This window comes from Nostoc sp., from assembly GCF_036917655.1.
In the GTDB taxonomy this organism is placed as follows: domain Bacteria; phylum Cyanobacteriota; class Cyanobacteriia; order Cyanobacteriales; family Nostocaceae; genus Nostoc.
This window is the reverse complement of the sequence record NZ_JBALCY010000062.1, coordinates 1-57,671: the sequence shown is the minus strand read 5'-3', so window position 1 is coordinate 57,671 and position 57,671 is coordinate 1. Positions and strand designations below refer to the sequence as shown.

Genomic DNA, 57,671 nt, shown 5'->3' with positions numbered 1-57,671 from the left:
TATTTCAGGCAAATCCAGCCTATTAAAATTCCGGCGTCAGAGGGCTGTTTGTTTATTTTAACTAATTCAAAAATCCTCTTAGAGCTTGACTTTACACCTGTTAATAAAATATTATGTTAGATTGTCTGTCTAATTCCTGCTCGGATCAGGTAGACATATTACAAAAGCTGGCAAAAGCGTCTCTACAGGAGATCAAAACCAGCTACCTGTACGGCAACCTCAAGGACAATTCCATGACCTACGCAATTATTGAAACTGGCGGCAAACAAATACGAGTAGAGCCAGGGCGGTTTTACGACATTGAACTGCTTACGACCGAACCAGATGAAAAAGTTACAATAGATTCCGTATTACTCGTGCAGCACGATGGCGAAGTCACTATTGGACAGCCACTAGTGACAGGTGCGACTGTAGAAGGGACTGTACTGCGACATTTCAGGGGTCGTAAAGTCTTGGTATACAAAATGAAGCCAAAAAAGAAAACCCGCAAAAAGCGGGGGCATCGTCAAGAAATTACCAGACTTATGATTGACTCCATCACCCTTAACGGTGCAGTGTTTGCTGCCCAAGGAGAAACGGAGAAGGAAACCCCCGTTGCAGATGACACTTCTGCCGAAGAAGTTGAAACCGCTGCTGAATAATAAAAAGAAGTAGATACACAAGAGGAAATTATGGCTCATAAGAAAGGAACAGGTAGTACACGCAACGGTCGTGATTCTAACGCCCAACGTCTGGGTGTTAAGCGTTATGGCGGTCAAGTTGTACGTGCAGGAAACATTCTTGTGCGTCAGCGCGGCACCAAATTTCACCCTGGTAATAACGTCGGTATTGGTAGCGATGACACTTTATTTGCCTTAATCGACGGTGTTGTAACGTTTGAGAGAAAGGGCAAAACCCGTAAAAAAGTTAGTGTTTACTCACCCGTAGCTGCTGTTGAGGCAGCCCCTGCTGAGGCAGTAGCAAGTTAGAGTGTTAGTGTGGGTAACAGTGCCCACCCTAATCACTAGTTAGCGCTGACATGATAGTAAGATTTGCATAAATATTCCCAACAGTTGCTTAAAAGTCGCTTTATTCCTCTGTCGCCCATAAATTAGGGACTTCCAAAGAAGAAATTGTCCCAAAGAATTAATTTCTGGGCATTTAAGCAATAATGATAATCATTAGTTCCAAAGTTCAGGATAGCCAGCCAGAGATATGTTTGTTCTGAAACTCTGTGGATTAGGCGATATGATCTTCTGGGTCTAGTCACAATAACATCAGTGCAATGAAGGCATTGTTAATTATGCTAAGTTGCGTTCATTTACCATACTGAGTACTGAGTTATGAGTAAGAAGAGTACTCAGTACTTTTGCCCTATGGTAAAAGCCCCGCCCCTTGTGGGCGGTCTTTTAACTCAGCACTGGGAACTCGGAACTCTGAACTCAGCACTCTTCATTTCAGAATGAGGTTTCGCTGAGAAAATACCTAAATTAGGTTGTGGCTTTGAACTACCATGATAGCCTGAGAAAATGCTGAGAATCAACTAAATTTTCTCAAGGCATAAATTTATGAAAATCATGGCTTCGTTTCAATAAGCTCTCAGTCCTAACTGACATACTTTTGATGTTCGGGATAACTTAAACATTAGTAGCAAAAGTCTGATGGAGTCTTCTACAAGAAGACATCTTCTTTACCCCAATAGCCTTTATGAATCTGCTTGTAGCTTAATTTCCTCTAATCAATCAATACAAAAACAACTATCCAAAGGACAAAGGAAGACTATGAACTGGAAAACACTTTCTTTAATCGCTGGTCTGATTTTAACTACCAGTCTCACTGCTTGCTCTAGCACTCCTGCAAGCAATAATCAAATTGCTCCTGAAGCCTCTCCTGCAATGAGTAAAGACAAAGCCGGCGGTGCGATGGGCAAAGATGCGATGGGCAAAGATGCTATGGGCAAAGATAAAGCCGGCGATGCGATGAGCAAAGATAAAGCTGGCGGTGCGATGGGCAAAGATGCGATGGGTAAAGATAAAGCTGGCGGTGCGATGGGCAAAGATGCGATGGGTAAAGATAAAGCTGGCGATGCGATGAGCAAAGATAAAGCTGGCGATGCGATGAGCAAAGATAAAGCTGGCGGTGCGATGAGCAAAGATAAAGCTGGTGATGCTATGAAGCAATCCCCTGCTTCCACCAAGCCCTAGCTACACTTAGCCTTGCATCTCACTTTTCTTGTGCTAAGTATAGGCGCTGGTTACCAGAAAAATCTTGATCTAATTCCTATACTTTGGCGCTTTCACCTCAACAGGAGAAATTCTGATGAATTACAACCTGCTCCGCCGGCGTCAGTTACTTTTTTATCTTGGGTTAGGGGTTGTCGGAATCGGTGCAGTCACAACATTTTCCAACTTCAGAAAAGTGAATGCCCCTTCTATCTCTCCTGCAAAAAGTGACAATATGCAAGACTCGGAAACTATTGCAGTCAAATCTCCGGCAGGCAAGAGTTTGCCAGAGTTTCAGGATATCAGTCAGTGGCTTAATTCTACACCTCTGTCGATCGCTGACCTCAAAGGTAGTGTTGTTTTAATCCAGTTTTGGACTTTTGCTTGTATTAATTGCCAGCGTACCCTGCCCTACATCACTAGATGGCATCGGCAGTATGAGTCGCAGGGACTTAAGGTGATTGGCATCCACACACCAGAGTTTGCCTTTGAGCGAGACACGAACAATATAAAAAAGGCGTTACGACAACACCAGATTACTTATCCGGTTCCAGTTGATAACGAGTATAAAACCTGGAATGCTTACGAAAATCAGTATTGGCCTCATATGTTTTTGGCTGACCGTCAGGGGTTACTGCAATATGACCATATTGGTGAAGGGGCATATGAAAAAATAGAGCAAACTATCCGCCAGCTATTGGGGTAGAAGGAATTATGACGACTTCTACTCTATCAATTAGTCTGGCTTTACTGGGGGGCGTTCTAAATGTGGTTTCACCCTGTGTTTTACCGATTTTGCCTGTATTATTAGGCCGATCGCTCCAATCCCATAACTACGGCCCAGTAGCACTGGTAGGGGGATTAATCGCTGGTTTTGCACTAGCAGGTAGTTTACTAGGTGTAACAGCAGACTGGTTTACAGGCTTGGCTAATTTATTACGGAATGGTGCGATCGCACTCCTTTTATTTTTGGGATTACTCGCAATTTTTCCCACCTGGAGTTACCGAATATTTACTTACATTCCAGTCGGCAATTGGGCTAAAAAAAACCCGCGAATCGGACTTATGGGAGAGTTTTGGTTAGGGACTCAGTTGGGGCTTTTGTGGACTCCCTGTGCTGGGCCGGTTTTGGGGGGAATTTTAGTACTAGCAGCGGTTAATCACCAAGTCGCAGGTGCATTTTGGTTACTGGTTGCCTATGGAATCGGAGCAGGTTTGCCTCTGTTAGCGATCGCCTACGGTGGGCGAATACTCAGCCAACGAATCCTCAATCTCCGCTCCCATAGTGCAGCGTTGCAGCGGATTGGTGGCGTGGCGATCGTGGCTACAGCAATTGCTATTCTTCTCGGTTGGGATGTCCAGGTGCAACTTTGGCTGGCTCCGTTATTTCCCACTCAACCTCTGTGAGACGTGCCAATTTTAGATTGCCAATTTTAGATTTTGGATTAGAAGACCCAATCGGAAACTCTAACTGGGAACAATATAAGTACAAAAATATTTACCATCATTGCGAACAAAGCCAAGCAATCACAAAGGCTGGGATTACTTCACTTCGCTTGCAATGACATTGTGTAATTAATTCTGTCCAACTACTTAAAAATCTCAAATCCAAAAGTCTGACTGAGAACAATCTAAAAATCCAAAATCCAAAATCCAAAATTGGTATGACCTCATCAAAACGTAAAGTTCCCTCAACACCAAGTCAGACTTTCCTATCAAAGACCTTTCACTGGATTAATATCATCAGTCTAATCTTGATGATCACTAGCGGACTACAAATCTATAATGCCAATCCGGTATTTGGAGGGCGTGAAGGTTGGCATTTTCCTGACTTTCTGTTGCTAGGAGGTTGGCTAGGGGGTGGCAGAAATTGGCATTTTACTGCTATGTGGCTGTTTTCGCTGAACTTACTTTGGTATGGACTTTATATCTTTGTAACTCGTCGTTGGCAGCGTCGCTTTGTCGATCGCGGTGACTTAAAAGCATTGCAAGTCAGCCAGAACCCAAAGCGCAAGAACTACGCATGGCATCGGCTAGTTTACACTGCTATTATTCCAGTGCTGCTGCTGGCAATCTTGAGTGGTCTGGCGATGTACAAACCTGCCCAACTGCATTGGCTTTCCGGGCTGTTTGGTAGTTGGCAGACTCTACGCACTGTTCACTTTATCACTGTTCCCACAGTCATAATGTTTACAATTGCTCATTCCTTACTTGCTCTGAAGGTAGGAAGCATCCGTCTAGTTAAATCTATGTTCCTGTAGAGGTTCTATGAGTCTGATTCTTCCCAAACATACCCTATCCCGTCGCCGGTTACTGCAACTATCTGGACTTTCAGGGGTAGGCTTTCTTCTCGGTGGCTGTGGGACAAATTTGTTTTCGGATAATGTGCGGCAAATATCTGAGCCACTAAACCAACGTCTTGAAGCACTCCTGCTAACTCCAAAACCTGTACCTGAATTTCCTGTTAGTGCCATAGAAGCAGACAAATTGCTGATTAATACCTTTGACTTCACTCCGCAAATTGATCCGGCGCAGTTTCGCCTGACGATTGATGGCGAGGTTAATAATCCGATGCAATTGAGCATGGCAGATATTCAAAAACTTCCCTTGACTTCAATGGTGATTCGCCATATCTGTGTTGAAGGCTGGGCTGCGATCGTTCAATGGGGGGGGGTGCAATTACGAGACTTAGTAGCACTGGTACAGCCTAAGTCAAATGTCCGCTATGTCTACTTCAAATCTGCTGATGGCTACTATGAAAGCTGGGATATTGCCTCTGCTGTACATCCCCAAACTCTCATGGCTTATCAAAAGAATGGACAACCATTATCAGCTGATAATGGTGCGCCCATGCGCCTAGCATCCCCAATTAAACTGGGCTACAAGCAAAGCAAGTGGGTGACTCAAATTACATTTGTCAGTAATTTGTTACCGATTAAAGGCTATTGGGAGGATCAGGGCTATGAGTGGTTTGCAGGTCTATAAGGGAGAAAATTTTACCTTATTCCTCCCAATATACTGCTCAGATCAACGGTAAATAAGTACTACCGTTGATCACGGTGTTTGTGAGCATGGGTTTCAAGCAGCCTGACCCGGCTTGAGCACGACCTTGATGCAGTTGTCTTTCTTATGCTTAAAGATTTCGTAGCCGTGCGGGGCTTGCTCTAGCGGCAGACTGTGGGTGATTACAAACGAAGGGTCAATATCGCCGTTTTGAACGCGATCGAGTAGCGTCTGTAAATACCGATGCACGTGCGTTTGTCCTGTTTTCATGGTTAAGCCTTTGTTCATGAAAGCACCCATCGGCATCTTGTCTACAAAGCCCGTGTAAACACCGGGAACCGACACCGTACCGCCCTTACGACAGGCAACGATCGCTTGACGCAATACATTGGGTCGATCTGTTTCTATTCGTACCGCTTGCATCGCCTTGTCATAGAAGCCTTCCAAACCCATGCCGTGAGCTTCCATTCCCACCGCATCCATGACCGAATCAGGACCAAGACCCCCAGTCATTTCTTTGAGGGCTTCACCCACCTCGGTTTCTTCATAGTTCAAAACTTCAGCTCCACCATCTTTTGCCATCTGGAGCCGTTCAGGAACGCGATCAATCGCAATGACGCGCCCAGCACCCAGCATCAAGGCACTTCTGATGGCAAACTGCCCAACTGGACCGCAACCCCAAATCGCCACCGTATCTCCTGGTTGGATGTCACAATTTTCTGCTGCCATATAACCAGTAGGGAAAATATCAGTGAAAAATAGGACTTGTTCATCTGCCAGTCCATCAGGAATCTTGAATAACCCGACATCGGCAAAGGGAACGCGGGCATATTCAGCTTGACCTCCAGCGTAGCCCCCAGTCAGATCGGAGTAGCCGAAAAGACCCGATGGGGAATGACCCATCATTTTTTCCGCCATCCAAGCGTTGGGGTTAGAGTTATCGCACAGCGACCATAAATCGCGATTGCAGAAGAAACATGATCCGCAGGAAATCGTAAAGGGGACAACGACGCGATCGCCAACTTTTTTATTTTTAACGGCGCTGCCTAGTTCAACGATCTCTCCCATGAATTCATGCCCCAAGATGTCGCCCGGTTTCATTGCGGGGTTGAAGCCGTTATACAGATGCAAATCAGAGCCGCAGATCGCCGTTGACGTGATTTTCACGATCGCATCACGCGGATTAATGATTTTGGGATCGGGTACGGTTTCGACTTCTACCTTGTTGGTTCCTTGCCAGCAAACTGCTTTCATTGCTTTTCCTCTTTTGATAAGTTTTTAATTGTTATTAGGGTTAATCGTGTCCTTCGCCAAAGAGTTTGGCAATTGCATCTCCAATCGTTCCACCCGATGGGTTGTATCCTGTGACGACTTTGACCTCAGTGCCGCGATCGTTGAGTGCTGGCTTGAAGCGGACAGAACCAGAGTTGGCAATATCTGCATCTTTAACTGAAGTCCAACTAATCAATTCGTTTTCGCGAGCTTCAACGATGTCTGCATCCCATTCAACGCTTTTGTCTAACGGTTCGCTAGTTATCCAGTGAGATCGCTTGTCGTTATATACCTTCACGTCTTTGAGATTTATCTCCTAACGATGCTATTTCATCTTAGGGAGACACTTGGTTAATCACCTCTAGCGTAGGGATGTTTGTAGCGATCGCCTATCTCTGTTGAAGGGCTGATTAGGTATTAGGTCTAGTTATATGCTTAGGACTCGCGCAAAAATAACTTACCAGCAATTCTCAATTATGATAATAATTATCACTACCATTCATAACTTGATTTTTAACTAGCCCAAACTCTTATGAGTAAAAGGTTTATAAAATTGCTTAACCCTTTATATTAGATTTTTTGGCTGAAAATTAAGTCTACCAGAGAGAGATAGCTTAAATTGTTCAATCGTTTTATTTTGCAATCCCCGCTATATCAGGTATTTGAAGTTGAAAAATTGTTTAACCGGATTATTTATAGAAAATCTCGGTAAGCGTAAAACTCAGGGTCTAAAGACGCTGAGATATAAGCGACTCGTGTGACTTCAGTCACCTAAGTTTTTCTTGATTCTCCCCTACTTTGTGATATATTAAAATAATAAAGAGTTTCACCTAACAAGAAATATAAGACTTCAAAAAACAAGTTTTCTAAGCGGTTACACCCTACTTAAATGTAGACAGCGTGAATAAAAAGTAAGTTTGCGAAGTTTTCTAGAAAGGTGAGAAAATTTCAAAAGTAAGGGGAAAGCTTAAGTTTCTTAAGCTGACTCACTAGACGGTGTTTGACCACCGTAGCGAGAATTAGATTAAACTAATTCTGTCTGTAGAATCTCAGTGGCTAAAGCTACAGAGAGTGTCAATTACAGCCACAGTTTACTAGAGGATTGATGGTGGACATGTTGATTCTGCATCATTTCTCACCATTGTTTCTGTAACTGGGACAAGATAGCGATCGCACTAAATTAACGATTCCATTCAGGTCTGGAATTATTAACTTTGATTGTTTGAGATCACAGTACTAGTACAGCTTGGCAGAAATCTAGCTACCATCTCAATTAACTAGACAATTGCTTGAGCAACTTGTTAAAGGTAGGCAAACTGACGCCACAGTGTACTAGTATCTATTGGGTTAAGAACGCCGGACATTCAAGCAACACCATTCTTTTCGTTTCCATAGGGTAGCAACGACCCAACCATTTTTTTCTAAGGCATCAGCAACAGCTTTAGATTGTTCCAATAAGATACCACTGAAGATCGCCCAAGTTTCAGGTTTAGCGATCGCACTCATTTCTGGAACTAATTCAATAATCACATTAGCCAAAATATTGCAAACGATACCATCCACTGGGTTTTCAACCAGTTTTGTCAAAATGTCTACACTTCCTAATGCTGGTAGTAAACGTTCTGGACTAATGTCGTTCAGGGCACCATTACTGATAGTTGATTGCACAGCCAAAGGGTCAGTATCTATTGCATAGACTTTCTCTGCTCCCAGTAGCAGCGCCCCAATCGAAAGGATACCAGAACCACAGCCAATATCCGCAATTACCAGATGTTCATGTTTGCCACTAGCACCCACAAACGACTGAGGAATTCCACTCAGCCGCATTTCCAGGGATTCCAAACATAGTTGCGTAGTGGCATGATTGCCTGTACCAAATGCTACGCCAGGGTCAAGACGAATCACTAACCGTTCCGTTGTTTCTGGTAATGGTAGCCAAGCGGGGTTAATTAGGAAGCGATCGCCTATTTCTTGCGGATGCCAATATTGTTTCCAGCTAGTCGCCCAATCTTCCTCATCAATTAACTGCCATTGCAGTGAGGGAGATGAAAGTCCAACACAGAGGGCATCTTGACGCAGCCACAGCGACAGCGCTGCCAAATCAAGTAGCTGTGTTTGAATTGTCGGCAGATAAGCCCTTACTAAAGATAAATTTCCTTTGTTTTCACTAGCTGTGCCACGACAGCCAAAATCTTCCAGTCGCCAAAAGATCGAATCTTCTAGGTCTGGCTCACATAAAATCTGTAGTTCCCACCAGGTGTTTGCCATATAATTTTAGATTTTAGATTTTAGATTTTAGATTGGGGACTAGGTAACGGTTAATGACCAATGCGAAAAACAATGAGCAATTAGCCATTACCAATCCAAAATCCCTTCGGGTGACGCTCCTACGTCGCTAACGGCAGTCCCCCAGACGCTCGTTCCTCTCTACGAGACGCTACGCGAACGCGAACGCTACCGCTAACGATGGGAACCGCCATCCCGCTTCGCGTCTCCCCTTGGGAGAAGACGGGGGCTACCTCACCAAAATCCGAAATCCAAAATTAAAGTGTTACCGTATACGCGTCCCGAATACCAGGGACTTTAATAATCTCGCCCAAAATGCCCTCAGGTAAGGGGTCATCTATACTCAGAGCCATTACCGCATCACCACGGACAATTTTACGACCTACTTGCATACTGGCAATATTCACATTAAAACTGCCGAGTAGGGAACCAAGTTTGCCGATTATCCCTGGCATATCGCGGTGCAGGGTAAACAACATATATTTGCTGGGTGGGACGTTAATTGGGAAACCGTCAACGTCAGTCAGATGGATTTCGCGCTCACCCAACAAAGCACCTGTGACAGAATGAGTACCTAAAGTACCCGTGGCTTCTAGATGCAGTGTGCCAGCATAGTCTCGAATGGAAGCATCGCGGGTTTCAATTACCCGAATTCCCCGTTCTTTGGCTTCTATGCTGGCATTTACGTAATTTACTCGTTCCCGCAAAGCTTGGTAAAGTAATCCCTTGAGGGCAGCTACTATCAAAGGCTGACTTTTGTTGGTCGCGAGTTCGCCTTGCAGTCGAATATTGAGTACTTCCACCCGTCCGCCAGCTAGCTGTCCGACTAAATTACCTAGAGTTTCTGCTAGTTGCATGTAGGGTTTGAGTTCTTCCAACACGTCGGGGCCGAGTCCAGGAATGTTGACGGCTGAACGGGCTGGTAATCCTAAAAGTACATCCCGAATTTGTTCGGCAACATCAATGGCTACATTCACTTGAGCTTCTGCGGTAGAGGCTCCCAAATGGGGGGTGAGGATAACTTCCTTACCTAGCGATCGCAACTCAGATTCACCCAGTGGTTCTGACTCAAACACATCCAAGGCTGCACCCCCTATTTTACCCGCTTTCAGAGCTGCTGCTAAAGCTACTTCATCAATGATCCCACCACGAGCGCAGTTGATAATCCGGGCTGTGGGTTTCATTTTTGCCAGAGTTGTGGCATTGATTAAGTGGGTAGTTTCTGGGGTTTTAGGGATGTGTAGCGTAATATAATCTGCTTGCTGGAAGAGTAAATCTAGCTCCACCAACTGACAGCCAAGTTGTTCGGCTCGGTCTGTAGAAATAAAAGGGTCATAAGCTAGGAGTTTCATCCCCATTGCCTTAGCTACAGAGGCAACATGGGAGCCAATTTTACCCAAACCGACAACGCCGAGAGTTTTTTTGTAGACTTCCGCGCCGACAAAGCTATTGCGATCCCACGCACCGCGTTTCACCGAAGCGTTAGCATCGGGGATATGGCGAGACAAAGCCAAAATCATCGCTAGCGCATGTTCAGCGGCGGCAATTGTGTTTCCCTCTGGAGAATTAACAACCACAATTCCCCGCCGTGTGGCAGTGGGAACGTCCACATTATCCACACCCACACCAGCACGACCGATGATTTTTAGCTGGGTGCCGGCTTCAATGATTTCTTGGGTGACGCGTGTACTAGAGCGAATCATCAGCGCGTCATACTCACCAATGATTTCAAGCAGTTGGGCTGGTTTTAGACCTAGTTTGACATCAACGGTAGCAACTTGGGAAAGAATGTCAATTCCAGCTTGGTCAATAGAATCGGAGACAAGAACCTTAGACATGATTATTTCATTTAAAGCTACAGGTTTTGCTGCACAAGACTTTTTAGTTTAGTCTTTATCTGCCGCAATTCAGCAAAAATTATTCGTTTTAATATCAACTTAACTTTTACTTACGCTACGTGCTGATGGTATCGAAGCGTGAGTTACTCCCAGTGGGTACTGCCTCCTAAGTATTTGAATATGAGTGACTGTTTTGCACAACCCTGTCGCTAAATATAAAGCATGAATAGCACTAAGCACCTATATATTTATTAATAGTTAAGAGTTACCAAAATTTTATCGGCTTAAGCAACTTCCTTATTGGGGTAGAAACGCCTGCATTCTTGACTGGGCTACAACTTTAGCTGAGGCAATGCTCTGCACAACCAACAAACGAGCCAGTGACTATTATATCTATCGAATCTTGGCTGTTTCTCAATACCACAAGTGGTATCCCTTAGTCAAAGCAAAACATTGCATCATCAACATAATCGGATTGTGATAGTTAGAATTTAGGTATCAAATAAATTTTACTCCTGATTATTTTGGCATATTTAAGATTGTCTAGTAGTTAAAAGCTGCCAATTAGTGTCAGTAAAGTACTTGTATATACATTAGTACTCTACTGATATAGTAGCGGAGAAATCGCTATAATTCTGGTGAGTCAAATAGAGCCAAATATCCTTTCAGTTTTGGGGAAACCAGCCATGTTAGAGTACAACTTGCCAAGGTACTTGCCCTCAGCCGAAGAACTACCAGACTCTGATGAAACGCCCGTGGATAATGAACTGCAAGAATTGATACCAGGTTTGCTGAAGGCGATCCTGCTGATACTTTGGGCAGAACGCATGGACTGGCTCTTTGCCATAGATATGGGTATTTATTATCACCCCGATAAACCGCCCATTGTGCCAGATGGGTTTTTGAGCTTAGGGGTAGAGCGGTTTTATGATGAGGAACTGCGTCCCAGTTATGTGCTGTGGGATGAAAATGTTGTACCGATTTTCGTACTAGAAGTAGTTTCCCAAAATTATCGCAAGGAATACACTACTAAATTGGATGAATATGCGGCTTTGGGTGTACTTTATTACGTGATTTATTCCTCCCGTCGCCGCCGCAAACCGCATTTGGAAGTACATAAGTTAGTTAATGGTAAGTATGAATTGCAAGAGGGAAACCCCGTTTGGCTACCAGAAATTGGCTTAGGAATTGGTTGTGAAAGGGGAAATTATTGTGGTGTAACGCGGGAATGGATGTATTGGTATGATGAGCAAGGACAACGCTATCTCACGCCCGCAGAACAAGTAAAACAAGAAACACAACGCGCTCAACAAGAAACACAACGCGCTCAACAAGCAGAACAAAGGGTGCAACAATTGACAGAACAATTAAGAGCGCTGGGAATAGATCCAGATGTGCGAATCGTTGGCTAGAAACCAATCCTTTCAAGGATTAGGGGGATTAGCCGCAAGGTACAGAACCTTGACAACTGAATGACCATGTAGGTGAGAAGGTAGTATCCTAGAACCCTCAAATCCTACCCCGTAGGTGCAACGGTGAAAGCATTACCCCCAGGTTAGAGACTAGCTATCAACGCCTGAAGCGGGGTAAAAAAGGTGTTAATACTGACAGCCTAAGTTGGTAAGCACCGAGCAAAGTACCCATGAGTAAAAGCGCTAGCTTGAATATGCGTCTGAATCATCGTCACTTTTAACCAGCGAAATAAGGCTTAATACGCTGGAGCCAAAAGGCAAAGGATAAAGGAGTTGGCAAGTTTCTAGTTGACCAATTTGCACTTCCAAGAAACCCGGTGAATAGCATAGCTCTAAAGGTACATAGTATGGTCATTCGGAACGAGATAACCTCTCGTATGCTCTCAGGTACGCACCGAGCTTGTCGAAGTGTGGTCGAATACCTGAGCAGGTGCTAACCGTATGCAGCGAGTAGGGGAGATTTAGTCAGAAGCGAATGTCTGGGGTAATGCCCAGAATATGCAGACAGACTTACGGTGATTTGGATGATAAAGCACAAACGTTAAAAGGGAAAAAAAGAGAAAACAGTCGTGCCCTCAGTTTAATCCGTTATGCCGATGACTTTGTAATTCTCCACGAAGACATAACCGTTGTCCAAAGATGCCGAAAAATAATCTCGGAATGGTTACATGGCATGGGTTTGGAATTAAAACCCAGCAAAACGAGACTTGTTCACACCCTTATACAGCATGAGCAAGAGAAACCAGGATTCGACTTCCTTGGTTTTAAGATACAACAATTCCCAAAAGGAAAGTATCACTCAAAACAGGGATTTAAGACAATCATCACCCCAAGTAAGCAAAAACAAAAGGTACATTACGAACAAATCGCTAGGGTTATTGAAGCTCATAAGGCAGCACCGCAAGCGGCGCTAATCAGTCGTTTAAACCCAATCATCAGGGGATGGGCTAACTACTACGCGACTGTAGTAAGCAAGGAAGCTTACTCAGATATTGACTACCTCATGTACCAAAAGTTAAGCGCTTGGACAAAACGCCGCCACCCCAGAAAGACCGGGAAATGGGTGTCAAAAAAGTATTGGCAAACCATAAGCGGTGATAACTGGGTATTCGCAACCAGGAAGGAAGGATTAACCCCACTTCGGTTACTAAACCATGCCGACACTCCAATAGTACGTCATGTGAAAGTTAAAGGCGAATCGTCACCATACGACGGAAATCTGGTTTACTGGAGTACAAGAATGGGTAACAACCCAGAAATGCCAAACAGAGTAGCAAAACTCCTGAAAAAGCAAAAAGGGAAGTGTATCCACTGTGAATTGTTTTTCCGCGAATACGATGTGATGGAAGTTGACCATACCATCCCAAAATCAAAAGGTGGAAAGGATGAGTATAAAAATCTTCAACTTCTACACAGACATTGCCACGATAAAAAGACTGCCAGTGATGGTAGTCTCGGTACAAAATCCGGCTTTAACAGTGCCGAACCTAAGCCCACCAGAAGACTCGAAAAAGTCGCGGATAAATGGGTAATGAGGTATGCGTGACAAGCACCAAATTACTGAGGAGCCGTGTGAAGGGAAACTTTCATGCACGGTTTTGAAGACCAACGGGGTTGGTGACAACCTCGTTGAGTTTAATAATCTGGGTTAACTGAAATATTTTGCAATATTTTCAACAAGACTGAAAAATCAGGTTTTTCAGATTTATGGATTTGCTATAAATCTAGGTTTGCCACTGGAAGCTGTCAGTAAAAAAATTATTGCTTTTTAGGAATAACGTTCCTGATTCCACTTTTAGTAGAGATACTATCACCTTTGTAACGAGGGATGATATGAATACTAGCGTGCATAATATTTTGACCTGCGGCTCGGTTGATGTTCATCCCTATATTAAAGCCATCAGGTTCAAATTCTACTTTGAGAATTTCTTGTACTTTGTTCACCATAAACCAGCAAGCAGATTGCTCTTTAAATGGGAGTTCAAAATAACTACTAACATGACGTTTGGGAATAACCAAAATGTGTCCTTTACTTATAGGATAGCCATCAAAAATTGCGTAAGCAGTTGCTGATTCAGTTAATAGGTTAAGAGTTTTATGTGGATTACAAAATATACAATAATTAGATGAATTTCCCTGATAATTATAGTGAAAATATTCATATAATTCCCGATGTTCATCTAAGCAAACTGAAGTAAAGGGAAGTTTTACAATACACTGGTATGTAGATTTTTTATGGACATAATGTTCTCGGAAGCCTTCTTTTTTAAGATCCCTTCTTACAGCATAATAAGCTTTTCCTCCCGGTTTTAATAAGTGTGATACTTCCATAAGAACATTAGTTTGTTCTTCAGTAAATAAAACATTTAAAACATAAAAACAAATTATTGTATCAAATTTATTATTAGGATATTCTGGAAAATAATAGGGGTCATAGCCTGTAATATCACAACCTTTTTGGCGTAATATTTTAACATCATTCCCAAAGCCACAACCAAAGTCTAGTATTTTGCCTTGTAACAGGTTTTGATTTAATAAAAACTGTGCAGGAAATGATAGATAACTTCTTTCGATCGCAGTAAGATGGCTGAATTGATTTTTTTGCTGTTTCATGGAATTTTGGTGCTGATGTCCCAAATTTATTATTCCCAGCATCCCTTGAGGTTATGCGATGTCTACGACCAATACTCTTGGTTAAGGGTTATTGGTGTAGATAATTGGTCTTTGAAGACGCGATAAATCGCGTCTCTACATTAGGGTTTTGGGCTTATCTGAACCGTATTGTGTCTACGACGGGCTATTTGGCGTCGCATCAGGGTCAATACCTAGTTCACGTAACTTAGCTGCGAATATATCAGCACGTTGGCGTTCTTGTTCAGCACGCTGGCTTTCCTGTTCAGCACGTTGGCTTTCCTGTTCAGCACGCTGGCTTTCCTGTTCAGCACGTTGGCGTTCTTGTTGGGCTTGTTCGCTGCTCCACAACAGCATATTTCCTTCTGTATCCCACCAGCGCAGCCAATTCATGGTTTGGCATAATCTTTCACCTTGCCAAATTCCGAGAAATAACTCTAACTCAGGAATCCAGTAACGTCCATTAGCGTCTGCTTGCTGCAAAGCATATTGTCCATTTTGCAAGCACCGTAGTTCTATGCTTGGTTCGTAAGGGTCGTAGGTTACGTAGGTTGGAACTTGGAGAATCTTTTCGTAATAATAGAGTTTACCGTAGGGTGGAGTTGAGCGGACTGATAGTTCTCCACCTTCTGTCTCTGAGAGAAATTCCATCACTACAGCCACAGCAGCGCCTTCTAAATTCGGGGTATAGCTGCGACGAACTACATTTGTTCCTACAGACTGCACTTGAGGCACATAAAACCAATCAGGGGCTTTAACAACATTTTTTTTGTTGACTGTGGCTACAAGTCCAAAATTAGAGCCAATCAGCATCTGGGGTTGGATGCGTCCTGTGCTTCCCAAAGCATCGGTAAGCGCAGCAGCGATCGCGGGTTGTTGAATATTTTCCACTGGATCGTCAGGTAAAATGAAGTCGGCTGGAAGTGCTTCCCAAGTGACAGTTGGTTCTTTTTGGATGGGGTTAACTTGTAAAACCATAAAACTACTCCTAATATTAATGCACAGTATATTAGTTATTTTTAACAAATCTTCAGCCAGCATCGCTTTTAAGCTTAGAGGTAAAAAGAATGTTCGTGTTAAGGAACGTGGATTAAATAAAATGCAAAACTTCATCCTTTATCTAGCTTCCCTCTCCTTTATAAGGAGAGGGATTGAGGGTGAGGTAAGCCAGGGACATAAATTGGATGTTATTTAATTCTTATTCCTAACGATAATTTTGTGCGATCGCAGCATCTAAATCCAGATAATCTTAAGTTTTGGATGAATAGACTCGCACTCCCTAAAAACCCAGAAATCTAGAAATATTCCTCTGACAGGTGTATATACTCGTAGTCAAGCACTTAGCAGGCGTGAATATTATGGTGGAATGGTTGATTGGCTGGATAGGAAGCAATGCCTTTCTGCATCGGAAATTTTTAGAATATTTCTGTGCTTCGGAGATTGTCCGGCAGTTTGAGAAGGAACGTAGTATTTCAATTGAGGATCTCAAAACTGAAGTTTTTGGCAAACACTGGCAAGATGAAACTTGGCATGAGGTATTGCGGCTAATTGCGGGAATGATTGAGCCAAAATTTGTTGGTGAAATTCTGGATTACTTAATGGTGCAAGATGGCGAAGAGGAAAAATTTCTCAACTTGTTTTTAGCGGCTAAGTGTTTTGCAGAAGTGAGAAATCGCTCAGTAATTGCGCCAGTGGCTAATAAATTATTTGGCAAACTAAAAGACTTAACTAAATATGAACCCTGGTACTATTACAGACCCCATCCATATACAGAAGAAACTAAGCTAGTTCTGAAAGTTCGCATTCAAGCAGTTGCAACAATTACCGCAATTTGGAAAGATAACCGTGATACCTTAGACTGCCTCAAAGACCGCGCCATTGCTGATAATGATCAGGATGTGCGATATGCAGCCATCGAAACATTAGCCAGCAATTTCAAAGATGACCCGGACACCCGCTTGTTTCTCAAAGACCTCGCCACTACTGATGATTATGAGTATGTGAGACGTGCAGCCATCGAAGCATTAGCTAGCAATTTCAAAGATGACCCGGACACCCGCTCGTTTCTCAAAGACTTCACCACTACTGATGATGATGATGATCATGATGATGTACGATATGCAGCCATCGAAGCATTAGCCAGCAATTTCTCAGATGACCCGGACACCCGCTCGTTTATTAAAGACCGCGCCACTGCTGATAATGATTGGTCTATGCGATATGCAGCCATCGAAGCATTAGCCAGCAATTTCAAAGATGACCCGGACACCCGCTCGTTTCTCAAAGAACTCGCCACTGCTGATGATGATGAGTATGTGCGATATGCAGCCATCGAAGCATTAGCCAGCGATTTTAAAGATGACCCGGACACCCGCTCGTTTCTCAAAGACCGCGCCACTGATGATGATGATGATGATGTGCGATATGCAGCGATAGAAGCATTAGCCAGCAATTTCCCAGATGACCCGGACACCCGCTCGTTTCTTAAAGACTGCACCACTGCTGATAAATCTAAGTATGTGGGAGGTGCAGTCATCGAAGCATTAGCCAGCAATTTCCCAGATGACCCAGACACCCGCTCTTTTCTCAAAGACTGCGCCACTGCTCATAATCAATGGAATGTGCGAGTTGCAGCCATCGAAACATTAGCCAGCAATTTCCCAGATGACCCAGACACCTGCTCGTTTCTCAAAGACTGCGCCACTGCTGATGATGGGTATGTGCGACGTGCAGCCATCGAAGCATTAGCCAGCAATTTCTCAGATGACCCAGACACCCGCTCGATTCTCAAAAACCGCGCCACTGCTGATAAATCTGGGTCTATGCGACGTGCAGCCATCGAAGCCTTAGCCAGCAATTTCAAAGATGACCCCGACACCCGCTCGATTCTCAAAGACCGCGCCACTGCTGATAAATCTGGGTCTATGCGATATGCAGCCATCGAAGCCTTAGCCAGCAATTTCAAAGATGACCCAGACACCCGCTCGATTCTCAAAGACCGCGCCACTGCTGATAATCAAGATTATGTGCGACGTGGAGCCATCGAAGCATTAGCCAGTAATTTCAAAGATGACCCAGACACCCGCTCGTTTCTCAAAGAACGTACCACTGCTGATAATGAAGGGGATGTGCGATGTGCAGCCGTCGAAGCATTAGCGAAACACTTCCGAAATCAGCCTGAGTTGTTTGAAATTTACTACAACTGCGCTGTCAATGATCCCTTTGAGCGTAAGCAAGTCTATGAAACCAACCCTCGGCGCGTTGCACTTGAGATAATTATCAAGCAATTTTCTCAACATCACCAGACTTTACCACTGTTGCGCTACAAAGCAGCAAATGACCCAGATGAGGAAGTGCGAGAGTTTGCTCAACAGAAGTTGGCAGAATTAGAGAAGTAAAAGAGTTTCAAAAATATGAACAACACAGAAGTTCGTCAACAAATCAACCAATATCTAGATGGATTGTCTTCAGAACGCCTAGAACTGGTTGCTGACTTCTTAGCTTATCTAGCAGATAAAGAAAGTGAAGACGCTACTGAAGAGTTAGTTAATATTCCTGGATTTATTGAATCCTTCCAGAGGGGTAAAAAAGATGTTAGTGAGGGTCGGGTAAAAAGTTGGAGAACGATTCGGTCTGAGTTACATCATAGCCCCCTCATCGCTTGCGGGGAGGGGGTTGGGGGTGGGGTTCTTGTACCTCACTCAACTGAGAACCGCTATAGTAAAGCCGTAAAAAGTAGCATAACTCCAAAAGAGCGTAGTTTACCGCCGTAGGCATCGCTTGACATCTACCAAAATAATCTAAAGTTCTAGCTCGTTGGTTTAACCAACAGCATAATCTGTAAATTGTCGTTTGAATGGTGAATGAAAGCCGACGACTATATCCTGCTTGGGGATACCTAAATTCGCTAAGTCTTCTCCTACTTCATTTTCTGTACCGTTATGTTGCAGCCAAACTTTACCATCTTTAATATCTATATGTAAAAAACAACCATAAATACGGCGCTGATTTTTCCAACCGACATTTACAAGTTGGTAATGGTGATGTTCTGTGTCAAAAATTAATTGAGTTTCAATTTCGGGATCTTGACTAGCAATTGCAGCATATTCTTGGAGAAGTTGCTGAATTATTTTTTCATATTGTGTTAGTTTATCCATTCGATAATATCCTCCGTCACAGGCTGATAAGTAATCAATTTAAGTTGATATGTTTTAATAATGCTTTGTACAAGTCTGATGGTAAAAAATGACGTGTATGTATCGATGGGAACTGCTAAATAAAGAGTCCGGTTTGGTTCTTGTTCAGATAATGCTAGTCGATAATTAATAAACTGCCCTAACGCTGTGTGAAATTCGGAAATTACAGATGTTTTAAAAAAGCTTTTAACTTCAACAGCAATTTTTTCTCCCTCTCTTTCTGCTGCAAGAATTTTTTCTGCTCTTAAGTCTATGTACATATCCCCTAACTCAAAACTAACTGGTAAGGGATCATGGGTAATTTTCCACCCTTCTTTTTCTAGCGATCGCTTTAAAGCTATTAGTAAAGGCAGAGCTGCAAAAACTTCCGGCTCTTGATAAATTAATACTCGTAAATCAAATTTTAGATTTTAGATTTTGGATTTTGGATAAAAAGATTCAAAATCCAAAATCTAAAAAGGTGCAGAACAACTAGTTTGAAATAGGTCATAAATCCAAAATTGTCAATCTAAAATCTAAAATCCAAAATCCAAAATTGTGTGACGAGTCTTTTAGCTCCATTCATCCACCTTTGATACTCGTACACGAGTATCAAAGGTGGATTTATTTACTTTAGTAGTGCGCTTCTTATGAGTACTAAGTATAATTCTACTGGTAAATGCAGAGCGATCGCTAGTTGAGAAATAGACGCTGCACGAATGACTATGGCGCTTTAATTCAGTTTAAAGTTATTAGGACTTACGTATACTCTACGAATTATTCTCTGCGAGACGCTTCTCTTCGAGAGGCTTCGCCAATGCGTTCACGTAGTGTCTTGTAGGCAGGGCGGTTCGATAAATTAAGCTTCTTGTAACCCACGGAGGTGGGTTTTGTCTCGTATAGTTGCGGTTTCTAACCGCCCTTTTAACTGGATAGGCGTCTTCTTGAGTAGCTTTTAACCCACGTTGCACAACGTTGCGGTTTCTAACCGCCCTTTTAACTGGGTGGGCAATGCCCACCCCAAATTGTTATCCCATTACCTCAGCAGTCTTCTTCTTATCCAACTTGAGAATCAACACACCCAAAGGTGGCAAACACAAATCCAGCGAATAAGGACGACTGTGCAAAGACCAATCATCCGTCCACTTACCACCTAAGTTGCCCATATTACTGCCGCCATACTGACGCGCATCACTATTGAACAACTCAGTATAAAATCCCTTTTGCGGTACACCGATGCGGTAGTGAGAATGAGGTTGCGGTGTAAAATTGCAAACGACGATCGCAAAATCATCAGAATCCTTGTCACGACGCATGAAGGATACTACACTATGGCGATTATCACTACAGTCAATCCACTCAAACCCCGGTTCAGCAAAATCCTGGGTGTACAAAGTTGGTTCAGAACGGTAGAGATAGTTCAATTCCTGGAAAAACGTTTTCAATTTTTGGTGGGCTTCATGCTGCAATAAATGCCATTCCAAATCTGTCCAATCATTCCACTCACTCCACTGCCCAAACTCCATGCTCATAAACATGGTTTTCTTGCCGGGGTGAGCAAACATATAGCTAAATAAACAACGCACATTAGCTAACTTCTGCCATGTATCCCCCGGCATTTTGCCGATGATATTGCTCTTGCCATGCACCACTTCATCGTGGGACAGAGCCAGCATAAAGTTCTCACTGTGGTTGTACCACATACTAAAGGTGATATTGTTTTGGTGGAACTGACGGAACCAAGGGTCCATGCTGAAGTAATCCAGCATATCGTGCATCCACCCCATATCCCACTTCAAGTTAAAGCCCAGTCCGCCTGTGTAGGTCGGCCAAGATACCATTGGCCAGGAAGTAGATTCTTCAGCAATTGAGAGAATACCGGGGAAATAGCTAAAGATAATGTGATTTACCTGACGCAGAAAATCTGCTGCTTCGAGGTTTTCTCTGCCGCCGTACTTGTTGGGCAGCCATTCTCCAGGTTCGCGGCAATAGTCATTATAGATCATCGAGGCAACAGCATCGACACGAATCCCGTCAATGTGGTATTTGTCAAACCAGAAGAGGGCATTGGCTGCTAAAAAATTACTAACTTCATGACGACCGTAGTTGAACACCAAAGTACCCCATCCTTTGTGTTCGCCCTTGCGGGGGTCAGAGTGTTCGTAAAGGTGGCTACCATCAAAGAAAGCTAAACCATGTCCATCTTTGGGAAAGTGACCGGGAACCCAATCCACAATTACCCCTAGATCATTTGCGTGACATTTGTCAACAAAATACATGAAATCTTCCGGGCTGCCAAAACGGGAGGTGGGGGCATAGTACCCAGTGACTTGATAACCCCAAGAACCATCAAAGGGATGCTCCGCAATGGGTAGCAATTCTAGATGGGTGTATCCCAATTCTTTGACATAGGGAATGAGTCGGTCAGCTAGTTCCCGGTAGGTAAGGAAGCGTGCGCCCGGCTTCAGTTCAGAAACGACAACTACCGATTCAGTTTCACCATTGGGGAGTTTAGCAGGTTCGGCACTCGAAGCGTGTAACCAAGAGCCTAAATGCACTTCGTAGACTGAAACTGGCTGGGTAAGGGGGTCAGTGCGACGCCGCTTTGCCATCCACTCTTCATCACTCCAACTGTAAGCATTTAAATCAGTGACAATAGATGCCGTTTTCGGGCGGGGTTCCTGCTGGAAACCGTAGGGATCAGATTTTTCGTAAATGTGTCCTTCAAAATTTTTGATTTCATATTTGTAATGCTCTCCCACACCGATTTCAGGAATAAATAATTCCCAAACCCCGGTGCGGCCTTTACGCATCTGGTTTTTACGGCCATCCCAGAGGTTGAAATCTCCCAGCAATGAAACATTACGAGCGTTGGGTGCCCAAACAGCAAAATAAACGCCCTTAATGCCGTCTATTTCCGTGGGGTGCGCTCCCAGTTTTTCGTATATTCGGTGATGGTTGCCTTCTTTAAACAAATGCAAGTCAAAGTCTGTCAAGTGGGGAGAACGGAAAGCGTAAGGGTCATAGGTGACACGCTCATGTTCACCTTCTTTAATCCGTAACTGGTAGTTTGCCAGTTGTGCGGTTTCAATGGTGCATTCAAAAAACTGGGGATGATGCACTGCTTGCATCGGGTATTCTTTGCGTTGTTCAGGAAGAACGACCCATGCGGCACTTGCATTTGGTAGGTAAGCCCGCACAGCCCAGACAGTTTTGCCGTCTTGTTCTATGGGATGAGAGCCTAGTATTTCAAAGGGATCGTTATGCTGATTCCAAACGATGCTGTTAACCTGTTCAGGGGCGATCGTGGTCATGGACATGAAGCTACCTAAGTGAAATAACGTGATTGACTAAATCTACTTTCTTAATATCTATATATTCTTTACATTTATTTGCAATTTTGTCGTCACCGTTATCCTACATCAGAATTGGGGATTGGGGATTGGGGATTGGGCATTGGGCATGGGGCATGGGCATGGGCATTGGGCATGAGGGAAAGCTCTTGACTTTTGACTTTTGAGTAATTTATCAAAAATTTAAAAATGGGAAAAACTGAAATAACGTTTTACGTAGGCGAAGCAAGAAAATCTGTTCCCGAATTTTGGGGTCTAGTTTTGGTGGCGGGGCTTCTTGCAGCTGTGCTTGCAATTGGGCGTATTCGGCAGCTGTTAGGAATTTTCCATCAATAGGCGATCGCGCTTCTATGATAATCTTAGTACGTAATATTTCTTCTGGTGTATCTTCTGGTGGCGGTAATGCTATTACCGCTGATCCCCAATAGCTACTTAAGATAACCAACGTTGCACTAATTACAATTAAACTCAGTAATTGTATCACCTTTCTCGCTTTAACTCTCCCCATCTCCTGAACTGCGTTCATAACGCAGGATGAAAATCTGTTTTTCCCATGCCCCATGCCCAAAGTTACAAATTTTCCCAATAAAAATCTGGCAATATCAAGGGACATCACCAGGTCTCTCCTGATACGGAATAGACTACAGGGAATGCTCAAGAGCAATTGCCAGCGATCGCGATGAATTGTTTTTCCCTTTCAAAACTCAGGAGTCTAAGCCATTCCAAATGCCAAACGAGGGAAGTACCTTGCCCACAACATGGCTTAGATTTACAGAACTCAACTCCCTTGGACTTGGAACAAGGTTAGGTCAGGCGAGAATTTCAGCGGACACTTGGTTGAGGAGGGAACCCTCATTACCAGTGTCCTCTACTTGCTGCCCTACTTAGCTGATATTTGAGCAAACTCTCGGCTCTAATACACCAACAGAAAGATACACGTTTTTACGTTAACCTAATTAATTCAAGCTATGTGGTGACGAGCGTTGTTAATAAGCTGTTTTGGGCATGATTTAAACTAAAGCTTATTGTTGCCTTATTTAGGAGTAGCTGCGGGAGTAGCTGCGGGAGTAGGTGGTGTAGTAGCAGCAGGGCTAGACCCAGCAGGAGGTGCATCAGTTGGTTCACCTGTAGCAGCGGGAGTACTAGTGGTACCACCACCACTACCACCACCTTCACAGGCTCCGAGAATTGCAGCCAGACTTAACATTAGAGCCAAACCAAAGATTTTTGTTTTCATAACTCCTCTTTCACCAATTGTGGCTAGAACAATTTTTCGCCTGTTGAATACGATACCGTATTTATTGCTTTTTTTTTAATGCTGCGAGATTACATACTTAAAAAAACAATCCTCTGGCGTATTCTTTTTGGAATTACATATCACACAGCCATCTGATTAGTTTCTCTTAACTCAGAAGCAAAACGGAAATTACCAAATTTTCTCGCAAACCGAGTTATCATAGCAAAAAATTTTATTTTTTTCACGGAGTATTGCACCTTGCTGCCCCGCATTGCCATACTTTAGGTGCGATACCTAAAGGGCAAGCGCTATCCAGTTGGTAATCACTGATTGCAAATATTGCAATATCTAGAGGATGCAAACATTGGTAGAGCTACCTATCAGAACAGTTAAAAGGGTGTAGTCTGTTATGTGTGCTTGTTGCACAGAAGGCGATTTTTACCTAAGCAAAAACAGACAATCAAGACAATCAATCTAAAGTACAGTATTTCCCATCTAAAAAAAATTATGGTAGTTGCTCGTAAATCTGCTGTTTCTACAAGGGGTAATTGGTTCCGGCGAGATTCTATCTTTTCTTTAGGGAGGCGACGCTCTGCGCGTATGGAGTCAGCACCACGGAGCGCTTCTACACCAGCTACCCAAGCCGCACCAGTATCTTCTCAAAGACGACAGCGTTCCTCGAAAAATCTAGTGGTTTCTCCCACAAATGAGGCAGTTATACCCAAATCGGTGAAAGAGTTGGGTAGACAACAACTGCCAAATCTCAATGAGCAGTCGAGTGCGAAGCAGAAGACTCCGGGGGTAGGTTTTCTTCACCTTCCCATAATGCCTAATTCTGGAGTGGCACCTTTATGGTTACTGCGCTTGTATACCTTTCATCGTTATTCCACAGTTTTGGCGTTCTTGTTAGTAGCATCGACACTTGCTGTGTATGGTTGGACGGTATATTCCCAAGAGCTTTGGAGTCAGTCATATCGCAGACTGCAAAACCTCCAACGTCATGAGCGGCTGTTAACCACAACCAACGCGACGCTGACAAATAAAATGGCTGAGGAAGCAGAACAACCAACAGCAGGGCTGGTATCGCCCACTCCTCAAGGGATGATTTTCTTGCCTCCAGCATCTCATAGTCCTAAGCCAGCATCGTCTAACACAACGCCAAATTCTGAAACGCAACAGCAAACAATCTCGCCACTGGGATACTAATTGTAATTCGTAATTCGTAATTCAGAAAGTCAGAAAGTCAGCAACTTTCAGGTAATTAAACCATACTGTAGGGACGCATAGCTGTGTATTGGTGTCAACTTAAGGTAAAAGCCAGTTTAGAAGAAGCTTTTAGATGATTGTCTCGAAAATAAGTCTCAGACTAGGAATGAGTAGCCAGAGACTGGAAACGACGTTTGAAAAGGGTTTTAGCTTAAGTTGACACCAATGACAACTGTGCGCCCCTGGCGAAGATTGTGCTTCAAATAGATGAAAAACGCTGTAATCTGAGTTTCCACCTCTTAATATCTGTAGATTTATTTTGGAGAATTGGTAAAAGGCTAAGAGTCATTAGTCATTTGTCATTAGTCATTAGGACTCAGACTTGTGGCAAATGATAAAAGACAAATGACAAAGGACGAACCCAATGCAGAAGTCACCAAGCAGAACAAAATTCAGAAAGTTACAGAATCAAGCGTTTACAAGACGCCAAAAGGGTTATAAACGAGGGCTTTTGGGAAAATTAGCCTCTAATATCCAAGACCAAACATCCAACACTAAGTCTCGACTGTTCATAGTATGGGGCGTATTAATGGCATCAGGGTTGGGGTTGGGTATCAACTTGTATAACCTACAAATTGTCAAGGGGACAAAGTTAACAGAGCAGGCGCGAAACCAGCAAATGGTGAATTTGCGACCTTTTATGCCCCGTCGCCCGGTGGTAGATCGCAATAGTAATCTGTTGGCGATTGACCGTCCTGTATATACTTTGTACGCTCATCCCAAGCTGTTTGATAAGTCTAATGAAGATATGGCAGAGCGACTTGCCCCAATATTGGCAAAAGATCCTGCTGAATTGGTGAAAACTTTTCAAAGCAAAAGAAGCGGAATTATACTTGACCCAGCCCTCCCGGAAGAAATTATCGATCGCGTCATCTCTTTGCGCTTAAATGGCTTGGAGTGGATTCAAAAATACTCCCGATATTACCCGCCAGATGATTTGGTCGCTGATGTGGTGGGCTACGTGAATGTTGATCGTCGTGGTCAAGCAGGTGTGGAATACTCTCAAGAGAAGTTGCTAGAACGTCCTGTGCAAACGGTGCGGCTCAGTCGGTCGGGTAATGGGGCACTGATGCCAGATCATGCGCCCGAAGGTTTTCTGCATTTTGATGATTTGCGACTGCAACTCACTATCGATAGCCGTCTGCAACGAATTGCTCGCGTTGCACTCAAACAACAAATGGAGAAGTTTGACGCCAAACGTGGGGCGGTAATTGTCATGGATGCGTTGGATGGTTCTTTACTCGCCCTCGTTTCTCAACCTTCCTATAACCCTAATGAATACTCTAAAGCTAATATCTCGCTATTTAAAAACTGGACGGTGGCGGATCTTTATGAACCGGGATCGACTTTTAAGCCTTTGAATGTGGCGATCGCTCTGGAAAATGGCGTCATCAAACCAGATGATATGTTTAATGACTCCGGTTCTATTCGAGTAGCTAATTACACCATCCAAAATGCTATGCACAACGCTAATGGGCGAATCAGCATCGCTCAGATTTTGCAATATTCCAGCAACATTGGCATGGTGCAAATTATCCAACGCTTAAAGCCTTCAATCTACTACAACTGGCTAGAACGCTTGGGGCTAGGACAAAAAGTTGATACAGATTTACCTTTTGAAGTTGGCGGTCGGCTCAAAAGTCAAGAAGAATTTATGGCTTCGCCAATTGAACCAGCTACTACTTCCTTTGGGCAAGGCTTTTCCATGACACCGTTACAGCTAGTGCAAATGCACGGCGCTTTAGCCAATGGCGGTAAATTGGTAACACCCCATGTAGTTCGGGGGCTGATTGATAGTAAAGGGCAGATGCACGATTCACCCACTCGCACCATCCCCCGCCAAATTTTCTCAGCCGCAACAGCCCAAAAGGTTGTGGAAATGATGGAAACTGTTGTTACCGAAGGTAGCGGGAAGGCGGCACAAATTCCGGGATATCGCATTGCTGGTAAAACTGGTACAGCCCAAAAAGCTAGTCCTAATGGCGGCTACATCAAGGGTGCTAGAATGACCAGCTTCGTGGCTATTTTGCCAGTGGAATCTCCTCGCTATGTAGTGTTCGCACTGGTGGATGAGCCAAAAGGAGAAAGTGCTTATGGTTCTACTGTCGCCGCACCAATTGTGAAGTCGGTGATCGAAGCACTGATTCCTCTTGAGGAGATTCCGCCAAGTTCTGCGCTCAAGCAACAACCGAAAGCGCCGTAGACATGGGGGACTGGGGACAAGAGAAGCAAGCTATCCGTAGCGTCTCCAAGAGTTGCAGTTCGTTACTAGGGTTTGACGCTGTAGCCACTTACGTCAACCAATCGATATCCTTCACCAACCAGTTTGTCAAAAGTCGCTTGATAGTCATCTGAAGTCAATCCATGTCGCGCCTCCCAAGCTGGACTGTTTGACTTCTCCCAAATAGCGGCATATAGGTTTTGTCCGTTGACATTATAACCACTTACGTGAACTAATCGATATCCCTGACCAACTAGTTTGTCAAAAGTTGCTTGATACTGGGCTGAGGTCAATCCATGTCGCGCTTGCCAAGCCGGGCCGCCAGACTTCACCCAAATCGCGGCATATCGGTCTTGGCCGTTCACACCATAACCACTAACGTCAACTAATCGATATCCCTGACCAACCAGTTTGTCAAAAGTCGCTTGATACTGGGCTGAGGTCAATCCATGTCGCGCCTCCCAAGCTGGGCCGTCTGACTTCTCCCAAATAGCGGCGTATCGGTCTTTTCCATTTACACTGTAACCACTTACGTGAACTAATCGATATCCCTGACCAACTAGTTTGTCAAAAGTCGCTTGATATTGGGCTGAGGTCAATCCATGTCGCGCTTGCCAAGCTGGGCCGCCAGACTTCACCCAAATCGCCGCATATCGGTCTTGGCCGTTCACACCATAACCACTGACATCAACCAACCGATATCCCTGACCAACTAGTTTGTCAAAAGTAGCTTGATACTGGGCTGAGGTCAATCCATGTCGTGCCTCCCAAGCTGAACTCCCAGACTTCACCCAAATTGCGGCATATCGGTCTTGTCCGTTAGCTATTGCTTGTATTGTGCCATGAGGAATTCTCTGTAACTGGATGACATTTTGAGCAAGTACCTTTGTGTTTGTCTCGGTATTGCTGACACTACTAGCAAAGTTGCTGGGAGTGGCAAAAGCGGAACTGACTAAAGTTGAAAGTAACACTGCACTAGAGGCAGTAAATGTTAAAGAGCGCATGAACATATTAGTAAAATAAATCTGTAAGAATGGATGAGATTTTTGGACTGCACTAACTAAATAGGTTGGCATTTGTTTTTTTATGCAATACCAGGTAGCAGTGCTGACAATTGTGGATACGTGCGATTTACAGACGATTCCAGAATTCCGAATACTAGTATTTTATCTGTATCTTTTAGGTATATTATTTTGTGTAAGCTTTAAGTTACAATACTTAAAATATTAAAAATATTTATATAATAAAAAATTATTATTAGGTGTTGAGCAGGGAATGATTTATTGTCAGGAAGCGCTGTACGTAAAATGTTAGGTCTAGCGATGGATGGGACGATTGGGATTAAATTCGGTAATCTGGAAAAGTCTGTAGTACAGCTTGGCTCAAATCTAGTTACCATCTCAATTAACCAGACAAAGTGTTTGAGCAACTGGTTAAATAGTAGGTAAACTTCCGCCACAGTGTACTAGTTTTTGCCCAAAGTACCTCTGCTAATGGCAAACTGATTGGCCAAACCCAATTTTTTTTATATGAAGTACCTTGACCCGACGACGGTTAGTCGCGGCTATGCAAACAAAGCCTACAAAAACAGGCTTGACCATCTTTAAATTGTATTCGCTAGATATTTTGTAATCATTCTAATGACACAGATTAAGCCTGAAGTAAAGCGCACAGAAGAATTGCGCCAGTTATTGCAAGAAGCCAGCTATGCTTATTACGTCCTAGACGCACCAATCATGGAGGATGCAGTCTATGACCAGCTATATCGAGAATTGCAACAACTGGAAATTCAATATCCAGAATTGACGGCACCCGATAGTCCAACTCAGCGCGTGGGTGAGAGGCCAGCAACACAGTTTATTTCGGTGCGGCATAACATTCCCCTGTACAGTCTGGAGAATGCATTCAATATTGATGAGTTGCAAGCATGGGATCAGCGCTGGCGGCGACAAGTGTCTAAAATAGACTTAGTGGAATATGTCACTGAACTCAAAATTGATGGTTCAGCTTTGGCTCTTACCTACCAGAATGGAGTTCTAGTTAGGGGTGCAACTAGGGGTGATGGGGTAACAGGTGAAGATATCACCCAAAATGTGCGGACAATTCGCTCAATTCCCTTGCGTTTGAATTTTGAAGGGTTAGAAATTCTGGAAAGGGTGGAAGTGCGAGGCGAGGCGTTTTTGCCGTTGGAAGTATTTAAACAAATCAACGAGGAAAGGCAAAAGGCAGGTGAGCAATTATTTGCCAATCCCCGTAATGCCGCAGCAGGTACACTCAGACAACTAGACTCGCGCATTGTCGCTAAACGGCGGTTAGATTTCTTTGGTTACACCCTGCACATTCCTGCTAGAGATGACACCAGTATTGCCAATACCCAATGGGAAGCGTTGGAGTTGTTAGAAAAGATGGGTTTTCGAGTCAACCCCAATCACAAACTATGTGCTTCGATCGCAGAAGTGGCAAAATATTATGAATACTGGGATACGGAACGCTTGAATTTACCCTATATGACTGATGGGGTAGTAGTGAAGCTAAATTCTTTTAAACTTCAGGAACAGCTAGGGTTTACACAGAAATTCCCCAGGTGGGCGATCGCATTAAAGTATCCAGCCGAAGAAGCACCCACCCGTGTGGAAAATATTGCTGTAAATGTGGGACGAACGGGGGCGTTAACACCGTTAGCAGAAATGCGCCCTGTGCAACTGGCGGGGACAACAGTTTCCCGCGCAACTTTACATAATAGCGATCGCATTGCTCAATTAGACATCCGCATTGGCGATACTGTCATTGTCCGCAAAGCTGGGGAAATCATCCCAGAAGTGCTGAGGGTATTAAAAGAACTCCGTCCTGCTGACACTGAACCCTTCGTTATGCCCACTCATTGCCCAGTCTGCGGTCAATCGGTGGTGCGAGAATCAGGTGAGGCGGTGACTCGGTGCGTCAATGCTTCCTGTGCAGCGATTCTCAAAGGTTCCATTGAACATTGGGTAAGTCGTGATGCCTTAGATATTAAAGGCTTGGGGGAAAAACTGGTGCATCAACTCGTTGATAAAGTTTTGGTGCATTCCGTTGCCGATTTGTATGAGTTGACAGAAAGCAAGTTGTGTGAATTGGAAAGAATGGGGAAAAAGTCGGCAGAGAAATTAATAGATGCGATCGCTCAATCGAAAAACCAACCTTGGTCAAGAGTATTGTATGGTTTAGGCATCCGTCACGTTGGCAGTGTGAATGCCCAATTGTTGAGTCAGAAATATTTCAATGTAGACCAGTTAGCTACAGCAAAGCAATCAGATATTGAAGGAATTTACGGTATCGGTGCTGAAATTGCCCAATCTGTGTACCAGTGGTTTCGGATTGATGCCAACCAAACGTTGATAGAACGCTTGCAAGCAGAAGGATTGCAATTAGCTGCCACAGAGTCAACAAAAACAGTTAGTGATGGGAATCAAAAATTCGCAGGTAAAACTTTTGTAATCACGGGTACATTGCCAACCTTAAAGCGAGATGAGGCGAAGGCTTTGATTCAAAAAGCTGGTGGAAAAGTCACTGATTCAGTCAGTAAAAAAACAGATTATTTAGTGTTAGGAGAAGATGCAGGTTCTAAATTAGAAAAAGCCCTCTCCTTGGGAATTACGCAATTAAGCGAGGCGCAATTCTTGGAGATGGTTGAAGATTGAAACAAGATAAATTTCACAGGAGAGTCAACTATGGAAACAGCAGATGTCATTATCATCGGTAGTGGTCAGGGAGGTGTGCCTCTGGCCGCTGATTTTGCCAAAGAAGGCCGTAAGGTTGTTTTGTTTGAAAGAGACTCACTGGGTGGTAGTTGTATTAATTATGGCTGCACCCCTTCCAAAGCCTTTTTAGCAGCCGCTCATGCTGCGGGTCGGGCTCGTCAAGCTAAGGATTTAGGGATATATGCTCAAGTTGAGGTTGACTTTCCGGCTGTGATGGAGCGGGTACGTTCAATTCGCAATAGCTGGCATCAAGGAGTTCAGAAACGCTTGGATGAAGCAGGAGTGAGGGTAGTGTATGCAGAAGCATACTTTACTGGAGAACGAACAGTTACAGGCAGTAATGTCACCGTTCAAGCCCCGTTAGTTGTTATTAATACAGGCACAACGTCAGCTATCCCTAACATTCCCGGTTTAGCAGGCACACCTTACTTAACAAACCGCAATTTCTTTGACTTACAAAAGTTGCCACCACGGCTGCTCGTCATTGGTGCTGGTTACATTAGTTTGGAACTCGGACAGGGATTAGCGCGTTTGGGTAGTGAAACACACATAATTGTGCGAGGCTCACGCATCCTGGATCATGAGGAAGCGGATGTGAGTGAAATTTTAGCAAAAGCTCTAAAGCGAGATGGCATTCAAATTCACTTTCAGGTCAACACTGAGAAAGTTATTTACAACGATAATGTGTTTACCCTGAAATTAGATAATGGTCAGGAACTCCAAGGTGAGGCACTGTTGATTGCAACTGGACGCAAGCCTAACACCAGTGCTTTGAATGTGGAAGCCACAGGTGTTGAGCTAAATGAACAAGGTTATGTTAAGATAGACGACCAATTTCGGACAACCTGCGAAAATGTATATGCGATCGCAGATGTTGCTCAACAGCCTGCCTTCACCCATGTTTCTTGGGAAGATTATCGGCGTCTCAAGGCGATCTTGCGTGGTGAAAACCGGACTCGCAACGACCGGGTGTTAGGCTATGCCATATATACTGAACCACAAGTTGGCCGGGTTGGAATGACAATTGCAAACGCTCATGAAAAGGGCATTAATGCTCGCAGCGTCACCTTGCCAATGTCCGATATTGCTCGTGCTATTGAATGGGGGCATGATTTAGGCTTTTACCGAATGGTAATAGATACAGAAACCGATCAGATTTTAGGAGCAACCTTGGTTGGTTATGAAGCGGCTGAGATCGTGCATGTGTTTCTGTCGCTTATGGAAGCAGGAGCAACTTGGCAATTGTTGGAAAAATCTGTTCACATCCATCCAACTTATGGCGAAGCATTGCCCAGTCTTGCACGGTTATTTATTGAATAATTGGCGTTGCGGAATCAAAATTGAGGCAAACGCCTGATATAGATTTTAATCAATGCCCTTAAATAATAAGGATACGGCAATCAGAAAATATGGGATTGTCTGCGATGGAATTGTCTGCCTTCGCCTGACATCGTGGCTAAATATTTGAGACTGTTGTGCTGGATGCGATCGTAGACCTTTACATACAGGGGTAAAAAAGCACGAGCATTTAACGTAACGAAGTCAAAGTTGGTCTGTGCACCATTTGATTTCAGTAGCAATAGTCATGTCCAAAAATCTATCTGTGGGTACTTTCATCTATTGATTCTGCCTCAAAGTATAGATCCGCAGTCAAAACTTGAGTTAGTAAATTGGAGGAATCATTGATAAAGGAAGACTACCAATGCAAACTAACGATAAATCAAATCAAAGAGATTCACCGCAAGTATCCTGCGAAACATATCGGCAAAACATTCTGCCTACTGCCCCATTGCCGGAATCTATTAGTCAAAATATTGAGACTATCATTGCACTGCACAGACGTTACGAAAAAAACGTACCTCAACACCAGCGGGTTGTAGAAACAGTAACCGCCTTTTTTGGTCGTCCTGTATTTTTGTATAGCATCATGCTTGGGATTATTCTGTGGGTAACACCCAATGTTTTACCACGACGTTTGGGCATACCAAGATTTGATCCTGTTCCATTTCCTTGGTTACAATTTTCACTTACCGCGGGTTCATTGTTGGTGACAACAGGGGTATTGATTAAACAAGAGCGACAAGAAAAGTTAGCAGAGCAACGGGCACAGCTTAGTCTTCAACTCAACCTGCTCTCTGAGCAAAAAATCGCTAAACTTATCGGTTTGGTTGAGGAATTACGCCAGGATATTCCCAATGTCAAAAATCGCTTTGACCCGGAGGCTGAAATAATGAAGTCCCCTACTGACCCGCACGCAATTATAGATGTATTAGAAGAGACTTTAGCATCCGAGTTAGCAAATTTCTCGAAGCAAAAAACATCAATTGAGGAAGAATAAAGTAAGCGTAGTATTAGAACAAGTACTAAAAGGAGCAACTTTTTGATTGCACCTACTACTGATTCCAATTTACCAACTCGCCATCCACACAAGCGATCTGTTAAGCTGCGCTAACGCACAGCCAGCCTAGCTCTCAGTTATGTTGGGAAAGGGCGATGCCTGCGGCGGGCTGTTCGGTGTCGCTCTTCAGTTCTGTGGGAAAAGTGCGATCGCACCACAGATGTAACTTTGACTTTTTGAATTTTTTGTCAGATGCAAGGGGGCGCGAACCTAATAGGAGTGTAAAAAGCTACTTAACCCAACGTTTAGTTGCCTCTGCAATGCGTTCGCCAAAGCGTAGTGAAGTCAGGTAATCACCCGGATCTAGCACTGCTTCCTTGCCGCTCATATCGAGTTGGGTTTGACCCATCACACCTAGAAATCCTCCTAGTCGATTTACCCCGTCATCCTTACCGGACAAAAAGCTTTGCAAGTCTCCCACATTCACCCAAATCATCCCGTGCTGGGCTGCGTTCGTCGCCAAATAGAGGAGGGTCCCTTGCTTGTCACCACTAGGGGAGCTAGAGTGGGTAAAACCCGCAGCGATTTTGTCTTTCCATCCGTGTCGGAACCAAACTTCGCTACTGGCATCAATAAACGCCTTAAACTGAGCCGCAACACCACCCATGTAGGTGGGAGAGCCAAAAACAATTGCATCAACTTGATTGAGGTTTGCTAGTCCCTGATCATTCTTCCAACGACCATTGACAATCTGCTCTCCAGTAATCCGCAGCAGTTCAACAGTGGTGTCTTCAACTTTTAAAGCACCTTCGGCAATAGCTTGGGCCATAAGATGAGTGTGACCTGCACCAGAGAAATAGACAATTGCAACGGTGGGCATAGGAGTTTTAGTGATATTTTTGACTGAAACTGAACGAGAAATATCATAAGGACTACTGGCTCGAAAAGTAAAGTAACGTGAGTTCGACAGACCTCTCTCTTCCAGCCTCCCTTTCTGCTTTAAAGAGAGAAGAACAACATCAGAATAAAGCATTTAAACCTCTCCCCTAAGAGAAGAGAGGTTTGCAGAGGGGTCAAAATAGTACTTATTGAACTCACATTAATTTAAAAGTAGTTTTGAGAAATGACTAGAGTCAAAGAGATAGATAGTGGAAAAACTTCTTAACTTCTACCTTGGTTTCCCATTCAAACTATTTTTGCAGCCAGACTGATATTGAACCACCTGGACATGGGAAATTTCCCCATCCGTCGTTATTTGTGTGAATGATATCCTTAATGTGTTCCGTGGCATCGTAAAATGCCTGATTGGGTCGGAACACATTCATCCACTTGTTCCCCGACGCGCTATTGGTCAGCACTACAGCCATTGCACCCGGATGTTCCCTATTACCCAAGCGCGTCCAACCGATAGTATTGGGATGGTCAAAGTAATCATGCTGATCGCCAAAACCGTATTCTTTACGCGCCTTCAAGAACTTGTCAATCAAGAAACGGTGAGAGTAAAGGGTAGCATCACGTCCTTTATCGTGATATTGTGCCCCGTAATAATCTGCATAGAAAACGCAAGGATAGCCTTCGCCGCGCAGTAAGATTAGTGCATAGGCCAAGGGCTTAAACCAAGGTTCAACCGGCGACTCTAGGGATTGACAAGGTTGGGTATCATGGTTTTCGACAAAGGTAACAGCTAGGGCAGGTTGTTCTTGAACTAGGGTTATATCAAAAATTGATCGCAGATCGAAACTACTGCCCTGGCGACTAGCTTGGTGAAACTTGAAATGTAGGGGCACATCAAATAACGACAAACGCCCATCACTAGAGGCAATATAACCGTGTAAGGCATCGATATCTTGAGACCAGTACTCCCCAACGCTAAACAGTTCTCGCCCACCAAAATGAACTCGCAGGTGGTTTAACCAATCGCGGAAAAAAGTGGAGCGGATATGTTTAACAGCGTCAATGCGAAAGCCATCTACATTTGTGGTGTCAACAAACCAACGTCCCCAATACATCAACTCACCGCGCACGAGGTCATTACCCATATCCAGGTCGTTTGCCATTAAATAATCGAAGTTGCCGTGTTCGTGGCTAACTTCCGTCTCAAAATGTTTCTCCTTAAGGCGGTAGAGCTTGTCTGCCCTTTGGGTATCTGTGTTGTATGACAATGAATCAAAGCACCACCAATACCATTTCATACTGGAGTACTTATCTCCACGACCAGGAAAATTGAACTTTGTATAAGCTCCAATTTCGTACCAATCGCTGACTGCACGGTTGCGGTCATTCCAATCCATTTCCTGTGCCGAGATGCGTTCTATTTCATCCCCACCATCTTTGTGGTTGAAAACCACATCGGCATAGATTTGAATACCTGCACGCTGTGCCGTTTTAATAGCTGTCAGGTATTGTTCGCGTGTTCCATATTTTGTCCGAACAGTATTTTTTTGATCGAACTCACCCAAATCAAACAAATCGTAGACTGCGTATCCAACATCCCATGTTCCACCACTACCCTTATAAGCTGGCGGCAGCCATAAGGCAGTGAAGCCTGCATCAGCTAGCTCATTGGCTGTTTTATCCAGCTTGTCCCATAAGGTATCATCATTTGAGATGTACCAATGGTAATACTGCATTATTACGCCGTTGGTCATGCGATCGCCTTTCTAGAATCTTTGGTTTTACAGGTTTCTGTCAGAAATCTCTGATGCTAGGTAGGATATGTTTTTTTTGTCACACCTCTTAACCTCAGGGTAACTGAAAGTTTCAAGTTTCAAACCCTTCAACAAATGAAGGGTTAATAACATCAGGTTATGGGAATTATTTTACACAATTCCTGGAACAGCAGATTTACTACTTTACTCATCAGCTTTAGAAAGGATGTGCTTGCCACCTAGCAGCTTCTCGCCTTGCTCACTGACGTTAAAATATTTGTAGGTTGGGTTGAACATTCGTGAAACCCCAACAAAATCAAGGATTCTTGGTGTTGGGTTTAGTTCCTGTACCCAACCTAACCAACACGCTAGGCAAAAAATTAATCCCATTGCCTGTCCTGGATTGGGTACAGGAATAGGACGAGTGCCATATACTGAAGCTGGTAGACAGATGGTTTTAGCCTACGATGATTTTCTGTACCCACCCAAGCATCTCAATTGCATAGTTGCGGCCCAAAGACAACTTCAGATATGGGAAGGAGGAGATTTTAAGTAAAGTTTAAAAAACCCCTAGCGTATTATATTGCTGGGGCGATCGCTAATCTCAACTTTATGACAGGTAAACGCTGAGATAGAATGCGGCACACTATTTAAAATTGCAGGAGTGATAATTTTGCAGCAGCAACTATTTGCGGTGTAGTTGCTGGGCGCACTGATGGTAAAAATATCATTTTAGAACAAAGAGATATTGCTGTTAACTCATGCGATCGCAACTGCTGTACATGCAGATACAACCCTTGAATAAGCTAACAAATTTCTCTTATCTAACTTCTTAGTATGCCAGATTTAATCTGCTCTAAGTAGTTTTATCATGTCTTTACTTAATCTTTAATTTATCAATCAGTAATTATAGGTAAGATATCTTGAGTAAGATGTAATTTCATTTTATAGAGACACATAAATAAAACATTCACTAACTAACTAACTAGCAAATATAAAAAACGTGTATTGATTATAGAGATAATTATAATTGGAATAACGCAATAAATTTAAATATTTTTTGTAGGTTGATAAATCTTGCATTTTGGTTTCAATTCCTTGGATTTCAGCACCATTTTTTACAGCTATTATGAATAATTGAGTGATTAAAAAATATCAGCCAAATTGGAGAAAAATATAACATGAAGAATGCTTGGAGGCGTTGGATTACGACCGTTAGTATAGCTGCGATGTCTACGACGGGCGTAGCTGCGGCACTAATGCCGACGCTAGTATTTTTAGCATTCTCTCATCGGGCAACAGCTGACGATCCAGGAGGATGTTACATGGTAACGTCCTCCGGTAAAACCGTTGGATTGGGAAGGCTTTGCGGCAATATCACCGCACCTTTAGACAACAGAGTTTTTCGAGTCCCAATCAAACGCCGCTTTGGTGGAACTCCTGTGATTGATGTCACCTTCAACGACAAAAAAACCTTTGAAATGATTGTAGATACAGGTGCTAGTGGAACCATTATCACTCTAAGTATGGCGAATACACTTAAACTCCAAACTACAGGTACAATGCAAGCCCAAATTGCCGATGGTAGCGAAGTAGAATTCCCAACCAGTAAGGTAAAATCTATTGCAGTAGGTGGAGTTACAGCCAATAATCTTCAGGTAGCGATCGCTCCAAAAGCAAGCATCGGCTTATTGGGCCACGATTTCTTTGGCAACTATGATATTAAAATTCTGGAGAAAGAGGTCGAATTTCATCACCGCTAATGCTCGCAGCTAAAAACGTAGTATCCTACATTTTGGGATCTAAAAATAAGTCCAAAATCATGAGGAGAAACTACATCGGATTTACTAGTTAGCGGAGTGATTGTCAACTTCGGACTCTGATCATTTTTAACGTCTGATAAACTTTCAGTTACCCTGAATACAAACATGACTAAGCTGATTGAATACGAAGAAGCTAGCGACGAAGTTCGTGCAGTATATGACGACATCCGCGCCACCCGCCAGAATGACTATATCAATAACTTTTGGAAAGCTATAGCCAATCATCCCCCTACCTTACAACGAACTTGGCAAGCGCTGAAGGAAGTGATGACCAGCCCTGGTGAGATTGATCCCTTGATGCGCGAACTAATTTACATTGCCGTGAGTGCAACGAATGGCTGTGAGTATTGCATCGCCTCGCACACAGCGGCGGCGCGTGCCAAGGGGATGAATGATAACATGTTCGGGGAACTAATGGCGATCGCAGCCACTGCCAACATGACCAATCGCCTCGCCAACGGCTATCAAATTCCGGTGGACGAGAGATTTAAGCCGTAGGAGTGTAGCCTTGTCTATCCCTGCTAGAAAAGTAAGGTTTAGCAGAATTATTTACTATGCCCAAGGTTCAGATTAACGGGGTTGATTTGTTCTACGACATTAAGGGAACAGGTGAGCCTTTGCTATTAATAGCTGGCTTCCTTTGTGATCATGCCTATTGGTCGTTAATTATGCCATCGCTGGTTTCGCAGTATCAAGTTATTCGCTTAGACAACCGAGGCATGGGGCGAAGTTCTGCTCCCAAAACCCCCTATAGTCTGAAGCAGATGGCTAGTGACGTTGCAGCATTGCTCGATCACATTGCGATCGATAAAGTGCATCTAGTAGGTCATTCAATGGGTGGTCAGATAGCCCAAGAGCTAGTGTTAGCACATCCTGAAAAGGTACAAAGTCTGATGCTACTTTCATCGTTGGCAAAGGGTGATGAATTATTCAACAGCATCATTGAAACTTGGGGCGAACTCTGCGGTAATGTAGACCTGAAACTTTATGAAAAAGTCGTATTACCCTGGATATTTACAGATACGTTCTACTCGATTCCTGGGATGATCGAAGGTCTGATCGAATTTGCAATCAGATATCCTTTTCCGCCAGCGACTCATTCACTTTATCATCACAGCCAAGCCATGCTTGACTTTGACACAACAGACCGGCTTCAACAAATTCATTGTCCTACCTTAGTTCTAGTTGGTAAACAAGACATTCTCACCCCGCTCAAGTTTTCCCAACAACTTGCTCAAGGCATTCCCAACGCTGAACTTGTAGCCCTCGACGGTAGTAGTCATGGCTTCTTAATTGAGTCGCCGGATGCTGTGGTTTCAGCCATGCTTAACTTCCTACAGAAGTTGAAGCCAGTTTACAGGTATTAGAGCAGAAAGCCCACCAACAAGACCATGAAAACCCAAAAAGTTTTCATATTTAAGAAATGTTGGTAATGACAAGGTGTTAAAGGCAGGGCTTAAGTTCTCAAAAGTAGACAGGGTAATTGAAATATTCAGCGAGTTTCTAATTTAGAAACTCGCTCCTCTAATTTATTGACTTGTTGCTTCAATTCAACCACCAAAGTTGCCAGCCGATCAAACATCTGATCTTGTTGCGATAAGTTCCCTCTGGAACCAGTTGATTGTCGTGGGGTAAGTGTTCTTCTTCGCGGTAGAGACTGGCGACTTGAACCCAGTTGAGACTCTATCTGGTTTAACCGCGACTCGACACGATTAAAGTCCGCTTCCAGGTTGTTTATGCGGGACTCCACTTGCTGCGATGAAGCAGTGTTTCCAAATAACCCACCCCAGATAATTGTTGCTAAAATCCCAGCAAGTATTAGCACTTGGATTTTTTTCATGTCAATAGCTAAATTACAACAGTCTATTTAGAAAAGATGTGTTGGTATGGCTACAGAGTATAAGTCAATACGGTTCAGTTATTTGTCCTTTACTAAATTAGAAAATAGCTTCTGCCAATCGATAGAGTTAACAGTATTGTCTGTCTGTTTTACCTCAAACGTGACATTACAAGCTTTCGCTAGTTTGAGCGCTTGCACACAAAGTTCTGCCACATCCTCACGACTGATTTTGCCCTTAATATTATCGCCTTGCTCAAATATTAATTCCTTACCCCCTGATTCCTCAGTTAAGGCACAAGGTCTAATAATCGTATAAGGAATTCCGCTTTCTCTTAAACTATCTTCTCCCTTCAACTTCCAAGTTAAAATTCCTCCTAATTGGTCATTTAATTTCACTGCTGGCGGTTCTTCATCTAAATTAATGCCAGGGCGTCCGGGACGAGTCACACCTGCTGAACTGACGAGGATAAATTGTGGTAATGTTGTCTCGCCATAAGCTTTAATTGATTCCAACTGCAAAGCAAAACCACCTGGGGAAAATTTGGGATTCAAAGCCCCATCATATTCAAATTTGCTCAACATCAGTTGGAATGAACAAATTCGATTCTGCTCAATTGGCGGCGCATCTTTGACAACTTTTGCCCGAAAGACGGGAATCAAATCTGCAAAGGGAATGTGAACATCTATCCAGGTATTAGCTACAGTATCGAAAGAATAGCTATAGCCAATGCCATCCCATTTTGTATCTGTCCGTAAGAAGATTTTATAACGCTGACCGTCACCTTTGACGCGCAATTTCACACCTTCGCAACCAGATAAGTTGAAAGGGGGATCAAAATTCTTAGTTCTGATAGAAGCAAATCCGCCAGAGTTAGCGGTGGAGACATTTCCAGCAAACAAGGCTGTATTTTCCACTAATTGGATATTACTGGCACTCACGCCACCCATGACAACATCATCCAGCGCCCCCCAGTTATCCTTTAATTCTGCTGATGGCTTTGTGAAATCAAATATTAGTTTTTCGTTGGCTTGGGGTAGATATTTTGCCGCCGCTTGGACTAAGTTTTTGACACCTTGATATTCTACATTTTCTGGGGTATCGCCAACAATTTCTGGTTGGTAAAATTTGACACCTTGATAATATTTGGCTCTATCTGCTGTGTCTCCTTCTACTGGTTGCACACGCACTGCTGTGCAACAAACTACAGCTTCGATATCAGCCATAACTAAAGGAGTTAAAGTTTCTGGTTGTGTGATATCCGCAACTACTAAGTCTATATCATTACCAAGAATTAACCGCGCTTTGTCAATGTCTCTAACTAGTGCGCGAACTTTATAACCTCGTTCGAGCGATCGCTGCACCACTCGTTTACCTACACCGCCTGTTGCACCTGCTACTAATATTACGCCCACATTTATTCCTCCATTGGGTCTATCTTGATTATCCTTAGGACGACCTTGGATTAACTGCTGTACCCAGTTAAGGAAAGGAATTACCTCAAAGTAAGTCAGGGTTTCGATAAACCTGCCTAAATCCCATTGAGAACGATTTTTGTCACTCATATTTGCGTCCTCACAACTTTCTTCAGGGTAACTGAAAGTTTATTAGATTTGAAAACCCCTCATTTGTATGAAGGGTTAGTAACATCACCCTACGGGAATTATTTTACACAATTACTGGAAGAGTAGATTTACTACTTTACTCATCAGCTTTCCTTGAATATGCTTATCACCTAGCAGTTTCTCGCCTTGCTCGGTGACGTTAGCTTTGAGTGAGTCGCGGTAGTTGGTGAGTTCCTTGGTCAGTTCGTTCTTTGGTAGCCTTCCGGTTTCTACCCAATCTTATCGAGCTTTAGGAGATGAAAAGAAGACTTGGACTGAGCAACAGTGGATTGACGCATTCACTAACGATGCAATGCTGCTAAAACGCCTACTTTTCGTCAAAAACGGAACGGCAGTACTGGTAGGTTTTAAAGATGAGGCAGTAGTTAAAGCAAAATTAGAGCTTTAATCAGAAGGGATGGGAGGAATAGCCGATTTTTTTGATAATTTCTTGTAGAACATTACCTTTGTGTTTGATTACCTCCAAGGGTACGAACATTATTCGTATACTTTCAGGGAGCGATCGCATCAAGCTTTAGGTCTTTCTTGCCAATCGACATAGAAAAAGAGAATTGCCAGCATTATATAGCCAATAGCCCAAGGCGCACCAGTTCCCCAGCCGAAATTAACAACTGTATCTGCAACAGTCCAACGATAACTGTGCATCAATCCAACCCAGGAAATTACAGCAGCGATCGCAGACCAATAGGCAGCTTGGCGAAACTGACGCTCAATAATGTAAACTGTGATCGCAGCTAAAATCATGGCGGAAAAAATAAACCCCTGCTCAAGAGCAAAAGCCCCATCAATATACGTATCACTCAACTTAAACTGCTCAACCAAGCTTGGTGTAAAAGGTTTTTCCGGTGTGCCCAAACCTGCTGCCCGGAGTGCATTTTTAGCTATTATTGCACCCCAACCAGCAATTCCCGGTAATAGACCAACAACCACAGCAGGTGCATGGTGCGACGGCGTGGCTGTAAAGCTTTGAGCCACAATCACAATCCCAATCCACAACACAATTGCCATCCCAGCTTCAATCGGGACAAAGTAAGCCAGCATTGCCACAGTTCCACTTAGACAAAGCAAGCCCATGATTATGCCATTGAGTATAGAGTAACCAACTCTTGCTCCCAAAGCTTTCCAGCCTGGATGACCAATATAAATAGTAGTCGGAAAACAGGAACCACAGATAGCAGCAACCAATGTACCAATACCATTTACCCTCAAACAGGGAGCGGTCGGATAAGTATCACCCGCAGCTTCTGCACTTTCTAAATTCTGGAGACTGCCCACAAGGTTAAATAACCCCATTGGTAGAATGATGCTAAAATATTCCACCAAGACTGAACGACTGCTCCACAATTTTAAGAGCCACAAAGAAGGGAGATAGAGCCTTATTGGTTGCAGGGTAGCGTTAAATTTGGCATGATCCCAACTGACCAAACCTGTTCCCCAGGCAAGAGCAATTCCCAACAGAACTGCCAACAAGCCGCCAGGTATGCCAAATCGCACTCGCCCAAAATAAGTCAGCAGAATTACACCAAGAGGCACCAAGCCGACTACGGGATTTGCAAAAGTACGAAATAGAAAACCAATGGCAATAAAAGTGATTGCAATACCGCCCAAAGTGGAAAGCAATGCTGCACGGGGGGCGAGGCGACGAAGTGCCTCTCCTCCCCAAGCCCCAAAAAATTCTATCAAACCAGAACCAAAGCAAGCCACCAGTCCTGCTTGCCAAGCTAATTCAGCAGCTTGTTCGCTAGATGCACCTCCAGAAATTGCCGCCAATCTTACAGGCAACATTACCAGAAAAATATACGCAAAAAGGCTGACGGTGTTAATCCCATAGGGCAAAGCAGTAATATCGTCCCTCTGCTCACGTTTCCCTTGCTCTTTGGCTAGCCTTGCGTAATAGAAGTTGCCAACAATCAGACTTATTGCAACTCCTGGCAAAATGCGCCCATAAACTAACGACGCAGGAAAGCCAAGCACTACTTGGCACAAATTGACAATCAATAAAATTTGAATAAAATTATCAAGCGCCAGCCCAAATAAACCATCAATGTCTCTGCGAACGAACCAACGGGGTACTCTGGTTGTAGCGATTTCCATTGTTTTACTTTTACTTTGCCAATTTTCTGGCAATGGTCTTGCCGCTTTCAGAATACCAGCAATCGTATTACAGGTGGACGAGATTTAGATAGTTTTCTGTTAGTCCACATCAGCAAGACTTTCGGCAATCTTGGCTCATTTGTGCTAGGTCTTCTTTACTATATGGTTGCTACTTAGATTTGGTAAAAGCAGTGCTGCTCAGAGAATGGGGGGAGAGTGAAAAGTTACCAATAAAAAATGGGCTGTCAAACGGCTAACAGTAAATCTCACGTTAACAGAAAGACAGAAACCTCGTCCTCGCATCTTAAAAAGTTTGCAACTTGGCACAACTCTAAGTAATAGGATAGAACCTAGCGCTATCAACACAACAAAGAGATGAACGTTTCTATCCGATTACTCCAAGAGAATGAGTTAGCTGCTGCTGACCATATTTTTCGGCTGGCCTTTGGCACTTTGTTAGGACTACCTGAACCAAGGGAGTTTTATGGGGATGCTGCTTACATACACCACCGATGGAAAACTGATCCGAACGCCGCATTTGCTGCTGAGGTAGATGGAAAATTAATTGGGTCAAACTTGGTGGTGAATTGGGGGAGCTTTGGCTATTTTGGGCCGTTAAGCGTTCATCCTGACTTTTGGAACCAAGGAGTAGGTCAACGTCTCGTTGAAGCTGCGATAACTTGCTTTAGTAACGGGAAAACTTAAACTCGATTTAAGTAAACTCACTAGACGGTGTTTGACCACCGTAACGAGAATTAGATTAAACTAATTCTGTCTGTGGAATATCAGTGTCTTTAGACCTGAGAGTGTCAATGACAAACTATTAGTAGGGACTATTATGTTCCCGGACGAAAGCGAATACGATCGGGTATATGATGGCGATCGCCTAATATTTCTAACAAAGGGCCATTAACGTCAAATTTAACCATACTTACCGACGCGACCAAAATATTCACCCGATAGCGGTAGCGTCCCAAATCAATTCCCAGTAAACTGCAAAGCATAATCCGAATCGTGGCTTTATGGGAAACTACTAAAACATTACCTTGGGAATGTTTTTCTTGAATTTCAGCAATTACAGGCATAGAACGGTTAGCAATATCTACCGCAGTTTCTCCACCTAGTGGTGCATTCCAAGCGGGTTCTGTCAACCATTTTACATAGTTTTCTGCGTAATTCTCTTGGGCAAACGATTTACTCTTAGTTTCCCATTCGCCGTAACTGCCTTCTCTAAGTCCGTCACGCAACTGCATATCCATACCGATAGCATCACAAAATGGCTTGGCAGTTGCAATTGTGCGCTTCATCGGGCTAACATAAACAGCCTCCCACAACAAGCTTTGATAAACATCGGCAAAACCGGATGCCATCTGCATCCCTTCTTTTGTCAACTCCGCATCAGTTTTGCCGCAAAAATTACCACTTTGACTAAAAGTAGTTTCTCCATGTCGCAGTAAATATAAATTGAGTGTCATAGCTTGTATCGCGATTGGGATAAAGGAGTTTGTGCATAAATAAAATACCATCAATCTCGCAATCGAGTATGTGACACCAGGACAAAGTAATCAACCAAAAAAGTTAATCAACCACAAACTTTTGTCAACGAGATCAAAAGTAGCGGTAAGAGCTAGTACTCTAGTTTGAGCCGGGATACGGATACCGTTGGCGAATTCCCCAAACAGCTAAACTGAACCGATTGAGAGCTTTCTGAGCAATTTTATACGCAGATGCAAGATTCCCCAACTTCAGTTCAAATGGTTCAGAATTTGATTGCAGACGCCCGCACAATAAACCTGTTAACAAGAATATTTTTGTGAAGATGAAGGATAGCGATCGCAACTAGTTGTAGGGGAAAGTCAGTTAAGAGCGTAGTTTACCCCCGTAGGCATCGCCTTATCAAATGGGAACTCTGGTAATAGTTGCGTTTCCCAATGTCATGAAACTACTAAACTTCCTCAAACCAAAACCAGCCCAGCCAACTATTGAAAGCTACGGGCAACTAAACTGTCGTGTTGAGCCAGAGCAGATGCAATCGCTGATGGAGTGGCTGTTTGCTAGTTTAATGGCAGCTGGGTATGAAGGAAAAGCGCATATTATTTGGTACAACAGCGATCGCCCAGACTCCAGCCTAGAGCAGAAAGTTAAAAAAGTTGTGCGCTCTGGTGAGCCAATCTTTCTGTACCGTTGCGGTGGTAGGGTGCAGTCGCCGCCTACTGGGTATTACTGGCGGATGATGGACGAACACCCATCAATGCGGATTTATCAGTTAGAGGTTAATGAAGTATGACGTTACTTATAAAAATCAGTATCAAGCAATCAAACAGTTAGCGGGGAATTTTTTTAGAGATGAAAATCAATGCATAGAAAAACTTCATAATAAATTCCGCCAAAAATTTCCGTAAATTCTCTATAAACTACTGTAGTTGAATTTAGTAACATAGTTACCATACCCAATTTAAACTGTTAATTAAATGTTGAAAAATTCTTTGGTGCTTGCCCTGTCTAGTGCATCTTTAGCTGCCGCTTTAGTTAGTCCTGCTGTGGCTGCACCTGCTGACTTTATTGGTACTTGGGTCAATACTAATTCAAATACAAGTAGTGTTACTCGTTTGGTAATCACCTCAGCAGGTGGCAACAAATTAAACATCGAAGCATTTGGTAAATGCCATCCTACTGATTGTAAATGGGGGAAAACGAGCCTAATAACCTATAGCAGTAATGTACAAGACACAAATACCCGCTATGGGACTGCTAGCTACAATCCTGGATTTGCTCGAACTCTTCTGACTTTGGATCTCAAAGGTAGAAATGCACTCTCTTTACAGAGCTTTACCGAATTTACAGATAATAGTGGACGGCAAAACTATTCTTCAATTGAGGGCTTTAAACGTTAAAACTCTTAAGGTAAGTATATAAATAGGCCAAATTTCTCAATTGTCAGAAATTCGGGTTGGCAGCGTTTGAGGGACTTAACGGGAAAAGTCACATTTGGTCAAAAGTAGTTGGTGGATGAGCGATCGCCTTTCATAAATTCTTAGAGTCAAAGTTCCGCCCTCACATGCTATCAACAAAGTAAAATCCCCACACTTGGCGCAGAGCGCGTCTGGTGGAGAGGAAATCGACCCCTGGAGCGATGGCGTAACCGCCCACCGTAGGCGATCGCCCCTGAAAAATACAAGCGTTCGCGTTGAGCGTCTCGTAGAGAGGAAAAGCCAGCAATAGAGCGATCGCACTCTGGAATTGCCTCTTTCTAGTAAATACAGATTTTCAGAGAGAGCATTGATACTTCTACCGAGCAAACCCTGTTCTTTAGTGTCCGTTGCAGTTAATCTTGATTGGACACACTAATCCACGCTCGGAGAATTAGAATGCGCTTTGGTTTTTTGACTTTATGTGTTCTGGCACTAGCGACAACTTCTGGGCACGCCGCTCAGTCTCCCAAGATTCCAGCACTGGTGATGACCAGCCCGAATTCAGCTAGAGCCAACTACGAAGATAAATGCAGCAACGGCGGCAACCTTGACCAGTTTAATCGCGATCAGTATCTTTTACTTATGCTTGCTGATAAAAAATCAAAGCTTTCTCTTCTGAAAGTAGCTCTCCTCAATGAAATTAAACAAAGTGGTGATGAGCCACGAGGCGAGGGTGTCCATATTGGTGAATGGAATCAAACCTTCCATGACCGAAGTGGTTGTGGCACAAGCACTAACAGTTACTCAGCATTTGTTGTCACTGTGACTGGTGGAAATGCAAACCATACGGTCGTGAAATACCTGGTCACGATTGATGACGACGATAACGCAGGCAAAAGAACCCTCAAGATCCGCGACATCCGCCCAATTAACCTACGAAATGATAACTGACCTTGCAGCGATACCTCTGGTAAGCAACGCGCTTCGTAAAAAGTTTCAGAGCCAAACACGGAACCGCACTGACTGGAATAGGTATAATTGGGGCTACTTTTTTGTTGCGCCGAAAAGGGGTTCAGCCGAGATACCCCTACAAGAGTATCTGCTTTCAACTGGAGTTTAATTCTTCAAGTAGATTGATAAAAGTAATCAGAAATCCATATACTGCAATTACAAGCAATGAATTAATAAGCCCCTAGTTTTAGACCTGCTAGGAGCTTTATTTGATTAATTATCCATTGGAATTAGGAAAGTTCATCATAAGAAGTAACAGCATTCATCCTCAAGGATATTAATAATTGGCTCTGCTGGTAGATTGAATGTCAATGTTTGGATTGCTATTGTGTATTTGTAAGTAAAAAACGTTGCTCAAATTAAAACAATGAATATTCTTGCTTGGATTGTTTTAGGTCTAATCGCTGGTGCTATTGCAAAGGCTATCTACCCCGGTCATCAAGGCGGCGGAATTCTAGGAACAATCTTATTAGGAATTATCGGTGCTTTTGTTGGTGGTAGTTTGGGTGTATTCTTCAGTACAGGAACATTGACATTAGCTGCCCCCACTTTGAGCATTCCTGGTATTGCAGTAGCAGTTCTTGGCGCAATTGTGGCTGTTTTCTTGTGGAACGCCTTAACTAGCCGCAGTGCAATCTAAGAAATTAAATTGGAATTAATTAATAGTAAAAATCAGGGAACTCATTTCACTATATTTTCTCCCTGAATTGAAATAAAACAATAGCGCTTACCTATATTTAGGTAGGTGCTATTGTTTTATTTGCGGCAACGTTTACAAGTTGTCTTTCCAGCGTAGTTTACCGCCGTAGGCATCGCTCCTTTAGAATTCTTAGAAGAAAAATTGCCTTTGGTGCGTAGTTTACCGCCGTAGGCATCGCCCTCCCACTTATCCCCTAGAACCGAGGAGCGATCGCCCCATAAAATTCTTAGAGGAAAAGTGAAAAGGAGCGATCACCTCATCAAACGGGAACCTTGGTAATAATTGCGTTTCTCACCTTCATGAAATTCTTAAATTCCTCAAACCCAAACCAGCCCAGCCCAGCCAACTATTGAAAGCTACGGGCAAGCCTTACTCTCGTGTTGAGCAACAGCAGAAGTCCATCAATATTTAGATGCGATCGCCAAAGTAGCAATAGCAATCTCCCAGAATCTATCTGTAGGTAGTTTCATGCATTTTTTCTGCCTTCAAGTATCGCTTTGATTGAGGAATTACGCCAAGATATTCCCAATGTCAAAAATCGCTCTGACCCGGAGGCCGAAATAATGAAGTCCCCTACTGATGCACACGCAATTGTAGACTTATTGGAAGAAACCTTAGCATCGGAGTTAGCAACTTTATCGCAGCAAGAAATATCAACTCAGGAGTAATAAAGTAAGCGTAGTATTACAATTTGTACTAAAATGAGCAACTTTTTGATTACATCTGCTAATCATTCCAATTAACCAATTCGCCATCTATGCAAGCGATACCCGACTTGGGATTAACCAGCAGCTTTTTAATGACTATCTGCTTTCGCCGGATCATCCCCCCACCAAAAGAGCAAGTACTCAAAGCCTGGGTTTGATCTCAAAATCTCAGCCAGATTGAGCTTTTTCAGCCGCCCTGGTCGCAATGCAGACCGCGCACGCAACAGAGCAACTAGCCCAGTGGCAATAGTCAAAGCCTGAAAACGACTGATTAAGCGCATAAATTTGAGAAAAAGATTGCAGATTAAATTAATCATCACCATTTTTGAGGGGATGTCCAGATTTTGACTATAAAAGCGTAGCTTGCCGCCAACTTTACCAGACGCACTGTTAGGTCGGCATCGCACATAAGTGGGTGGGTACGCCATCGCACCCCCATCAAGCAAGTATCACAGCTAACCAAAGAAAATCAAGCGAGGAAAGGTTGCAGGAGTGCGATCGCCACAAGATATGCTTAGGGAACTGAACACTCGTTCAACGATCCTTGCAGGGGCAAATGACCCCTGACTGTTTACTTAGTTATGAAAATTATGCAGCAGCAGGAGTAGTAGTACCTATCCAGTTATGCCCCTTGCTGATGAACTTACCAGCCACATCATCATGCTTGATAATCTTATTTGAATCCTCAAGTGGTGTATCAAAGTTACAAGCGCTCATACTGTAGTTCACCGTGGCAGTGCCATCGCTAGTATTGTAAATAGCGCCACCATCACCAGACTCTTCTCTACCAGAACTGAGTTCGATGCCGAAAGCTTTATTATGCTTGATAGTGCTATTACCCACTGTTAGCGTGCCAGTATTGTAGATGCCTCCACCAAAGTGTGCCTGATTGTCACTGATGGTGCTATCACTCACGGTAACGATACCTACTTGATTTAGTGTATAAAGCACAATTGGTGGAAGAGCGTAGTAATCAATAACAACCCCTCCAAAACCTGCGTCCTTATCATTGTAGATGCCACCCCCGGCTGTCCCTGCCGTATTGCCACTAATGCTGCTATAACTGATGGTAACAATGCCAAAAACATTGTTGCTGCTTGCCCCATTATAAATGTAGTTTGGCTGACCATTATATCCCGCTTCATAACTGGAGTTGTAGATGCCGCCACCTTTGTCGCTGGCATAGTTATTACTAATGGTGCTGTTACTCACCGATAGCGTGCCATAATTGTAGATACCGCCTCCAGTTGATGCATTATTGTCACTGATAGTGCCATTCTTCACAGTAACAGTACCATATCCTACTAGATATGGGCCGCCCCTATTGTTGATGTCATAGATGCCGTCATTATAGATGCCAGCACCTTGAAGTGCTGTATTGCCAGTAATACTGCTATTATTCAAGTTTATAGTACCAAAATTATAGATACCGCCGCCATCTGCCCCTGACTTATTGCCACTGATGAGGCTGTTATTCACAGTTATAGTGTCGGCAAGTACAGAGTTACTCTCCATGAAGTGATTATAGATCCCACCACCGTCTGCCCCTGCCGTATTGCCACTGATGAGGCTGTTATTTACAGTTATAGTGTCACTACCCTGGCTAGCACAGATACCGCCGCCGTCTGTCGCTGCCTTATTGCCAGTGATGATGCTGTTACTCACGCTTAGGCTCAAAATAATATTGGGTGAGTTATTGTAATCAAGAAAGATGCCGCCGCCCGAGCCTGCGGAGTTGCCAGTAATGGTGCTATTACTCACGGTTGCAGTGCTAAAGCTACTGGGATCATCGCTCCCATACTCAGAGATCCCACCGCCAAACTCGCTACTGATGTTGTCATTAATGCTGCTGTTACTCACTGATAGGCTGCTGTTATCAATGGCAATGCCACCGCCGTCCCCTGCCTCATTGCCAGTAATAGTACTATTACTTACGGTTATAGTGCTATTATAACCATAAATGCCGCCGCCCGAGCCTACGGAGTTGCCAGTAATGGTGCTATTAATCACCGATATTGTGTCACTGCTGTAGATGCCACCACCATAAAATCCCGATAAGTTGCCACTGATGATGCTGTAGGACACTATGGCGATACCAGTGTTATAAATGCCGCCGCCGCTGCCGGTTTTACTTGTCGAGTTGCCAGTGATGGTGCTGTGGTTCAGTGTGAGGCTGCCAGTGTTATAAATGCCGCCGCCGCCGCCGTAGTTTTCGACCTTTTCACTTGTCGAGTTACCTGTGATGGTGCTGTAGTTCAATGTCAGGCTGCCAGTGTTATAAATACCGTTGCCTTCGCCCCTATAATAAATATTATGATCAGCACTATTGCTATTCAATCCAAACGTAGTATTGCCAGTGATTGTGGTGTGGTTTAGTGTCAGGCTACCACTGTTGTAAATACCACCACCCTTGCTAGGGGTGTATCCGTTGGAGTCTTCTATGTTTTCCTCGACTGTGTTACCAGTGATGATGCTGTTGCTTAAGGTCAAGACACCTTCATTGGAGATTCCACCACCTCCTACGGCGTCATTATAGGTATTGGTAATAGTCAGCCCGTTGATTGTAGCTGTTACACCACTGGCAATGTCAAAAACACGTTTTGCACTATTATCCTTAATAGTTAGTAAGCTAGGATTTGTGCCTTGAATGGTAAGGTCATCTGTAATACTCAGACCACTACCAGTCAGACTGATGGTATGAGCTAGCCCATCAGTAAAGAGTCCACCAAAATTGATGATGTCTTTTCCTGTCAGGGTATTGGCATCTAGAATTGCCTGCCGCAGTGAACCTGCACCGTTGTTGTTGGTATTAGTGACGCTAAATGTAGCCATTGATATTACTCCGATTTGTCTTGAGGTGTATAAAAAATGCGCTCAAAGTTTGTCTTGATACTACTACGACTTGCGAACATTTTTTCTACTCCTCACGGAGTATTGACAAATCAGTTTTTTAAAAAGCATGAACACGCTGTTCTTAGCAGCACTGTATCAGTGCCAATTGAGAATTGCCTGTAACCCTTGTACAGCAGGTAAATTGTCCTGGTATAGCTGATAAAAACAACAACCGCGTACAATTTACCCAGTTTGGCACGGTAATGCCAGATAGCAAACAGTGATGCCGACCTAACAGTGCGTTCGCACGAGAGGAAATCGATAGGGTAAAGGGCGATCGCTGTTGTAATTTCTCTATGGATGATGGGCAGATTGCATAAAACTTTCAACACCAAAGTATAAATCAATGTATTGCTATTCATCTCAAATTATTTGCCATAAAGGCAGGAAAAACACGCAATGTACAAAGAGAAACTTTCTGCATCTCTATTTTCGGCGACTACCTTGTTAACTAGAACTACTTTGGCCGTCCTGGCTAGCTCTACTTCTCTAACACTCGTGTTTGGTCATTCTGCTCAAGCGCAAGGATTACCTTATGGGACAGATACTTGTCTTCAAGGCTATGTTTGGCGCGAAGCTGTTCCCAATGACCATGTTTGTGTCACACCCGAAACCCGTTTTCAAGTTGCTTACGATAATAGTCAAGTTGCAGCTCGGATTCAACCAGGAGGAGGCCCCTATGGTCCTTTTACTTGTCTTCAAGGTTATGTTTGGCGCGAAGCCGTTCCCAATGACTATGTTTGCGTTACACCACAAACCCGTTCCCAAGCTGCTTATGATAATAGTCAAGCCAATAATCGCCGAGTTTCAAGTGGTGTGCCCATTGATTATGGAACCCAACTAAATCCAGTTCACGAATAATTTCATGGGCTAGCCATCTGGTAAATGCACTGCTACCAAAAGCGATCGCTGTTCTGGGTATTAAACTGGTGCTATGCCAAAAATCCCAGAGTGTAATCGCTGTCTCCTCTACTCCCACAACTCCCACCTCATCTGTGCTGTTCATCCAGATGGGGTAGACGGTGATAGCTGCCTAGAATTTTCGAGAAGACCCCAACGCCGAACCAGTAGAACTGTGGCAACCGGAGGGGGCCAGTTATTATAACGGTGAATTAATACTGCAACCACAACAGCGGCGATCGCTAATTTTTGGCTACTGACTTTCTCCCAGCCCCCTCTCAAGAGATGTCGCCAAACTACAAAATACCGACTTTTTCTCCATAAAAAAGCCCCACCTTCTGATGGGGATAAAGACTGATGGATTTTTGGCGCAAGCTCTCTATTTATTCACTTCTTCTAATGGAGAGCTGTCAGGGTTAGCTGATGAACTAATGACATATTCAGGGTAGGCTGGTAGACCATGCTCGTGTAAATCCAAACCTGACAATTCGCCTTCTTTCGACACACGCAATGTCCCGGTCAAATTTACCAAGTACATCAACCCCAGTGCCACAGCGAATGTAGACACAGTAATGATTAGGTTGCCGATAACTTGTGCGCTCAACACTTGTATCCCTCCACCATATAATAGACCTCTTAACGGTGCAGAGATATCAGGTGAGATGGGGCCAGTCGCGCCGAATTCACCAGTGGCAAACAAGCCCAGCGACCACGTTCCCCAGATTCCGCAAAAACCATGTACAGGAACTGCACCGATGGGGTCGTCAATCCGAAGCCATTCCAAAAGGTCTATGCCGAGAATTACAACTACGCCAGCTACCGCCCCAATGATGATAGAACCTGTAGGATTAACCCAATAGCAGGGGCAAGTGATCGCAACCAAGCCCGCCAAGAAACCGTTGACTGTGAAACTCAAATCCCACTTTTTTGTTTTCGGATATCCGAAAAACAGTGCTGACAGACCGCCTGCACATGCTGCCAAGGTAGTATTGGCGGCAACCCGTCCAGTCCCCACAAAGTCCATCGCTGAGAGTGTCGAGCCGGGGTTGAAACCGTACCAGCCGAACCACAGAATCAGACCGCCGGAAGCAGCAATTACAAGGTCATGCGGTAACATCGGCCCGCCACCGTCGCGCTTGAACCGACGACCCAAACGCGGCCCGAGGACGATCGCACCCGCCAGGGCAATGAATCCCCCAATGGTGTGAACAACTGTAGAGCCTGCAAAGTCATGGAAGCCAATTCCCAAGAAAGGCAGGAAAGTGTCTTTGCTGCCCATCGTTGCCAGAAAACCGTCTGGCCCCCAAGCCCAGTGTCCGATAATTGGGTAGATGAATCCAGAAACGCCAATGCTGTAGAGAATATCGCCAATAAACCCTGTTCGCCCAATCATCGCCCCAGAGGTAATGGTCGAGCAGGTGTCTGCAAAGGCGAACTGAAACAGCCAGAACGCCAGAAACGCTACGCCTGTACTTTCATAAGTCGAGGGCGCACCTTGCAAGAAAAACCAATTCAGTCCAATCAAGCCGTTACCATGACTGAACATGAAGGCAAAGCCCCAGGCATAGAACAGTAACCCGCAAAGACAAGTGTCAACGATGCACTCCATCAAGACGTTGACGGTTTCACGAGCGCGACAGAAACCTGCTTCCAGCATCGTAAAACCTACCTGCATTGCGAATACTAGGAAGGCCGCTAGTAGCGTCCAGAGGGTATTAATCGGGTTAACAATGTCATTGCCTCTGAGTACTGGATCGGCTGCTAGAGCTGGTGTTCCCATCAGATTGGGGATGAAGGCTAATACCATGAATAGCATAGCGATCGCCATTGCCTTGCCCAGCAGTAGTAAGTAACCGTAGCGCCTCCATTCTGGGTCACGTAAACGCTGTCTCAATCGTGCCAACTTGTTAACTTGCTGACTTTGCCCAACAGTCATCGGCAATTTTTTCATTGTGGGGAATTGCTGATGCTTAAAGAGGAAAAAGCCTTTCTTGACTGGGGTAGATCCCGCCTTCACGAAAAAGCCCCAAAAGCTTGTTAACAAATAGCCAAATATGTTGAGCCAATTTCGGCTGTTTTTTGCCAAAGAACTACAAGCCTTAAATAAGATAGTTTTTAGTCTGCTTCTCTTGTTACCCACTAAGTAAAACCTCCATCAAGGTAAATATTTTTCAACAACCAAAATCTCAATTCTCAGTCAAGCTGCCGAGGAAGAATCTGAAGATATTTATGTCAAATCAACTTCAGCATGATTGTCTCAAAATCCACAGTCCATCACGCTAGGATAGTTGTGGCGGCATCAATAACAAAGAAGAAGTTTTTCTGTAAGTCTTTAACCACATTTTTCTAATATCAAAAACCCTGATATTCTGAGAAATCTGAATGTTCCTTTACAGGAACAAACTAATAAATCTGACTAATTGTTTATTTATAACTGATAAAAAACTGTATTAAATAATACAGTTTTTTGTCAAGATGTCGCATGAAGTTACTCCTCCCACATCAGATATAACGACTGTATTCTTTCCAGTATCAGTATTTTCCGATATTAAGATAGAAACATTCAGAATGTTATTAATTTTATATACAACAAGTTAATAACTTGTTACTTTTTGTGTTCACAGCCTCATAAATCTCGTCACACTTTCGTCATGATTTTGTCATATCTTCGTCAATCTGATATGCAAACATTACCCACAAGAGGTTTATTTATTTTTCTTAGGTGGGATTACCTGCCTTTCACTTATCTTTAAGTTCTCCTCATCACATCACCACGTATTCCAGAGGCTTTATTAATTTTCCTGACTCATTGAGCAGTCCTGTAACTTTGTATAATGGTTTTTTTGCTCACGCGGTTGTAGTTCGTTGTAGAGTTCATATTTAACTTTCTTCAGTTGCTTGTTAAAGTTTACTACCATCACCAAAAGAAAAAGCACTCTTCATGACCACTGCTCCTAGTGGATACGATGGTCAGTGGATGGCTCCAGCGTCACTTGCATTTCTGATATCTCCGCATCATAGAAATCAGCAGGCATCACAATTTTTTCGGCAACTTTCCCGTGAGTACTAGCGCTCAATTGTCAATAACCCACACAATTATTGATTTCGCTAATGCTTAATTGAAGATATACTATGCTCTTTACAGCGTGTGAGTCTCTCAAATAGAACCCGCGATCGCTATTTAATTGTATCTCTACTAAAACAGCTTTTATCACTCACACATCACCCACATGAAAACAAGTTGGGTAGCTTTTCTCATACCTGCTTTCATTGCTTTATCCCAACAACTCTATTAACTTTTGTAGAACCATGCAACGTTATATTCTCCCAATTTTATCAGCTTTGTTAAAATTAACGATTAAACCAAAATGGAGACGGGCAATACCATTTTATCTGTGGGGATAGTGCCCGGAAGACCCCTCTCGTTCAAGGGAAGTTACCCAAAGAGCAAGAAGTGCTTTGAAATTGCAGCAGGAGTGAAATTGCTAGGCTCTGCACTTGCTGAACAATACCATTTCCCTGAATAATCACCTGGGAACGTGACTGAATTAATGAGTCTGGGATGACGCGAAAACTAAACTGTCCAGTCTAGTTTAATTGGGCATTGCCTAGATAATTTCTGCAACCAATGGGAAAGCTTGTGGCAACAAGTACCGCAGCTTTACTACACTCATGTGAACGTCGCACTTAGTTAAGGATGGATTTGTTTAGAGATGAAATATCTATTTGGTAATCATCCCTAATCTTCTTCAAGGGAAATTGGACAAACTTTGGCTCACCGATGAGATTCCAGTCAAAGGTATGTAGCAGATGAGATGCAAAGATTTTTGTGACTGCGATCGCCATCTGCGCCCCCAAGCAAGCGTGGACACCACCACCGAACGGAATAAATTCGTACATCTTGCCCTCTGTACGTTCCGGTAAGAAGCGCTCTGGAGCAAATACCTCCGGTTCGCGAAAGTGTTCTGACATGATGTGTGCAATCCGTGGCTCTGCAATAATGGTGCAGCCCTTTTTATACAAAATATTATCCAGTACTACAGACTTAGTGAGCCGACGGTTAGCTGTAGAACTGGGAGGTAGTGTGCGTAGTGTCTCTTTGATTGTCGCCTCTAGGAAAATCATCTGCTTCAAATGCTCCGGTGAGAAGATGCTGACATTGCTCTTTTCACCCACTACCTGTTTTTGCTCCTCACGCAGCCGTTCCAACACCTGCGGATGTCGGGCGATTTGGTAGATGAGCGAAGATACCAGTCCAGATATCTCATAGTGTGATGCCCACAGCTGTAATAGACACTGATTTGCAATAAGTATTTCACTAAATACCCCATCTGGATTTTCCTGCTGGCCGGATAGCATCATAGAGAGAAAGTCTGCTGTGGGGTTAATGGCTCCCTCTGCTTGCCGTCGACGCAGCACGACGGCACGCATAAAGTCGAGCAACGCCGCGCGTGCCGAAAATCCCCGCCCGTATTTCGTGAAACGTGACTTCCACTTAAACAGACCATAGAAGCCGTCAAAGTATGTTTTGTACAAAGCTTTTAGCTCTGCCTTGGATGATACAGGTAGCCCTGTAAAAGTAGCGGGTTCAGAATCATCCAAGCTGATTCCCAGCAGCAACGGCACGAGTACATCAAAGCATATCTTCTCTACAGCAGGATAGAGCGCTATTCTGCTAGAGGTAGGCCAGTCCTGGATACCATGCACAATCACCTTATTGATATCAGGAGTGTATGCATCAAGGACACGACCACTCAATCCGGGAGCGAGTGCATTTTTGCGCTGCCGATGCAAATCAGGTCGCTGGAATAGGCTATACTCGCCGAACATATCCATCGTGGTTGATGGCAGTCCAATCTCCGTATATCTCAAGTCCCCATTAAATGCCATTTGAATAGCTTTCGCAGAACCGACAAAGATAGTAGTGCCTCCAAAGACTGCTGTATTGAAGATGGGGCCGTACTTTTCAAAATTTTGACGGCAGAACTGATCCGGATTCGCCATGTACTTGAATGTGTCATCCCACTTTGGCTTTCGTGGTGGAGTGGTAATATCTGGAGGTGGTACTTGTCCATCTTCCAGTACTAGTGTTTCTTCGCTGTTAGTATTGTTGTGCATAGCCTTACCAAGCTTAATGTTGTGAAGATGTCCTCATTTTAACTTTGGCAATTAACTAGAGTGGCACTAGCTTGGTCGTAAGGCATGAATATCAGAAGAATGTGGGCACGAGTAATAGTTCTTGCTTTAATCTTACCTGTTTTGATTAGCGATGCCTACGGCGGGCTACGCCTACGCAGTTTTTCTACTTCTTCATTACTCAAATTTACTGTATACTTGTTTGCCATGATGCTAACTGTAGCCAATACTTCAATTAGCTTACCAAAAACCTGTCTCACCAAGGTAGGGTCGAGGAGAGCGTTACTGCTCTTCCCCTCCCATCCGAAACCGTGCGTGCGACTTTCACCGCACACGGCTACTCAGTGTGTTAACT

The 57,671-nt window shown here is 43.7% G+C and carries 54 protein-coding genes and 1 pseudogene; 28 read left to right on the top strand and 27 right to left on the bottom strand.

Translation table 11 applies throughout. From position 1 onward, the window contains the following. The first annotated feature begins 233 nt into the window (after positions 1-233). The 7 genes from rplU (at position 234) to V7K30_RS21205 (ending at position 5,186) form a co-directional block, all read left to right on the top strand. Positions 234-641, top strand: coding sequence for a 50S ribosomal protein L21 (rplU, locus tag V7K30_RS21235; protein ID WP_335002630.1), 408 nt, complete (start codon positions 234-236; stop codon positions 639-641). A gap of 30 nt (positions 642-671) precedes the next feature. Further along, positions 672-968 carry a 50S ribosomal protein L27 gene (gene rpmA, locus V7K30_RS21230; RefSeq protein ID WP_292762385.1) on the top strand — a complete coding sequence of 99 codons (297 nt, stop codon included), beginning with the start codon at positions 672-674 and terminating at the stop codon, positions 966-968. 792 nt (positions 969-1,760) lie between these two features. Further along, entirely contained in the window at positions 1,761-2,183 is a 423-nt protein-coding gene (locus V7K30_RS21225; RefSeq protein WP_335002613.1) for a hypothetical protein, read from the top strand. A gap of 115 nt (positions 2,184-2,298) precedes the next feature. Further along, complete coding sequence (locus V7K30_RS21220) at positions 2,299-2,907, top strand: thioredoxin family protein (protein ID WP_335002612.1); 609 nt, start codon at positions 2,299-2,301, stop codon at positions 2,905-2,907. A gap of 8 nt (positions 2,908-2,915) precedes the next feature. Further along, positions 2,916-3,608: a cytochrome c biogenesis CcdA family protein gene (locus tag V7K30_RS21215; RefSeq protein ID WP_335002610.1), complete on the top strand. Its 693-nt coding sequence runs from the start codon at positions 2,916-2,918 to the stop codon at positions 3,606-3,608. 257 nt (positions 3,609-3,865) lie between these two features. Continuing rightward, positions 3,866-4,462 carry a cytochrome b/b6 domain-containing protein gene (locus V7K30_RS21210; protein WP_335002608.1) on the top strand — a complete coding sequence of 199 codons (597 nt, stop codon included), beginning with the start codon at positions 3,866-3,868 and terminating at the stop codon, positions 4,460-4,462. A 7-nt stretch (positions 4,463-4,469) separates the two neighbouring features. Next, the gene (locus V7K30_RS21205) at positions 4,470-5,186 is read left to right on the top strand and encodes a molybdopterin-dependent oxidoreductase (protein ID WP_335002606.1); all 717 of its coding nucleotides are present in this window, start codon (positions 4,470-4,472) and stop codon (positions 5,184-5,186) included. 93 nt (positions 5,187-5,279) lie between these two features. On the opposite strand, the gene V7K30_RS21200 is transcribed toward V7K30_RS21205, so the two are convergent. The 4 genes from V7K30_RS21200 to serA form a co-directional block, all read right to left on the bottom strand. Continuing rightward, the gene (locus tag V7K30_RS21200) at positions 5,280-6,458 is read right to left on the bottom strand and encodes a zinc-dependent alcohol dehydrogenase (protein ID WP_335002604.1); all 1,179 of its coding nucleotides are present in this window, start codon (positions 6,456-6,458) and stop codon (positions 5,280-5,282) included. 40 nt (positions 6,459-6,498) lie between these two features. Next, positions 6,499-6,774, bottom strand: a complete 276-nt coding sequence (locus V7K30_RS21195; protein WP_335002602.1) for an SRPBCC family protein — start codon at positions 6,772-6,774, stop codon at positions 6,499-6,501. Positions 6,775-7,823: 1,049 nt separating this feature from the next. Beyond that, the gene (prmA, locus tag V7K30_RS21190) at positions 7,824-8,744 is read right to left on the bottom strand and encodes a 50S ribosomal protein L11 methyltransferase (RefSeq protein ID WP_335002600.1); all 921 of its coding nucleotides are present in this window, start codon (positions 8,742-8,744) and stop codon (positions 7,824-7,826) included. 275 nt (positions 8,745-9,019) lie between these two features. Continuing rightward, positions 9,020-10,600 carry a phosphoglycerate dehydrogenase gene (gene serA, locus V7K30_RS21185; protein WP_335002598.1) on the bottom strand — a complete coding sequence of 527 codons (1,581 nt, stop codon included), beginning with the start codon at positions 10,598-10,600 and terminating at the stop codon, positions 9,020-9,022. Positions 10,601-11,286: 686 nt separating this feature from the next. Here serA and V7K30_RS21180 point away from each other — a divergent pair. Together V7K30_RS21180 and V7K30_RS21175 are read left to right on the top strand one after the other, a co-directional pair. Next, on the top strand, positions 11,287-12,012 hold the full coding sequence (locus V7K30_RS21180; RefSeq protein ID WP_335002628.1) for a Uma2 family endonuclease: 726 nt from the start codon (positions 11,287-11,289) through the stop codon (positions 12,010-12,012). Between the two features lie 547 nt (positions 12,013-12,559). Further along, on the top strand, positions 12,560-13,618 hold the full coding sequence (locus V7K30_RS21175; protein ID WP_335002596.1) for a group II intron reverse transcriptase: 1,059 nt from the start codon (positions 12,560-12,562) through the stop codon (positions 13,616-13,618). 212 nt (positions 13,619-13,830) lie between these two features. Here V7K30_RS21175 and V7K30_RS21170 read toward each other — a convergent pair whose 3' ends face one another. Both V7K30_RS21170 and V7K30_RS21165 read right to left on the bottom strand, forming a co-directional pair. Then, entirely contained in the window at positions 13,831-14,685 is an 855-nt protein-coding gene (locus V7K30_RS21170) for an HIT family protein (protein WP_335002594.1), read from the bottom strand. A gap of 174 nt (positions 14,686-14,859) precedes the next feature. Continuing rightward, complete coding sequence (locus V7K30_RS21165) at positions 14,860-15,681, bottom strand: Uma2 family endonuclease (RefSeq protein WP_335002592.1); 822 nt, start codon at positions 15,679-15,681, stop codon at positions 14,860-14,862. Between the two features lie 338 nt (positions 15,682-16,019). Here V7K30_RS21165 and V7K30_RS21160 point away from each other — a divergent pair, with 338 nt between their 5' ends. Together V7K30_RS21160 and V7K30_RS21155 are read left to right on the top strand one after the other, a co-directional pair. Continuing rightward, complete coding sequence (locus tag V7K30_RS21160) at positions 16,020-18,101, top strand: HEAT repeat domain-containing protein (RefSeq protein WP_335002590.1); 2,082 nt, start codon at positions 16,020-16,022, stop codon at positions 18,099-18,101. A 15-nt stretch (positions 18,102-18,116) separates the two neighbouring features. After that, entirely contained in the window at positions 18,117-18,476 is a 360-nt protein-coding gene (locus tag V7K30_RS21155) for a hypothetical protein (RefSeq protein WP_335002588.1), read from the top strand. 48 nt (positions 18,477-18,524) lie between these two features. On the opposite strand, the gene V7K30_RS21150 is transcribed toward V7K30_RS21155, so the two are convergent. The 5 genes from V7K30_RS21150 to V7K30_RS21130 form a co-directional block, all read right to left on the bottom strand. Next, a complete protein-coding gene (locus tag V7K30_RS21150; RefSeq protein ID WP_335002587.1) occupies positions 18,525-18,860 on the bottom strand; it encodes a XisI protein in 336 nt (111 codons plus the stop codon). Beyond that, a complete protein-coding gene (locus V7K30_RS21145; RefSeq protein WP_335002626.1) occupies positions 18,848-19,252 on the bottom strand; it encodes an element excision factor XisH family protein in 405 nt (134 codons plus the stop codon). The genes V7K30_RS21150 and V7K30_RS21145 overlap by 13 nt, the downstream gene beginning before the upstream one ends. A gap of 654 nt (positions 19,253-19,906) precedes the next feature. After that, a complete protein-coding gene (glgB, locus tag V7K30_RS21140) occupies positions 19,907-22,198 on the bottom strand; it encodes a 1,4-alpha-glucan branching enzyme (RefSeq protein ID WP_335002585.1) in 2,292 nt (763 codons plus the stop codon). 208 nt (positions 22,199-22,406) lie between these two features. Continuing rightward, positions 22,407-22,739, bottom strand: coding sequence for a hypothetical protein (locus V7K30_RS21135; protein ID WP_335002624.1), 333 nt, complete (start codon positions 22,737-22,739; stop codon positions 22,407-22,409). Between the two features lie 525 nt (positions 22,740-23,264). Next, on the bottom strand, positions 23,265-23,468 hold the full coding sequence (locus V7K30_RS21130; protein ID WP_335002583.1) for a hypothetical protein: 204 nt from the start codon (positions 23,466-23,468) through the stop codon (positions 23,265-23,267). Between the two features lie 507 nt (positions 23,469-23,975). Here V7K30_RS21130 and V7K30_RS21125 point away from each other — a divergent pair. Next, on the top strand, positions 23,976-24,674 hold the full coding sequence (locus V7K30_RS21125) for a hypothetical protein (RefSeq protein WP_335002581.1): 699 nt from the start codon (positions 23,976-23,978) through the stop codon (positions 24,672-24,674). Positions 24,675-25,263: 589 nt separating this feature from the next. Then, positions 25,264-26,937 (top strand): peptidoglycan D,D-transpeptidase FtsI family protein, encoded by a 1,674-nt coding sequence (locus tag V7K30_RS21120; protein ID WP_335002579.1) that lies wholly within the window; start codon positions 25,264-25,266, stop codon positions 26,935-26,937. A 65-nt stretch (positions 26,938-27,002) separates the two neighbouring features. Here V7K30_RS21120 and V7K30_RS21115 read toward each other — a convergent pair whose 3' ends face one another. Then, positions 27,003-28,031 (bottom strand): hypothetical protein, encoded by a 1,029-nt coding sequence (locus V7K30_RS21115; protein ID WP_335002576.1) that lies wholly within the window; start codon positions 28,029-28,031, stop codon positions 27,003-27,005. Positions 28,032-28,595: 564 nt separating this feature from the next. On the opposite strand from V7K30_RS21115, the gene ligA reads away from it, so the two are divergent. Together ligA and V7K30_RS21105 are read left to right on the top strand one after the other, a co-directional pair. Continuing rightward, the gene (ligA, locus tag V7K30_RS21110; RefSeq protein ID WP_335002574.1) at positions 28,596-30,632 is read left to right on the top strand and encodes an NAD-dependent DNA ligase LigA; all 2,037 of its coding nucleotides are present in this window, start codon (positions 28,596-28,598) and stop codon (positions 30,630-30,632) included. A 30-nt stretch (positions 30,633-30,662) separates the two neighbouring features. After that, positions 30,663-32,012: an FAD-dependent oxidoreductase gene (locus V7K30_RS21105; protein WP_335002572.1), complete on the top strand. Its 1,350-nt coding sequence runs from the start codon at positions 30,663-30,665 to the stop codon at positions 32,010-32,012. An 80-nt stretch (positions 32,013-32,092) separates the two neighbouring features. Here V7K30_RS21105 and V7K30_RS21100 read toward each other — a convergent pair whose 3' ends face one another. Beyond that, a complete protein-coding gene (locus V7K30_RS21100) occupies positions 32,093-32,272 on the bottom strand; it encodes a hypothetical protein (protein ID WP_335002571.1) in 180 nt (59 codons plus the stop codon). A 122-nt stretch (positions 32,273-32,394) separates the two neighbouring features. Here V7K30_RS21100 and V7K30_RS21095 point away from each other — a divergent pair, with 122 nt between their 5' ends. Continuing rightward, the gene (locus V7K30_RS21095; protein ID WP_335002569.1) at positions 32,395-33,030 is read left to right on the top strand and encodes a DUF1003 domain-containing protein; all 636 of its coding nucleotides are present in this window, start codon (positions 32,395-32,397) and stop codon (positions 33,028-33,030) included. 289 nt (positions 33,031-33,319) lie between these two features. On the opposite strand, the gene V7K30_RS21090 is transcribed toward V7K30_RS21095, so the two are convergent. Continuing rightward, positions 33,320-34,063 (bottom strand): flavodoxin family protein, encoded by a 744-nt coding sequence (locus tag V7K30_RS21090; protein WP_335002567.1) that lies wholly within the window; start codon positions 34,061-34,063, stop codon positions 33,320-33,322. A gap of 157 nt (positions 34,064-34,220) precedes the next feature. After that, on the bottom strand, positions 34,221-35,678 hold the full coding sequence (locus V7K30_RS21085) for an alpha-amylase (protein ID WP_335002565.1): 1,458 nt from the start codon (positions 35,676-35,678) through the stop codon (positions 34,221-34,223). A gap of 289 nt (positions 35,679-35,967) precedes the next feature. Here V7K30_RS21085 and V7K30_RS21080 point away from each other — a divergent pair, with 289 nt between their 5' ends. The 4 genes from V7K30_RS21080 (at position 35,968) to V7K30_RS21065 (ending at position 38,868) form a co-directional block, all read left to right on the top strand. Next, positions 35,968-36,234 (top strand): hypothetical protein, encoded by a 267-nt coding sequence (locus tag V7K30_RS21080; protein WP_335002564.1) that lies wholly within the window; start codon positions 35,968-35,970, stop codon positions 36,232-36,234. 625 nt (positions 36,235-36,859) lie between these two features. After that, a complete protein-coding gene (locus V7K30_RS21075; RefSeq protein ID WP_335002562.1) occupies positions 36,860-37,441 on the top strand; it encodes a retropepsin-like aspartic protease family protein in 582 nt (193 codons plus the stop codon). 165 nt (positions 37,442-37,606) lie between these two features. Next, entirely contained in the window at positions 37,607-37,999 is a 393-nt protein-coding gene (locus V7K30_RS21070) for a carboxymuconolactone decarboxylase family protein (protein WP_335002560.1), read from the top strand. 56 nt (positions 38,000-38,055) lie between these two features. After that, positions 38,056-38,868 (top strand): alpha/beta fold hydrolase, encoded by an 813-nt coding sequence (locus V7K30_RS21065; protein ID WP_335002558.1) that lies wholly within the window; start codon positions 38,056-38,058, stop codon positions 38,866-38,868. Between the two features lie 125 nt (positions 38,869-38,993). Here V7K30_RS21065 and V7K30_RS21060 read toward each other — a convergent pair whose 3' ends face one another. Then, a complete protein-coding gene (locus tag V7K30_RS21060) occupies positions 38,994-39,341 on the bottom strand; it encodes a hypothetical protein (protein WP_335002556.1) in 348 nt (115 codons plus the stop codon). 78 nt (positions 39,342-39,419) lie between these two features. Further along, complete coding sequence (locus tag V7K30_RS21055; protein ID WP_335002554.1) at positions 39,420-40,904, bottom strand: CIA30 family protein; 1,485 nt, start codon at positions 40,902-40,904, stop codon at positions 39,420-39,422. Positions 40,905-41,172: 268 nt separating this feature from the next. Between V7K30_RS21055 and V7K30_RS21050 the strand changes: the two are divergent. Beyond that, positions 41,173-41,352: pseudogene (locus V7K30_RS21050) on the top strand (ArsC/Spx/MgsR family protein); the annotation flags it as partial. Between the two features lie 119 nt (positions 41,353-41,471). Here V7K30_RS21050 and V7K30_RS21045 read toward each other — a convergent pair. Further along, positions 41,472-43,058, bottom strand: a complete 1,587-nt coding sequence (locus V7K30_RS21045; protein ID WP_335002552.1) for an NCS2 family permease — start codon at positions 43,056-43,058, stop codon at positions 41,472-41,474. A 375-nt stretch (positions 43,059-43,433) separates the two neighbouring features. Here V7K30_RS21045 and V7K30_RS21040 point away from each other — a divergent pair, with 375 nt between their 5' ends. Continuing rightward, on the top strand, positions 43,434-43,763 hold the full coding sequence (locus tag V7K30_RS21040; protein ID WP_335002550.1) for a GNAT family N-acetyltransferase: 330 nt from the start codon (positions 43,434-43,436) through the stop codon (positions 43,761-43,763). A gap of 131 nt (positions 43,764-43,894) precedes the next feature. Here the strand turns inward: V7K30_RS21040 and V7K30_RS21035 are convergent, their stop codons facing one another. Next, positions 43,895-44,533: a histidine phosphatase family protein gene (locus tag V7K30_RS21035; protein ID WP_335002548.1), complete on the bottom strand. Its 639-nt coding sequence runs from the start codon at positions 44,531-44,533 to the stop codon at positions 43,895-43,897. Positions 44,534-44,994: 461 nt separating this feature from the next. Between V7K30_RS21035 and V7K30_RS21030 the strand changes: the two genes are divergently transcribed. Both V7K30_RS21030 and V7K30_RS21025 read left to right on the top strand, forming a co-directional pair. Then, on the top strand, positions 44,995-45,345 hold the full coding sequence (locus tag V7K30_RS21030) for a hypothetical protein (RefSeq protein WP_335002546.1): 351 nt from the start codon (positions 44,995-44,997) through the stop codon (positions 45,343-45,345). 184 nt (positions 45,346-45,529) lie between these two features. Further along, positions 45,530-45,952 (top strand): hypothetical protein, encoded by a 423-nt coding sequence (locus tag V7K30_RS21025; protein ID WP_335002544.1) that lies wholly within the window; start codon positions 45,530-45,532, stop codon positions 45,950-45,952. A gap of 160 nt (positions 45,953-46,112) precedes the next feature. Here V7K30_RS21025 and V7K30_RS21020 read toward each other — a convergent pair whose 3' ends face one another. Further along, complete coding sequence (locus V7K30_RS21020; protein ID WP_335002542.1) at positions 46,113-46,277, bottom strand: hypothetical protein; 165 nt, start codon at positions 46,275-46,277, stop codon at positions 46,113-46,115. Between the two features lie 116 nt (positions 46,278-46,393). On the opposite strand from V7K30_RS21020, the gene V7K30_RS21015 reads away from it, so the two are divergent. Both V7K30_RS21015 and V7K30_RS21010 read left to right on the top strand, forming a co-directional pair. Further along, the gene (locus V7K30_RS21015; protein WP_335002541.1) at positions 46,394-46,921 is read left to right on the top strand and encodes a hypothetical protein; all 528 of its coding nucleotides are present in this window, start codon (positions 46,394-46,396) and stop codon (positions 46,919-46,921) included. A 427-nt stretch (positions 46,922-47,348) separates the two neighbouring features. Further along, entirely contained in the window at positions 47,349-47,621 is a 273-nt protein-coding gene (locus tag V7K30_RS21010) for a GlsB/YeaQ/YmgE family stress response membrane protein (RefSeq protein WP_335002539.1), read from the top strand. Between the two features lie 856 nt (positions 47,622-48,477). Here the strand turns inward: V7K30_RS21010 and V7K30_RS21005 are convergent. From V7K30_RS21005 to V7K30_RS20995, 3 genes are all read right to left on the bottom strand, one after another. After that, positions 48,478-48,816 (bottom strand): hypothetical protein, encoded by a 339-nt coding sequence (locus tag V7K30_RS21005; protein ID WP_335002537.1) that lies wholly within the window; start codon positions 48,814-48,816, stop codon positions 48,478-48,480. Positions 48,817-48,976: 160 nt separating this feature from the next. After that, positions 48,977-51,220, bottom strand: a complete 2,244-nt coding sequence (locus tag V7K30_RS21000; protein WP_335002535.1) for a beta strand repeat-containing protein — start codon at positions 51,218-51,220, stop codon at positions 48,977-48,979. 110 nt (positions 51,221-51,330) lie between these two features. After that, entirely contained in the window at positions 51,331-51,642 is a 312-nt protein-coding gene (locus V7K30_RS20995; RefSeq protein ID WP_335002533.1) for a hypothetical protein, read from the bottom strand. A 37-nt stretch (positions 51,643-51,679) separates the two neighbouring features. On the opposite strand from V7K30_RS20995, the gene V7K30_RS20990 reads away from it, so the two are divergent. Then, on the top strand, positions 51,680-52,141 hold the full coding sequence (locus tag V7K30_RS20990) for a hypothetical protein (RefSeq protein ID WP_335002532.1): 462 nt from the start codon (positions 51,680-51,682) through the stop codon (positions 52,139-52,141). Positions 52,142-52,282: 141 nt separating this feature from the next. On the opposite strand, the gene V7K30_RS20985 is transcribed toward V7K30_RS20990, so the two are convergent. The 4 genes from V7K30_RS20985 to V7K30_RS20970 form a co-directional block, all read right to left on the bottom strand. Beyond that, positions 52,283-52,462: a hypothetical protein gene (locus tag V7K30_RS20985; RefSeq protein WP_335002530.1), complete on the bottom strand. Its 180-nt coding sequence runs from the start codon at positions 52,460-52,462 to the stop codon at positions 52,283-52,285. A 97-nt stretch (positions 52,463-52,559) separates the two neighbouring features. Then, the gene (locus tag V7K30_RS20980) at positions 52,560-54,131 is read right to left on the bottom strand and encodes an ammonium transporter (RefSeq protein ID WP_335002528.1); all 1,572 of its coding nucleotides are present in this window, start codon (positions 54,129-54,131) and stop codon (positions 52,560-52,562) included. A 1,003-nt stretch (positions 54,132-55,134) separates the two neighbouring features. Then, the gene (locus V7K30_RS20975; protein WP_335002527.1) at positions 55,135-55,257 is read right to left on the bottom strand and encodes a hypothetical protein; all 123 of its coding nucleotides are present in this window, start codon (positions 55,255-55,257) and stop codon (positions 55,135-55,137) included. Positions 55,258-55,867: 610 nt separating this feature from the next. Next, on the bottom strand, positions 55,868-57,298 hold the full coding sequence (locus V7K30_RS20970) for a cytochrome P450 (protein ID WP_335002525.1): 1,431 nt from the start codon (positions 57,296-57,298) through the stop codon (positions 55,868-55,870). A gap of 84 nt (positions 57,299-57,382) precedes the next feature. Between V7K30_RS20970 and V7K30_RS20965 the strand changes: the two genes are divergently transcribed. Continuing rightward, a partial coding sequence (locus V7K30_RS20965; protein WP_335002523.1) for a hypothetical protein occupies positions 57,383-57,671 on the top strand: 289 nt, incomplete at its 3' end.

Bases quoted from the DNA above. Each gene is read 5' to 3' on its own strand.
- V7K30_RS21065 (WP_335002558.1), top strand. From the start codon at position 38,056: ATGCCCAAGGTTCAGATTAACGGGGTTGATTTGTTCTACGACATTAAG.
- V7K30_RS20990 (WP_335002532.1), top strand. From the start codon at position 51,680: ATGTACAAAGAGAAACTTTCTGCATCTCTATTTTCGGCGACTACCTTG.
- V7K30_RS20995 (WP_335002533.1), bottom strand. From the start codon at position 51,642: ATGAATAGCAATACATTGATTTATACTTTGGTGTTGAAAGTTTTATGC.
- rplU (WP_335002630.1), top strand. From the start codon at position 234: ATGACCTACGCAATTATTGAAACTGGCGGCAAACAAATACGAGTAGAG.
- V7K30_RS21130 (WP_335002583.1), bottom strand. From the start codon at position 23,468: ATGAAAACAAAAATCTTTGGTTTGGCTCTAATGTTAAGTCTGGCTGCA.
- V7K30_RS21175 (WP_335002596.1), top strand. From the start codon at position 12,560: ATGCCCAGAATATGCAGACAGACTTACGGTGATTTGGATGATAAAGCA.
- V7K30_RS21135 (WP_335002624.1), bottom strand. From the start codon at position 22,739: ATGGGGAGAGTTAAAGCGAGAAAGGTGATACAATTACTGAGTTTAATT.
- V7K30_RS20970 (WP_335002525.1), bottom strand. From the start codon at position 57,298: ATGCACAACAATACTAACAGCGAAGAAACACTAGTACTGGAAGATGGA.
- V7K30_RS21150 (WP_335002587.1), bottom strand. From the start codon at position 18,860: ATGGATAAACTAACACAATATGAAAAAATAATTCAGCAACTTCTCCAA.
- V7K30_RS21025 (WP_335002544.1), top strand. From the start codon at position 45,530: ATGTTGAAAAATTCTTTGGTGCTTGCCCTGTCTAGTGCATCTTTAGCT.
- V7K30_RS21030 (WP_335002546.1), top strand. From the start codon at position 44,995: ATGAAACTACTAAACTTCCTCAAACCAAAACCAGCCCAGCCAACTATT.
- V7K30_RS21085 (WP_335002565.1), bottom strand. From the start codon at position 35,678: ATGACCAACGGCGTAATAATGCAGTATTACCATTGGTACATCTCAAAT.
- V7K30_RS21035 (WP_335002548.1), bottom strand. From the start codon at position 44,533: ATGACACTCAATTTATATTTACTGCGACATGGAGAAACTACTTTTAGT.
- V7K30_RS21070 (WP_335002560.1), top strand. From the start codon at position 37,607: ATGACTAAGCTGATTGAATACGAAGAAGCTAGCGACGAAGTTCGTGCA.
- V7K30_RS20980 (WP_335002528.1), bottom strand. From the start codon at position 54,131: ATGAAAAAATTGCCGATGACTGTTGGGCAAAGTCAGCAAGTTAACAAG.
- V7K30_RS21155 (WP_335002588.1), top strand. From the start codon at position 18,117: ATGAACAACACAGAAGTTCGTCAACAAATCAACCAATATCTAGATGGA.
- V7K30_RS21200 (WP_335002604.1), bottom strand. From the start codon at position 6,458: ATGAAAGCAGTTTGCTGGCAAGGAACCAACAAGGTAGAAGTCGAAACC.
- V7K30_RS21125 (WP_335002581.1), top strand. From the start codon at position 23,976: ATGGTAGTTGCTCGTAAATCTGCTGTTTCTACAAGGGGTAATTGGTTC.
- V7K30_RS21220 (WP_335002612.1), top strand. From the start codon at position 2,299: ATGAATTACAACCTGCTCCGCCGGCGTCAGTTACTTTTTTATCTTGGG.
- V7K30_RS21210 (WP_335002608.1), top strand. From the start codon at position 3,866: ATGACCTCATCAAAACGTAAAGTTCCCTCAACACCAAGTCAGACTTTC.
- V7K30_RS21165 (WP_335002592.1), bottom strand. From the start codon at position 15,681: ATGGTTTTACAAGTTAACCCCATCCAAAAAGAACCAACTGTCACTTGG.
- V7K30_RS21205 (WP_335002606.1), top strand. From the start codon at position 4,470: ATGAGTCTGATTCTTCCCAAACATACCCTATCCCGTCGCCGGTTACTG.
- glgB (WP_335002585.1), bottom strand. From the start codon at position 22,198: ATGTCCATGACCACGATCGCCCCTGAACAGGTTAACAGCATCGTTTGG.
- V7K30_RS21095 (WP_335002569.1), top strand. From the start codon at position 32,395: ATGCAAACTAACGATAAATCAAATCAAAGAGATTCACCGCAAGTATCC.
- V7K30_RS21115 (WP_335002576.1), bottom strand. From the start codon at position 28,031: ATGCCAACCTATTTAGTTAGTGCAGTCCAAAAATCTCATCCATTCTTA.
- V7K30_RS21060 (WP_335002556.1), bottom strand. From the start codon at position 39,341: ATGAAAAAAATCCAAGTGCTAATACTTGCTGGGATTTTAGCAACAATT.
- V7K30_RS21105 (WP_335002572.1), top strand. From the start codon at position 30,663: ATGGAAACAGCAGATGTCATTATCATCGGTAGTGGTCAGGGAGGTGTG.
- serA (WP_335002598.1), bottom strand. From the start codon at position 10,600: ATGTCTAAGGTTCTTGTCTCCGATTCTATTGACCAAGCTGGAATTGAC.
- V7K30_RS21075 (WP_335002562.1), top strand. From the start codon at position 36,860: ATGAAGAATGCTTGGAGGCGTTGGATTACGACCGTTAGTATAGCTGCG.
- V7K30_RS21000 (WP_335002535.1), bottom strand. From the start codon at position 51,220: ATGGCTACATTTAGCGTCACTAATACCAACAACAACGGTGCAGGTTCA.
- V7K30_RS21045 (WP_335002552.1), bottom strand. From the start codon at position 43,058: ATGGAAATCGCTACAACCAGAGTACCCCGTTGGTTCGTTCGCAGAGAC.
- prmA (WP_335002600.1), bottom strand. From the start codon at position 8,744: ATGGCAAACACCTGGTGGGAACTACAGATTTTATGTGAGCCAGACCTA.
- V7K30_RS21225 (WP_335002613.1), top strand. From the start codon at position 1,761: ATGAACTGGAAAACACTTTCTTTAATCGCTGGTCTGATTTTAACTACC.
- ligA (WP_335002574.1), top strand. From the start codon at position 28,596: ATGACACAGATTAAGCCTGAAGTAAAGCGCACAGAAGAATTGCGCCAG.
- V7K30_RS21010 (WP_335002539.1), top strand. From the start codon at position 47,349: ATGAATATTCTTGCTTGGATTGTTTTAGGTCTAATCGCTGGTGCTATT.
- V7K30_RS21170 (WP_335002594.1), bottom strand. From the start codon at position 14,685: ATGAAACAGCAAAAAAATCAATTCAGCCATCTTACTGCGATCGAAAGA.
- V7K30_RS21040 (WP_335002550.1), top strand. From the start codon at position 43,434: ATGAACGTTTCTATCCGATTACTCCAAGAGAATGAGTTAGCTGCTGCT.
- V7K30_RS21055 (WP_335002554.1), bottom strand. From the start codon at position 40,904: ATGAGTGACAAAAATCGTTCTCAATGGGATTTAGGCAGGTTTATCGAA.
- V7K30_RS21120 (WP_335002579.1), top strand. From the start codon at position 25,264: ATGGCATCAGGGTTGGGGTTGGGTATCAACTTGTATAACCTACAAATT.
- V7K30_RS21180 (WP_335002628.1), top strand. From the start codon at position 11,287: ATGTTAGAGTACAACTTGCCAAGGTACTTGCCCTCAGCCGAAGAACTA.
- V7K30_RS21090 (WP_335002567.1), bottom strand. From the start codon at position 34,063: ATGCTTTATTCTGATGTTGTTCTTCTCTCTTTAAAGCAGAAAGGGAGG.
- V7K30_RS21215 (WP_335002610.1), top strand. From the start codon at position 2,916: ATGACGACTTCTACTCTATCAATTAGTCTGGCTTTACTGGGGGGCGTT.
- rpmA (WP_292762385.1), top strand. From the start codon at position 672: ATGGCTCATAAGAAAGGAACAGGTAGTACACGCAACGGTCGTGATTCT.
- V7K30_RS21005 (WP_335002537.1), bottom strand. From the start codon at position 48,816: ATGGCGTACCCACCCACTTATGTGCGATGCCGACCTAACAGTGCGTCT.